We start from the raw sequence: 56,314 nt of genomic DNA on the forward strand, positions 1-56,314 counted from the left end.
CGGAAGTAGAACTGCGGGCGGTAGTTCGCGAAGAACGGCGTGTGGCGGCCGCCCTCTTCCTTGGTCAGGATATAGGCCTCGGCCTCGAAGGTCGTGTGCGGGTTGACCGATTTCGGCTTGACCAGAACCTGGCCACGCTCGACGCCCTCGCGGTCGATGCCGCGCAGCAGAACGCCCACGTTGTCGCCGGCCTCACCACGATCCAGCAGCTTGCGGAACATTTCCACGCCCGTGCAGGTCGTCTTCTTGGTGTCGCGGATGCCCACGATCTCCAGTTCGTCGCCCACGTTCACCGCGCCACGCTCGATGCGGCCGGTGACCACGGTGCCGCGGCCCGAGATCGAGAACACGTCCTCGATCGGCAGCAGGAACGGCTGGTCGATCGCACGCTCAGGCGTCGGGATGTAGCTGTCGACGGCGGCGATCAGCGCGCGGATCGAATCCTCGCCGATGGCGTTGTCGCGGCCTTCCATGGCTGCCAGCGCCGAACCCTTGATGATCGGGATGTCGTCGCCCGGATAGTCGTAGGAGGACAGCAGCTCGCGCACTTCCATCTCGACCAGTTCCAGCAGCTCTTCGTCATCCACCTGGTCGACCTTGTTCAGGTAGACGACCATGTAGGGGATGCCCACCTGGCGACCCAGCAGGATGTGCTCGCGCGTCTGCGGCATCGGGCCGTCAGCGGCGTTCACGACCAGGATCGCGCCGTCCATCTGGGCGGCACCGGTGATCATGTTCTTGACGTAGTCGGCGTGGCCCGGGCAATCCACGTGCGCATAGTGGCGCGTCTCGGATTCGTATTCCACATGCGCGGTCGAGATCGTGATCCCGCGGGCCTTCTCTTCGGGCGCGCCGTCGATCTGGTCATAGGCGCGGAATTCGCCGAAATACTTGGTGATCGCCGCCGTCAGCGTCGTCTTGCCGTGGTCAACGTGGCCGATCGTGCCGATGTTGACGTGCGGTTTGTTCCGTTCAAACTTTGCCTTTGCCATTTTGCCTTTGCCATGGAATGGCTCCTTGTTCTTCAATGCTTGGTAAAGGGGCGGGGCGCGATGCCCCGCCGCAAGATCAGGCGTATTTCTTCTGGATCTCGTCCGAGATGTTCTGCGGCACGGCCTCATAGTGGTCGAACTGCATCGAGAACACCGCACGGCCCGACGACATCGAACGCAGGTTGTTGATGTAACCGAACATGTTGGCCAGCGGCACGAAGGCGTCGATGACGTTCGCGTTGCCGCGGCTGTCCTGCCCCCGGACCATGCCACGACGGCTGGTCAGGTCACCGATGATCGAACCGGTATATTCCTCCGGCGTGACGACCTCGACCTTCATGATCGGCTCCAGCAGCTTGGCGCCGGCCTTCTTCAGGCCTTCGCGCATCGCGGCACGGGCCGCGATCTCGAACGCCAGGACCGAGGAGTCGACGTCGTGGAACGCACCATCCGTCAGCGCGACCTTGAAGTCGATGACCGGGAAGCCTGCCAGCGGACCGGAATCCATGACCGACTTGATGCCCTTTTCAACGCCCGGGATGTATTCCTTGGGCACCGCACCGCCGACGATCTTGGATTCGAACGAATAGCCTTCGCCCGGCTCGGTCGGGGTGATGGTCAGCTTGATGCGCGCGAACTGGCCGGTACCACCGGTCTGCTTCTTGTGCGTGTAGTCGATGTCGGCCGACTGCGAGATCGTCTCGCGGTATGCCACCTGGGGTGCACCGATATTCGCCTCGACCTTGAACTCGCGCTTCATGCGGTCGACCAGGATGTCGAGGTGAAGTTCGCCCATGCCCTTCATGATCGTCTGGCCCGATTCAAGATCGGTCTCGACGCGGAAGGACGGGTCCTCGGCCGACAGGCGCTGAAGGGCCAGGCCCATCTTTTCCTGGTCCGCCTTGGACTTGGGTTCGACGGCGATCTCGATCACCGGCTCGGGGAAGGTCATCGTTTCCAGAACGACGGGGTTTGCCGGATCGCACAGGGTGTCGCCCGTGGTCGTGTCCTTCAGACCGGCCAGCGCGATGATGTCGCCTGCAAAGGCTTCCTCGATCTCCTCGCGGTTGATCGAGTGCATCATCATCATGCGGCCGACGCGCTCGCGCTTGCCCTTGGTGGCGTTCAGCATCTGATCGCCCTTCTTCATCACGCCCGAATAGATGCGCGTGAAGGTCAGCGAACCGACGAAGGGGTCGTTCATGATCTTGAACGCCAGCCCCGAGAACGGCTGGCTGTCATCGGCGCGGCGTTCCATGTTCCGGGTTTCGGTCTCGTCGCCGGGCAGGAAGCCCATATAGGCCGGAACGTCCAGCGGCGAGGGCAGGAAGTCGATGACCGAGTTCAGCAGTGGCTGAACGCCCTTGTTCTTGAACGCGGAACCGGCGGTGACCGGGAAGAACGACAGCGACAGCGTGCCCTTGCGGATCAGGGCGCGCAGGGTTGCCTCGTCGGGCTCGGTGCCCTCCAGATAGGCCTCCATGGCCGCATCGTCCTGCTCGACCACCAGTTCCAGCAGGTTCATGCGCCATTCGGCGGCCAGGTCCTGCAGCTCTGCGCGGATCGGGCGACGGAACCAGGATGCGCCAAGGTCTTCACCTTCCCACACCCATTCTTCCATCTTGATCAGGTCGATGATGCCTTCCAGCTTGTCCTCGGCGCCGATCGGCAGGGCGATCGGGCAGGGGGTGCCGCCGGTGCGGTCCTTGATCATCTTCACGCAGTTGAAGAAGTCGGCGCCGATCTTGTCCATCTTGTTGACGAACACGATCCGCGGAACCTTGTAGCGATCGGCCTGGCGCCAGACGGTCTCGGTCTGCGGCTCGACGCCGGCATTGGCGTCCAGCAGACAGATCGCGCCGTCCAGCACCGCCAGCGAACGCTCGACCTCGATGGTGAAGTCCACGTGGCCGGGGGTGTCGATGATGTTGAAACGGTATTTCGTGTCCGAAGTCCCCTCGGTGGTGGGGTCTTCCTGACGCTGCCAGAACGTGGTGGTCGCGGCAGACGTGATCGTGATGCCGCGCTCCTGCTCTTGCTCCATCCAGTCCATGGTCGCAGCGCCGTCATGCACTTCGCCGAGCTTGTGCGACTTGCCGGTGTAGTAAAGGATGCGTTCGGTCGTCGTCGTCTTGCCGGCATCGATGTGGGCCATGATGCCGAAGTTGCGATAACGGGGAAGCTGATATTCGCGTGCCATGAAGTGGATCCTTTCGCCTTACCAGCGGTAGTGGCTGAACGCCTTGTTGGCGTCGGCCATCTTGTGCGTGTCTTCGCGCTTCTTCACGGCGGTTCCGCGGCCGTTGACGGCATCGGACAGCTCGCCTGCAAGGCGCTCTTCCATCGTGTTCTCGTTGCGCTTGGCCGCGGCGGTGATCAGCCAGCGGATGGCCAGCGCCTCGCGACGGATCGGGCGAACCTCGACGGGGACCTGGTAGGTGGCACCGCCGACGCGGCGCGAACGCACCTCGACCGAGGGCTTCACGTTTTCCAGCGCCTCGTGGAAGACTTCGATCGGCTCGCGCTTGAGGCGGGTCTCGACGCGCTCCAGCGCGTTGTAGACGATCCGCTCGGCGATCGACTTCTTGCCGTCAACCATCAGGTTGTTCATGAATTTGGTCAGCACGCGATCGCCATACTTGGCGTCGGGCAGGACATCGCGCTTTTCAGCGGCGTGACGACGGGACATATCTGCCTCTCCTTATTTCGGACGCTTGGCGCCGTATTTCGAACGACGCTGGCGACGATCCTTGACGCCCTGGGTATCCAGCACACCGCGCAGGATGTGGTAACGGACACCCGGAAGGTCTTTCACGCGGCCGCCGCGGATCAGCACGACGCTGTGCTCCTGCAGGTTGTGCTTTTCGCCCGGAATGTAGGAGATGACCTCAAAGCCATTCGTCAGGCGCACCTTGGCGACCTTACGCATAGCGGAGTTCGGCTTCTTCGGCGTCGTGGTGTAGACGCGCGTGCAGACACCGCGCTTCTGCGGGCAGCCCTGAAGGTGCTGCGACTTCGAGCGCTGCACTTTCGGCTGCCGCGGCTTGCGGATCAGCTGTTGGATCGTCGGCATTCGGTTCCCCGTCTTGCTCTGTCAATACTCGCAACCGATCGGTTGCGCCGCTTCTCGACGGCATCTTGCGCGAATCGCAAAATGCCAAGCCCGTCCCGCCCATAAAGGGCTGACGGGCATTCTTCCAGAGGATAAGGGCGGTTCGGCCCAGACCTCACAGGTTCTGGTACCCGGAACGGTTTCCCGTCAGGTCGCGTGGCTATAGGGGGAATCCCCGCGCCTGTCAACACGGCCCCCCTGCCCCACCCCTCAGGTCAGCGACCGCGCCAGGGCCGCCAGATCGCCCCGCCGCAGGCCGAACCGGGTGCGCAGCAGGCGGTTCATCTCCCCCTCCTCGGGCTGCCAGGGCAGGCCGGGCCCCATATCGCCCGAGTCACTGTCGCCATGGATCGAGCGAATGAACATCAGCGGGCCGTTGATCTGGACCCCCGGCATCCACTGCCCCAGCTTGGTGTGGTTGTAATGCAGGGCGGTTTCCGCCGCATCGGGCCGCAGAAAGATCGTCAGGGCGACGCCCATGTTGTGGCAGATGCGGGGCGTGATCTTCAGCTGGCCGTCCCGCGCCTCGACCATCAGGCCGCGCCCGTAATCAAGCGACAGCTTGCCCTCGGCCTGCCACAGGCCCGCGATCAGGGCGAAATCGCGGCGCACGGCCTGAACATAGTCGATCGCCACTGCATCGTCGTCGTCATGGCGGAAATGGCCGATCACATCCGCGTCGGGGTCCACATGCGGGGCCACGGCGGCGCGGCAGGCCTGCAGGTGATAATCCATCGGCGGCACCAGCGACAGGCGCAGTTGCGGCACCCGGTCGCACAGGGCGCGCAGGCGGCCCAGCCACGGCTCGGGCAGGTCCGGCCCGGTCATCACCACCAGCGTGTAATCGGGATCGGTCTGCGCCACCCATCCCGGCAGGGCGACGGTGGTGAACCAGTGCCAGCGCCGCTCCAGTCGGGCCGGGTCGTAGAGATAGGCCCGCCGGGCGGCGATGCTGTCGTGTTCAACCTGATAGCCGCGCAGGCCCAGATAGGAATACCGGCACAATCCCAGCATCTGCACGCGCATCAGCGTCGCCGCCCCAGCTGCGCCTCGCGCCAGATCGTATAGATGCCCGCCCCCACGACTAGGGCCGATCCGACCCAAGTCCACAGGTCCGGCCAGTCGCCAAAGATCACCAGCCCCAGCACGATCGCCGCCAACAGCGAGGTATAGCGGAACGGCGACACGGCGGAGATCTCTCCGACGCGCATGGCGGCGACCGCGCTGACATATCCGACGGTCAGGAACGCGGCGCTCAGCAGCAGCAGGCCGATCTGCGCCCCCGTGGGCAGAACCCAGCCCTGCCCCAGGCTGAACAGCAGCCCCGTCAGGGTCACCAGCACCGCCGCGTAAAAGGCGATGGTCGATGACGCGACGTCGCGCCCGAACTGCCGCGTGGACAGGTCGCGCAGCGCGACCATCAGCATCGCCCCAAGCGCCACCAGCGACCAGATGCCGAAGGTGCCGCCCCCCGGGCGCAGGATGATCAGCACGCCCAGCATCCCCACCCCCACCGCCAGCACCCGCCGCCAGCCCAGGCTTTCACCAAAGAACAGCGCCGCCCCCAGCATCACCACCAGCGGCAGCGACTGCATCACCGCCGTCAGATCCGCGATGGCCATCCGCTGCAGCGCATTCAGGAACAGCAGGGTCGAGCCGATCTCTCCGATCAGACGCAGGGTCATGGGGCGCCGCGCGGCCTGCGGGATGCGCAGGCGCAGCCCCCCCGTCCGGCTGGCCAGCGCGACCAGCGCCAGCATCACGAACAGCCCGCGCAGGGTGATCGCCTGATACAGCGGCACGTCCTGGGTCACGAACTTGATGATCGCGTCGTTGCAGGTGAACCCGATCATCGACAGCGTCATCAGCCCCGCACCGCGCAGGTTGTCGCCCGGCTGCAGCGGTTCGGGCCGGATCGAGGCGGGGCGGGTCCGGCGCAGCGGAGAGATCAGGGGCGAGGGCATGGGGGCTTTCCGGTGAATGCGGCGGTTGCGGGAATGTCAGGCCAGCGGATCTTCGGTGCCCGTCAGGGCCGCACGCAGCGCAGGCAGATCCAGGCCAAAGCGGCGGCTCAGCACCTGCGCCAGCTCGGCCTCGTCGGTGGGAATGCGGTTGCGGCCGATCAGGTGGCCGCGGCTGTCATTGGTGGCGTGATGGCCGCGGATCCACATCGCCCGGCCTGGCATGGCGATGGTCGGCGCCTTGGTCCAGACCTTGTCATGGCGATAGTTCATCAGCGACCGCACCGCGCCCCCCGGAAAATAGAAGGTCTGCGCCGGAACCCAGTTCTGCGCCATCTCGGCATGCAGCGCAAAGCGGCCGTCCGCCACCTCGGCCACCAGGCCGCTGGTATAGTTGATGACGACGGGATGATGCTGGCCCGCCAAACGCTCGGCCAGGCGATGATCGGCGCGCACGCGGCGCACGTAATCCACCGCGACCGCATCGTCGTCATCCATGCGGAACTGCACCACCACGTCGGCGGTCAGATCGATGTGGCGCGCCAGGGCCTCGCGGCAGGACGGGGCATGGCGGGCGGGGGGCAGCTGCTCGATCCGGATCTGGGGCATCACCTGTGCCAACCGCTGCAGGCGGGCCAGCCAGCGCGCGGGCAGATCCGCGCCCGTGACGATGATCAGGAGGAAATCGGGGTCGGTCTGCCACATCAACGGAGGGATGCAGACGGCCTCGAACCAGCGCATCCGCTGCTCCATGCGGGCAGGGTCGTAAAGAATGGCCCGGTTGCGGTGCAGATCATCGCCGGTGGTCTGGAAATCGCCCTGCGTCAGCAGCGAAAAACGACACAGGCCCAGGACTTGAATGCGCATCACGGTTCCTTGAACGGCAAATGCAGTATGTGCACGGCGTCCGGTCGGTCAACCGAAAAGACAAAGGCCCGACACAGGGTGCCGGGCCTTTGCCAGTCATGATCCGGGACGATCAGTCCTCGTTGCGATCCTCGGGCACATCCACCGCCTCGGGGGTGGAGGGCGCAAAGCTCGGCTCGGGGGCGGCCAGGGCGGCCGCGGCCTCGGCGGCGCTGCGACGCGCCTCGATGACCTCGGCGTCCCGCTCGGTCGCGATGCGGCGAACGCGCGTGGTCGCACCACCGGTGCCCGCCGGGATCAGGCGGCCCACGATGACGTTCTCCTTGAGGCCGACCAGCTTGTCGCGCTTGCCCTGGACGGCAGCCTCGGTCAGCACACGGGTCGTCTCCTGGAAGGAGGCGGCCGAGATGAAGCTGCGGGTCTGCAGGCTGGCCTTGGTGATGCCCAGCAGGACAGGCTCGCCCGTGGCGGGACGTCCGCCGCGTGCCTCGATCTTGGCGTTCTCCTCGACGAATTCGTCACGCTCGACGTTCTCGCCCTTCAGCAGCGTGGTGTCGCCGCCGTCCAGGATCTCGATCTTCTGCAGCATCTGGCGAACGATCACCTCGATGTGCTTGTCGTTGATCTTCACGCCCTGCAGTCGATAGACGTCCTGCACCTCGTCGATGAGATAGTCGGCCAGTGCCTCGATCCCCATGATGCGCAGGATGTCATGCGGCGCAGGATTGCCGTCCATGATATAGTCACCCTTCTGCACGAAGTCGCCTTCCTGCACCGGGATGTGCTTGCCCTTGGGCACCATGTATTCGACGGGGGTCAGACCCTCCTCGGACGGCTCCAGCGTGATGCGGCGCTTGTTCTTGTAGTCCTTGCCAAAGCGCACATAGCCGTCGATCTCGGCAATGATCGCGTGATCCTTGGGACGACGGGCCTCGAACAGTTCGGCCACACGCGGCAGACCACCGGTGATGTCCTTGGTCCGCGCGCCTTCGCGCGGGATGCGGGCCACCACGTCGCCGGGACGAATCTCCTGGCCGTCCTCGACCGACAGCACGGCATCCACCGACATCGGATAGCTGACCGGGTTGCCCTGGTCGTTGCGCACCGGTTCGCCGTTGGCGTCCATGATGATGATCTCGGGCTTGAGGTCGTTGCCCTTCGGCGCCGACCGCCAGTCCGTCACGATCTTCTGGGTCATCCCCGTCGCATCGTCGGTCTCGTCGCGGACCGAGATCCCCGACATCAGGTCGACGAACTTGGCGATGCCGCCCTTCTCCGCGATGATCGGCAGGGTATAGGGGTCCCATTCGAACAGCTTCGCGCCGCGGATGACCCGCTCGCCTTCCTTCACGAACAGCTTGGAGCCGTAGAACAGCTTGTGGCTGGCCCGCTCCTGCCCCTGGTCGTCCAGGACCAGCAGCTGCATGTTGCGCGACATCACCACCTGGTCGCCATTGGCATTGCCCAGGATGTTGGCGTTGCGATAGGACACCGTGCCCTCGTGGGATGCGGCCTGGAACGACTGCTGGCCGCCCTGCGCAATGCCGCCGATGTGGAACGTCCGCATCGTCAGCTGGGTGCCCGGCTCGCCGATCGACTGCGCGGCGATGATGCCGACAGCCTCGCCGATGTTGACCAGCGTGCCGCGGGCCAGATCGCGGCCATAGCACAGCGCACAGATCCCGTCTTCGGATTCGCAGGTCAGCGCCGAGCGGATGCGCACGGTCTGCACGCCTGCCGCCTCGATGGCGTCGGCGCGGCGTTCGTCGATCACCTCGCCGGCGCGGACGATAATCTCGTCCTCGCCCGGGACCAGCACGTCCTCGGCGGTGGTACGGCCCAGCACGCGTTCGGCGAGCGGGCTGATGACCTCGCCGTCGTTCACCGCGGCGGATGCCGTGATGGCGCGTTCGGTGCCGCAATCATGCTCGCGGATGATGCAGTCCTGCGCGACGTCGACCAGACGACGCGTCAGATAGCCCGAGTTCGCCGTCTTCAACGCCGTGTCCGACAGACCCTTCCGGGCGCCGTGGGTCGAGTTGAAGTATTCAAGAACGGTCAGACCTTCCTTGAAGTTCGAAATGATCGGCGTCTCGATGATCTCACCCGACGGCTTGGCCATCAGGCCGCGCATGCCGCCCAGCTGCTTCATCTGGTTGACCGAACCCCGCGCACCGGAATGCGCCATCATATAGACCGAGTTCGGCTCCATCTCGGCGCCGTTCTCGTCCTTTTTCTTGGACGAGATGGTGGTCATCATGGCTTCGGTCACGCGGTCGTTGCACTTGGACCAGGCGTCGACAACCTTGTTGTACTTCTCGCCCTGGGTGATCAGGCCGTCCAGGTACTGCTGTTCGAATTCCTTGACCTGATCTTGGACCTCGCCGACGATCTCCCACTTGGTGTCGGGAACGACCATGTCGTCCTTGCCAAAGCTGATGCCGGCCTTGAATGCCTCGCGGAACCCAAGCGTCATGATCTGGTCGCAGAAGATCACCGATTCCTTCTGACCGCAGTAGCGGTAGACGGTGTCGATGACGACCTGAACGTCCTTCTTGCGCAGCAACTGGTTGACCAGGCTGAACGGCGCCTTGGCATTCAGCGGCAGCAGACCGCCAAGCCGCAGCCGGCCCGGCGTGGTCTCGAACCGCTGCCAAACCTCATTCCCGTTCTCGTCGATCTGCTTGATGCGCGCCTGAATCTTGGCGTGCAGATGCACCTCGCCTGCGGCCAGCGCATGCTCGACCTCGTCGATGTTGGAGAAGGCCATGCCTTCGCCCTTCATCCCGTCGCGCATCATCGTGACATAATAGATGCCAAGAATCATGTCCTGCGACGGCACGATGATCGGCGCGCCGTTGGCGGGCGACAGAACGTTGTTCGTCGACATCATCAGGACGCGCGCCTCAAGCTGCGCCTCAAGGCTCAGCGGAACGTGCACGGCCATCTGGTCGCCGTCAAAGTCGGCGTTGAAGGCCGAACAGACCAGCGGATGCAGCTGGATCGCCTTGCCTTCGATCAGGATTGGCTCGAACGCCTGGATGCCAAGACGGTGCAGCGTGGGCGCACGGTTCAGCAGGACCGGATGCTCGCGGATGACCTCGTCCAGGATGTCCCAGACCTCGGGGCGTTCCTTTTCGACCAGCTTCTTGGCCTGCTTGACGGTGGAGGACAGACCCTTCGCCTCAAGCCGCGAATAGATGAACGGCTTGAACAGCTCCAAGGCCATCTTCTTGGGCAGGCCGCACTGATGCAGCTTCAGTTCCGGGCCGGTCACGATGACCGAACGACCCGAAAAGTCGACGCGCTTGCCCAGAAGGTTCTGGCGGAAGCGGCCCTGCTTGCCCTTCAGCATGTCCGAAAGCGACTTCAGCGGGCGACGGTTGTTGCCCGTGATGACGCGGCCGCGACGGCCGTTGTCGAACAGCGCATCGACCGATTCCTGCAGCATGCGCTTTTCGTTGCGCACGATGATGTCGGGGGCGCGCAGCTCGATCAGCCGCTTGAGGCGGTTGTTCCGGTTGATCACCCGGCGATACAGGTCGTTCAGGTCCGACGTGGCGAACCGGCCGCCGTCCAGCGGGACCAGCGGGCGCAGCTCCGGCGGAATGACCGGAATCACGGTCAGGACCATCCATTCCGGACGGTTGCCCGATTCCAGGAAGCTCTCGACGATCTTCAGGCGCTTGATGATCTTCTTGGGCTTCAGCTCGCCGGTGGCGGCCTTCAGATCCTCGCGCAGCTGATCGGCGGTCGCCGCAAGATCGATATTGGCCAGCATCGCACGGATCGCCTCGGCCCCGATATCCGCCTGGAAGGCGTCGGCGCCAAAGTTGTCCTGCGCGTCCAGGAACTCTTCCTCGGACAGCAGCTGGCCATAGGTCAGGTCGGTCAGACCCGGCTCGATGACGACATAGTTCTCGAAATACAGAATGCGTTCCAGATCGCGCAGCGTCATGTCCAGCATCAGACCGATGCGCGAGGGCAGCGACTTCAGGAACCAGATATGCGCGACGGGGGCGGCCAGCTCGATATGGCCCATCCGCTCGCGGCGGACCTTCTGCAGGGTCACCTCGACGCCGCATTTCTCGCAGACCAGGCCGCGATACTTCATGCGCTTGTACTTGCCGCACAGGCATTCGTAATCCTTGATCGGACCAAAGATGCGCGCGCAGAACAGGCCGTCACGTTCCGGCTTGAACGTGCGATAGTTGATGGTTTCGGGCTTCTTCACCTCGCCAAAGGACCAAGCCAGAATTTCTTCGGGCGAGGCCAGCGAGATCTTGATTTCATTGAACTGCCGCGGCGGGGCCAGCGGGTTCAGGGGGTTCGTGGCAAGTTCCTGGTTCATTCTCAATTCCTAATGAAGGGCATGGAGGAAGGGGTGGTGAGGGCTTTCGCCCTCACTCGTCCTCGTCCACATCCAGGAGTTCCATGTTGAGGCCCAGACCCCGGACCTCCTTGACCAGCACGTTGAACGATTCCGGCACACCCGCCTCGAAGTTGTCCTCGCCCTTGACGATGGACTCGTAGACCTTGGTGCGGCCGGCGACGTCGTCCGACTTGACGGTCAGCATTTCCTGCAACGTATAGGCGGCGCCATAGGCCTCCAGGGCCCAGACCTCCATCTCGCCAAGACGCTGGCCACCGAACTGGGCCTTGCCGCCCAAGGGCTGCTGCGTGACCAACGAGTAGGGACCCGTCGAACGCGCGTGCATCTTGTCATCGACAAGGTGGTGCAGCTTGAGGACGTACTTCATGCCCACGGTGACCTTGCGGGCGAACTGCTCGCCCGTGCGGCCGTCGAACACCACCGACTGACCCGAGGTGTCGAACCCGGCACGCGTCAGCGCGTCGTTCACGTCCGCCTCCTTGGCGCCGTCAAAGACCGGCGTGGCGATGGGAACACCGGCGCGCACCGTATCCGCGTGCTCGCGCAGCTGCTCGTCCTCCATGCCCTCGAAGGTGTCGGCATACAGCTCGTCGCCGTAACCGATGCGCATGGCCTCGCGGACCGGAGTCATGTCGCCATTGCGGCGGTAATCCTCCAGCGCCTCGTCGATCTTGAGGCCCAGGGCACGGCTGGCCCAACCCATGTGGGTCTCCAGGATCTGACCCACGTTCATGCGCGACGGCACGCCCAGGGGGTTCAGAACCAGGTCGACGGGGGTGCCGTCCGCCAGGAACGGCATGTCCTCCATCGGGACCACCTTGGACACAACGCCCTTGTTGCCGTGACGACCGGCCATCTTGTCGCCCGCCTGCAGCTTGCGCTTCACGGCGACGAACACCTTGACCATCTTCATCACGCCCGGCGGCAGGTCGTCGCCCTGACGGACCTTCTCGACCTTGTCCTCGAAACGCGCCTCCAGCAGCTTCTTCTGGGTGTCGTACTGGCCGTTCAGGGCCTCGACATCCTTGGCCACGTCCTCTTCGGACACGGCCAGCTGCCACCACTGGCCACGCGACATGGTGCCCAGCAGCTCCTCGGTGATCTCGGTCCCCGAACGGATGCCCTTGGGGGCCTTCAGCGCGGTCTTGCCCAGGATCAGGGTCTTGAGACGCGCATAGATGTTGCGGTCCAGGATGCCCTGTTCGTCGTCGCGGTCGCGCGCCAGACGCTCGACTTCCTCGCGCTCGATCTGCAGGGCGCGCTCGTCCTTGTCGACGCCGTGGCGGTTGAACACCCGGACCTCGACGATGGTGCCATAGGCGCCGGGCGGCAGACGCAGCGAGGTGTCGCGGACGTCGGACGCCTTTTCCCCAAAGATGGCGCGCAGCAGCTTCTCCTCCGGCGTCATCGGGCTTTCGCCTTTGGGGGTGATCTTGCCCACCAGGATGTCGCCCGGACCGCATTCGGCGCCGATATAGACGATGCCGGCCTCATCCAGGTTGCGCAGGGCCTCTTCGCCCACGTTCGGGATGTCGCGGGTGATCTCCTCCGGCCCCAGCTTGGTGTCGCGGGCCGCAACCTCGTATTCGTCGATATGGATCGAGGTGAACACGTCGTCGCGGTGGATCCGCTCGCTGATCAGGATCGAGTCCTCGTAGTTGTAGCCGTTCCACGGCATGAACGCGACGACCACGTTCCGGCCGATCGCCAGTTCGCCCTGGTCGGTCGAGGGACCGTCCGCGATGACCTGGTTGGCCACGACCTTCTCGCCCACCTTGACCAGCGGACGCTGGTTGATGGTCGAGGACTGGTTCGAGCGCTTGAACTTGCGCAGACGATAGATGTCCACGCCTGCATCGCCCGCACCCATGTTCTCGGTCGCCCGGACCACGATGCGCTGCGCGTCGACCTGGTCGATCACGCCGCCGCGGCGCGCCATGATGGCGGCCCCGGAATCGCGGGCAACGGTCGCCTCCATGCCGGTGCCGACGAACGGCGCCTCGGCGCGCAGCAGCGGAACCGCCTGACGCTGCATGTTGGAGCCCATCAGCGCGCGGTTGGCGTCGTCGTTCTCAAGGAACGGGATCAGGGCTGCTGCGACCGACACCAGCTGCTTGGGCGACACGTCGATCAGGTCGATCGCGTCCACCGGGTTCAGCATGAAGTCGCCCGACTGGCGGGTGCTGATCAGCTCGTCGACGAACCCGCCCTCGGCGTCCAGCGTCGCGTTGGCCTGCGCCACAGTGTGACGCATCTCCTCGGTCGCGGACATATAGACGACCTCGTCGGTCACCTTGCCCTCGATCACCTTGCGATAGGGGGTCTCGATAAAGCCGTACTTGTTGACCCGTGCGAAGGTGGCGAGGCTGTTGATCAGACCGATGTTCTGGCCTTCCGGCGTCTCGATCGGGCACATCCGGCCATAATGGGTCGGGTGGACGTCGCGAACCTCAAAGCCCGCACGCTCGCGCGTCAGACCGCCCGGCCCCAGGGCCGACAGGCGACGCTTGTGCGTCACTTCGGACAGCGGGTTGGTCTGGTCCATGAACTGCGACAGCTGCGAGCTGCCGAAGAATTCACGCACCGCCGCCGCCGCGGGTTTGGCGTTGATCAGGTCCTGCGGCATGACGGTGTCGATCTCGACGCCGGACATGCGCTCGCGGATGGCACGCTCCATGCGCAGCAGGCCGACGCGGTACTGGTTCTCCATCAGCTCGCCGACCGAACGCACCCGGCGGTTGCCCAGGTGGTCGATGTCGTCGATCTCGCCCTTGCCGTCGCGCAGTTCGACCAGGCCGCTGATGCAGTGCACGATGTCCTCATGGCGCAGCGTGCGCTGCGTGTCGGGGGCATCCAGCGCCAGACGCATGTTCATCTTGACCCGGCCCACGGCGGACAGGTCATAGCGCTCGCTGTCGAAGAACAGCGAGTTGAACAGGTTCGACGCGGCCTCGACGGTGGGCGGCTCGCCCGGGCGCATGACGCGATAGATGTCCATCAGCGCGCCTTCGCGGCCCATGTTCTTGTCGGCCGCCATCGTGTTGCGGATGTAGGGACCCACGTTGACGTGGTCGATGTCCAGAACCGGCACGTCGGTGATGTCGTTGTCCAGCAGCACCTTCAGCAGGCCGCCGGTCATCTCGCCCTGCTTGTCGTATTCCGCGGTGATCTCGTCGCCGGCCTCGGCATAGATGAAGCCGGTCTGGTCGTTGACGATGTCCTTGGCGACGAAGCGGCCGACGATGCGCTCGAACGGGACGAACAGGTTCAGCTGCTCTTCGGATTCCAGCAGCTTCTTCACAAGGCGCGGGGTGACCTTCTCGCCGGCCTTCGTGATGACCTCGCCGGTATCGGCGTTCACCAGGTCATAGGCAGGCCGGGTGCCGCGCACGCGCTCGGGGAAGAACCGCGTCACCCAGCCCTGCTCGCGCCCCTCGCGGCGCAGGGAGTAGGTCACGGTCTCGTAGAACGCGTCCATGATCGCTTCCTGATCCATGCCCAGGGCATAGAGCAGCGTCGTCACCGGCAGCTTGCGGCGGCGGTCGATCCGGGCGAACACCAGGTCCTTGGCGTCGAATTCGAAGTCCAGCCACGAGCCGCGATACGGAATGATGCGGCAGGCGAACAGCAGCTTGCCCGAGGAATGGGTCTTGCCGCGGTCATGGTCGAAGAACACGCCCGGGCTGCGGTGCATCTGGCTGACGACCACGCGCTCGGTGCCGTTCACGATGAACGTGCCGTTCGTCGTCATCAGGGGCATGTCACCCATGAAGACGTCCTGTTCCTTGATGTCCTTGACGGATTTCGCCCCGGTGTTCTCGTCGACATCGAACACGATCAGACGCAGGGTGACCTTCAGCGGCGCGGCATAGGTCATGTCGCGCTGCTGGCACTCGTCCACGTCGTATTTCGGCTTCTCCAGCTCGTACTTCACGAATTCCAGCGTCGCTGTCTCGTTAAAGTCCTTGATCGGGAACACGGACTGGAACACGCCCTGGATGCCGTCACCATCGTTATGACCGCTGCCCTCGCCCGAGTTCAGGAACAGGTCATAGGAGGATTTTTGAACCTCGATCAGGTTCGGCATCTCCAGAACTTCACGGATGTTGCCATAATAGCGGCGGATCCGCTTTTGGCCGACATAAGCTTGCGCCATGGGGTCTTGTCACCTTTCGTCTTCGCGCGCGTCCGGGTCGGGGCCCCCGGAACGCACCTACGAATGCAGGGGTGAGGTTCCATTCGTGCCACGCGTCCCACCGCGCGGCTCCCGAACCTCGAACATGCCCTGAAGGAATGTCCGCCAGCCGGACCGCCCTTCAAGACAGGTTCGGCAGGGACCGGGAAACCCCGGACCCTGCCTGTCTTCAACCGATCACGGGATCGATTACTTCAGCTCGACCTTGGCGCCGGCTGCTTCCAGCTTCTTTTTCACTTCTTCGGCATCAGCCTTGGAAGCGCCTTCTTTGACCTTGCCGCCAGCTTCGACCAGGTCCTTGGCTTCTTTCAGGCCCAGACCGGTGATGCCGCGAACTTCCTTGATCACGTTGATCTTGTTGGCGCCGGCTTCGACCAGGACGACGTCGAATTCGGTCTTCTCTTCTTCGGCCTCTGCCGAAGCAGCCGGGCCAGCCATCATGACGGCGCCACCGGCGGCCGGCTCGATGCCGTACTCATCCTTCAGGATGGTCTTCAGTTCCTGGGCTTGCAGCAGGGTCAGGCCCACGATTTCTTCGGCGAGTTTCTTCAGATCAGCCATTTTTCCGTTCTTTCCAGTTAATGTTCCAACGTCGGGTCTTCAACCACCAGTAGGGATCAGGTTGCTTACGCAGCCTCACGTTCCTCAAGGGTCGTGAGGATGCTCGCGATGTTCGAAGCAGGCGCGCCAATGGCACCGGCGATGTTCGAAGCGGGCGCACCGAGGCACGACACGATCTGAGCAATCAGCTCTTCACGCGACGGCATCGAGGCGACGGCTTTCACACCGGCCGGATCCAGGGCCGAGTCACCCATCGCACCACCCAGGATCACGAAACGCTCGTTATCCTTGGCGTACTTGTCGGCGATCCGCGCAGCAGCGGTCGGATCCTCCGAATAGGCGATCACGGTCATGCCCGTCAGATAGTCGGCGATGCTTGCGCAAGGCTTTCCTTCCAGGGCGATCTTGGCGAGCTTGTTCTTGGCAACGCGAACCGAACCACCCGCTTCGCGCATGCGCGCGCGGAGGTCCTGCATATGTGCAACCGTCATCCCCTCGTAGTGGGCAACCACCACGACGCCAGAGCTTTCGAAGATCTGGCCGAGTTCGTCGACCAGCTGTTCTTTCTGCGCTCTATCCACGGTTTCACTCCAAGTAGGGGGGTATCCCCCCGGCTCTCACTTTTCCCGGCCAAGAGGGGCCGGGTCGGGTCCGTTAGGGCAAGATCACCCGAAGGTCGGAACCTTCGGAAAAACGCTTCCCCATCTCAGGAAGGACATTAAGCAAGGTTTCCCCCGCACCCTCCGTCTCGGACAGGACAGGGCCGCGTGCGGCCCCGCCATCCCCTGCCCTTTCAGGCAGGGAAATCCTGTGGTCTCAGTTGGCGGTCGCCGAAACGACGTCCACCGACACGCCCGGACCCATGGTCGAGCTGATCGAGACCTTTTTCATGTAGGTGCCCTTGGCACCCGTCGGCTTGGCGCGGCTGACCGCGTCCACGAAGGCGCGGAGGTTCTGGGCCAGCTTGTCCTCGTCGAACGAGACCTTGCCGATGCCCGCATGAACCACGCCGGCCTTCTCGGCCTTGAACTGGACTTCGCCACCCTTGGCTGCTTCGACGGCCGATTTCACGTCCATCGTCACGGTGCCGACCTTGGGGTTCGGCATCAGGTTGCGCGGGCCCAGGATCTTGCCCAGACGACCGACCAGCGGCATCATGTCCGGCGTCGCGATGCAACGGTCGAACTCGATCTTGCCGGACTGGATGGTCTCCATCAGGTCCTCGGCGCCGACGATGTCTGCACCAGCGGCCCTGGCTTCGTCAGCCTTGGGGCCACGGGCGAACACGGCGACGCGGACGTCCTTGCCGGTGCCTGCGGGCAGGGTCACCACACCACGGACCATCTGGTCGGCGTGACGCGGGTCGACGCCAAGGTTCAGCGCGATCTCGACGGTCTCGTCGAACTTGGCCGAAGCCGAGGTCTTGACCAGCTTGATGGCGTCCTCGACGGTCAGGTTGGCCTTGCCCTCGAATGCGGTGCGGGCGGCGGCTTTTTTCTTCGACAGTTTTGCCATGATCAGCCCCTCACCTCGATACCGATCGAACGGGCCGAGCCGACGATGATCTTCATCGCGGCGTCGATGTCGTTCGCGGACAGGTCCTTCATCTTGGTCTCGGCGATCTCACGGATCTGCTTGACCGTCACCGAACCGGCATTGGCACGGCCCGGCTTGTCCGAACCCTTGGCGCGGTTGCGCTTGCCCACGGGCTTCAGGCCAGCCGCCTTCTTCAGGAGGAAGGACGCCGGGGGCGTCTTCGTCTCGAAGGTGAACGACTTGTCGGCGTAATAGGTGATGACGACGGGCACGGGCGAACCCTGCTCCATCTCCTGGGTCTTGGCGTTGAATTCTTTGCAGAACGCCATGATGTTGATTCCGCGCTGACCCAGAGCCGGGCCGACGGGGGGCGACGGGTTCGCCTGACCCGCCTTGATTTGCAGCTTGAGGCTGCCGACAACTTTCTTGGCCATCTGGCCTTCTCCTTATCATCACGCCCCGTGATGCGGGGCCGACTTAGCGGTGCGGCACAAGGGCCTCCCGCAGTTGCATCACGCGGTCTTGGAGACCTGCGTGAATTCCAGCTCGACCGGCGTGGGCCGGCCAAAGATCGACACCGTCACCTTGATGCGCGAGGAAATCTCGTCGATCTCCTCGACCATGCCCGAGAACCCTTCGAACGGGCCGTCGGTCACGCTGACCTTCTCGCCCACGTCAAAGCGGATCAGGTTGCGCGGCGCCACCGGCTCACCGTCGCCGGTGCGGTGCAGCATCATGTTCACCTCGTCGTCGCGCATGGGCATCGGCTTGCCCTGCGCGCCCAGGAACCCGGTGACGCGGTTGATCGAATTGACCAGGTGATAGGTGCGATCCGACATTTCCATGTGGACCAGCACATAACCGGGCATGAAGCGCCGCTCGGACGTGACCTTCTTGCCGCGGCGGATCTCGATCACTTCCTCGGTCGGGACCAGCACCTCGTCGATGTGATCCTCAAGACCCTTCTCGGCGACGGCCTGGCGAATCGCCTCTGCGACCTTCTTTTCGAAGTTCGACAGGACGCTGACCGAATACCAACGCTTTGCCATGTCTCGATCGACCCCTGCTCATCTTTTCGGGAATCACGCGCGGACGCGCCAACCCTTTGAATTCCATAACGTCCGAAAATATAGATATCGGCGCGCATGCGCATTCGATGCACGCCGTGTTCCCGGACAGTCGGGGGCAGATACCGCCCCTGCCGGGAAATTGCAACCCCCGATCAGCCGCTGATCAGGCGCAGCCCCTGCGTCAGACCGGTGCGGATCGCCAGGTCGACCAGGAAAAAGAACAGGCTGGTGATCGAGGCAAAGATCAGCACCATGATGGTGGTGGTGATCACCTCGCGGCGCGTCGGCCAGGTGATCTTGGCGGCCTCGGCACGGACCTGGTTGATGAACTGGACGGGATTGGCCACGGGCGGCTCCTTGAGCAGATGCGAGGCTGGGTCTAGCGCCATGACGGCGGCACTGCAACCCTGAACGGCGCAGGTTGCTGATGGCGGAAGGACCTGGCAGGGGCAGGGGGACTCGAACCCACGACCCTCGGTTTTGGAGACCGATGCTCTACCAACTGAGCTATACCCCTGAGGTCGGGCCTGATTAGAACCACCCCGCGCGGGCGTCAAGCAGATAAGCGCGCCCTGCCCGCCGGGCCACCGTCACAGAAACCGCGGAAACTCGATCTTGGGGCAGCGGTCCTGGACCACGGTCACCCCGGCGGCGCGTGCCCGCGCGGCGGCGGCATCGTCGCGCACGCCCAGCTGGGTCCAGATGACGCGCAGGTCCGGCAGATGCGCCAGGGCCTGATCCACGATCGCCCCCACCGCATCCGACCGGCGGAACACGTCGACCATCTGCACCCCAGCATCTGCGGGAATTTCGGCCAGCGTGGCGTGGACCGTCTCTCCCAGGATGGTGCCGCCGGCATGGCCGGGATTGACCGGGATGACGCGAATGCCCTGCGACTGCAGATAGCGCGCAACGCCCCAGCTGGGGCGCGCCTCGTTGGGCGACAGGCCCACCATGGCGATGACCCGCGTGTCGCGGGCGATGCGCGCGATGTCCTGATCCTCGGCCGTCTGAATATCCATGATCCCCTCCTGCATGCCCCACACCTCCGGGTTGCAGCCTCTCATAGAAAAAGCGCCCGGTCCATGATGGCCGGGCGCAAGTCGCGGAACGAGGGACAGTGATCTGGACATGACCGTTCCGGGGTCATGCCATGAGATGTAAATGGGCATCAGCCACAAAAGTTCCAGAGCGATCGCGGTTTCGTGATTCGCAGGCCCTCTGCGGTCATTCGCGCCAGATCTGGCGCGCGGCCTGGGTGATCCCCGAGGGGTCCTGCATCAGGCGGCGTTCCGCGGCCCCCGATTCCAGCAGGTACAACCGCCCGCCCACCAGTGCGAAATGGCGCGGATCACCGGGCTGGGGCCGCCCCTCGACCACCGAAACCGGGCACATGCCGCCCAGAGCCGGCGCATAGCTGCGGGGATCGGCCTCGAACCGGGCGCGATTCTCCTCCGAGGAGAAGTGCCACAGCTGACCGCGCCACATGGTCGCGATGTCGCTGCGCCCCGGCAGGGCGCGGCCCGCCTGCGCATAGCCCACCGGGTCGAACCCCCCCACGGCCCAGTCCTGCGCCGCCGCAGGCAGGGCGGGCACCAGGGTCAGCAGAAGGGACAGGGCAAGGGCACGCATGGCGACTCGGGCGTTAGGGGTCGGGCCTGTGTGACACCTGCCGCACCGAATCTCAACGCGCGTGACATAATCGTCGCAGCGATGTGATATTCAGGCACGCCCCGCCGCATAAAGCGCCACCGCCGCGGCATTCGACACGTTCAGCGACCCGAAATCGGCCGCAAAGGGAATGCGCGCGACATGATCGCAGGTCTTCATGGTCAACTCTCGCATGCCGGGCCCCTCGGCGCCCAGCACCAGGCAGACCGCGCGGCCCGACAGGTCCGACATCAGATCGGGCAGCGATTCGGTGCCGGTGCCGTCCAGGCCGACCAGGATAAATCCCATGTTCTTCAGCTGGGTCAGCGCCTCGGCCAGGTTCGGCACGCGCAGATAGGGCTGCCGCTCCAGCGCGCCCGACGCGGTCTTGGCCAGCGCCCCGGTCTCGGGGGCCGAATGGCGCGAGGGCGCGATGACCGCGCGGGCGCCGAACACCTCGGCGCTGCGCAGGATCGCGCCCACGTTATGCGGGTCGGTCACCCGGTCCAGCGCGACCAGCAGGGGCCGCGTCTCTCCGGGGGCCTCGCGCAGCGCGACCTCGGACAGGCTGCCCCATTTCAGCGGCTTGACCTCCAGCGCGGCGCCCTGATGCACGCTTTCGGCGGCCAGGCCCACGGTCTTGTCGAAGATGCGCGGGTCGGTGATCTCGGGCTCCATCCCGTGCAGGTCGCCAAGGCGGGTGACCGCGTTCTGGGTCACCACCAGGCGCAGCTTCTCGCGCACGGGGTTGGCCAGCGCGTCGCGCACGGCATGCAGGCCGAACAGCCAGACGGTCTCGGCGGCGGCGGCGCGGCGGGCGCGTTCCTTGTCGATGACCCAGGTGGGTTTCTTGGGGTTTGCCGGTCTTTCGGCCATGCGCGGCCTCCTTTCGTCGTCCCCCCTTCTGTGCGCGGGACGGGCCTGTCGCGCAAGCCCCGGAAATGTGCTTGACGCCCCCCGGCGGGGCAGCTAATCACCCGGCACGCCGAAAGCGATCGGCGGGCGACGTGCTGCAAGGTGCGGCAGCGGACTGTAACTCCGCCGGGGAGACCCACGCCTGGTTCGATTCCAGGGTCGCCCACCATTCCCCTCCCCCGACATCCTTCCGGCGACCCCGCTGCGGCGCGGCAATAAAACCGCCGCACAGGTCCGGCAGGGGGTTTTGCTGCGGCCTTGCCCCGGCTAATCTTCCCGCATCATCACGAGTGCCGGGGTTATCAAGTGCCAGCCAAGAAACACAAACAGCCCAATCTGCTGATCGTGGGGCAGGCCGGGCGGCTGGAATACGAAGCCGTGATCTTCATGGCCAGCCTGCGGGCCCATGCCCCGGATTGGACCGGCCGCGTCATCATCGCCGAACCCACCCCCGACGGCGCCTGGAGCGGCCACGACACCGCCATCTCTCAGCCGTGCCGCGACCTGCTGACCGGGTTTGGCGCCGAGATCCTGCCCTTTACCGCACGCCATTTCGGCGCCGCCTATCCCCAAGGCAACAAGATCGAGGCCCTGGCCCTTCTGCCCGCGGGCGAGCCGTTCCTGTTCTTCGACACGGACACGCTGATCACCGGCCCGCTGGACCAGGTCCGTCTGGACCCGAGCCGCCCCTCCGCGTCGATGCGCCGCGAGGGCACCTGGCCCAAGCCGCCGCTGTACGGCCCCGGCTATCAAGCCATCTGGCGGTCGATCTATGACCGCTTTGGCGTGCCCTTCGACGACACGCTGGACCTGTCGCAGCCGGACGAGCACTGGGAACGCTATCTGTATTTCAACGCGGGCTGGTTCTTCGGCGCCGATCCGGCGGAATTCGGGCGCCGCTATCTGGACTGGGCGCTGGCGCTGCGCGACACGCCGCATGACGAACTGGCCTGCCAGGTCATGGACCCCTGGCTGGATCAGGTGGTCCTGCCGGTGGTCATCGCCAGCCTGGGCGGCGGGCGCCCAGGGCCGGCCCTGGCTGGTCTGGATGGCGACATCACCTGCCATTACCGCAAGCTGCCGCTGCTTTACGCGCAGCATTCCGACGCCGCCATCGCCGCCCTGGAATCCGCCATCGCCCCGCGCGAGATCAAGCGCGTGCTGCGCGAATGGGAACCCGCGCGCAAGCTGGCCTATCAGGAAAAGGGCCGCCAGAAGGTCCGACCCATCTTTGCCGACCGCCCCGGCGCCCCGGAGCGGATGATTCGCAACCAGCTCAAGGCGCGGGGCTGGTGGCTGGTCTAAGGCCTACTGCCCTGCCCCTTCGGATGACTGCGCCCAGATGTTGACGTCGCCCATCGCGGACAGATCGTCGATGCGGGCCAGCTCATCCGCGGTAAAGTCGCGGTTCTGCAGCGCCCCCACGCAGTCGCGCACCTGTTCGGCCCGCGACGCCCCGATCAGCGCACTGGTCACGCGGTCATCGCGCAGCACCCAGGCCACGGCCATCTGCGCCAGGCTCTGACCGCGGCTGGCGGCCAGGTCGTTCAGCCCGTTCAGGCGGGCGATCATCTCGTCACTCAGCCAGTCGGGCGACAGCGATTTACCCTGCGCTGCGCGGCTGTCCTGGGGCACGCCGCCCAGGTATTTCGACGTCAGCATCCCCTGCGCCAGCGGCGTGAAGACGATGCCGCCCATCCCCTCCTCCGCCAGCGTGTCCAGCAGGCCGTCGTTTTCCACCCACCGGTTCAGCATGTTGTAGCTGGGCTGGTGGATGATGCAGGGCGTGCCCAGATCGCGCAGGATCGCCGCCGCCTGCCGGGTGCGCGCGCTGTTATAGCTGCTGATGCCGACATACAGCGCCCGGCCCGACCGCACGATATGGTCCAGCGCGCCCATCGTCTCCTCCAGCGGGGTCTCGGGGTCGAAACGGTGCGAATAGAAGATGTCGACGTAATCCAGCCCCATCCGCTTCAGCGACTGGTCGCAGCTGGCGATCAGCGACTTGCGGCTGCCCCAGACGCCATAGGGGCCGGGCCACATGTCATAGCCCGCCTTGCTGCTGATCACCAACTGATCGCGCAGCCCGTGGAAGTCGGTCCGCAGGATCTCTCCGAACGCCTCCTCGGCGCTGCCGGGGGGCGGGCCGTAGTTGTTGGCCAGGTCGAAATGGGTGATGCCCAGATCGAATGCCGTGCGGCAGATGTCGCGTTTGGTCTGGTGGGGCGTGTCATGGCCGAAATTGTGCCACAGCCCCAGGCTGATCGCGGGCAGCTTCAGGCCCGTGCGGCCACAGCGGCGGTATTCCATGCGGTCATGGCGGGTGGGGTCAGGGTGATACATCGGGGTCCTCCTTGGGGGGCGGGGCCAGGCGGATCGGCCCGCGCGGATCGGGTCCGGCCGGACGGCCCTTTTGCGTGACGGCGATGCGCCCCTCGACCGCCAGATCCAGCGCGATGCGGCGCAACGGCTCCATCAGCGGACGCCAGTCGGCGGCCAGGTCGCGGGCCACCTGGCTGGGACAGCAGGTGGTGCCCGGCCGCAGCCGGGCGACCTGCGCAAGGATGGCCCCGCGCAGGTCGTCATCGGTCATCCCAAGACGGCATCGCAGCGCGCGCAGACGCCGGGATGCCGGTGCGTGCCGACATCGGGCAGGATCTTCCAGCAGCGCTGGCATTTCTCGCCCTCCGCCGTCTCGAAGACGACGCCGATGCCGGGGGCCTCGGCCATGCGGAACGCCTCGGTGGGCGCGGGGTCCGCGGTCAGCGACAGGTCCGAGGTGATGCACACATCCGCAAAGGCCACCCATTTCAGCGCGGCCAGCATGTCCGCATCCTCGACATGGACGACGGGCGCGGCCTCCAGGCTGGCGCCGATGGTCTTGTCAGACCGCTTGACCTCCAGCGCGGCGGTCACCACGCGGCGGGCGCGGCGGACATGATCCCATTTCGCGGCCAGCGGCTCGTTCAGCCAATCGGCGGGGGTCGGCGCAAAATCGTGCAAGTGCACGCTGTCATCGTCGGACGGGAAACGCGACAGCCAGACATCCTCCATCGTGAAGGGCAGGATCGGCGCCAGCCAGGTCACCAGCCGGTGGAACAGCAGGTCAAGCACCGTCCGCGACGCGCGGCGGCGGTCGCTGTCCGCCGCGTCGCAATACAGCGCATCCTTGCGCACGTCGAAATAGAAGGCCGACAGATCGACGGTGCAGAACTGGAACAGCGTCTGGAACACGCCCTGGAAATCAAACGCCGCATAGCCCTTGCGGACCTGATGATCCAGCTGCGCCAGCCGGTGCAGCATCCACTGCTCCAGCTCGGGCATCTGCGCGGGTTGCACGCGTTCGGCCTCATCAAACCCCGCCAGCGCCCCCAGCAGGAAGCGCAGCGTGTTGCGCAGCCGGCGATAGCTGTCGGCGGTGCCCTTGAGGATCTCGGGGCCGATCCGCTGGTCAGCGGTATAATCGGCCTGCGCCACCCACAGGCGCAGGATGTCGGCGCCGTATTGCTCGATCACCTTGGCGGGTACGATGGTGTTGCCAAGCGATTTGGACATCTTCATGCCCTTCTCGTCCAGCGTGAAGCCATGCGTGACCACGTTGCGATAGGGCGCGCGGCCCTTGGTGGCCGACGCCTGCAGCAGCGAGGACTGGAACCAGCCGCGATGCTGGTCCGTGCCCTCCAGATAGACATCGGCGATGCCGTCCGGCGCGCCATCCTCGCGGTCGCGCAGAACGAAACTGTGGGTCGAGCCAGAATCGAACCACACGTCCAGCACGTCCATGACCTGGTCATAGGCGTCGGGGTCCACGATCCCCTCCAGCATCCGCGCCTTGAAGCCCGCGCTGTACCAGACATCCGCGCCCTCGGCCTCAAAGGCCGCGGTGATGCGGTCGTTCAGGCGCGCGTCGCGCAGCAGGAAGTCGTCGTCCGTGGGCTTGGCCCCGCGACGCACGAAGCAGGTCAGCGGCACCCCCCAGGCCCGCTGGCGCGACAGGACCCAATCGGGGCGGTTCTCGACCATCGAATGGATGCGGTTGCGCCCGGTCTGGGGCCACCACTTGACCAGTTGGTCGATGCTGGCCAGCGCCCGCGTGCGGATCGTGTCGCCATGCGCGCCCATGCCGTCGTCCAGCGGCTTGTCGATGGCCGCGAACCATTGCGGCGTGTTGCGATAGATCAGCGGCGCCTTGGACCGCCAGCTGTGCGGATAGGAGTGCTTGATCTTGCCCTTGGCCAGCAGCGCGCCGGACCAGGCCAGCTGCTTGATCACGCTGACATTGGCGGGACCGTCCTTGCCGTCCGGCGCCACGATCGCCTCTCCGCCGAACAGCGGCAGATCCTTGCGATAGCTGCCGTCCGGCTCGACATTGTAGGTCATCGGCAGCTTGAAGCGCAGGCCCAGCTGATAGTCGTCATCGCCATGGCTGGGCGCGGTATGGACAAAGCCCGTCCCCGCCTCGTCGGTGACATGATCGCCGGGCAGCATGGGGACGTCATAGTCCCACTCGCCCGCGCCCCCCTCGACCCCGCGCAGGGGGTGCATAAGCCGCATTTTTTCAAGCTGAGTAGCAGGGACGCTTCGCACTCGTGTGAATGTTTCAACTTTCGCTGACTTCATGACGGCATCGGCCAATGCATCAGCCAAGATCAGCTTTTCGCCTGCAACGGCTGTAGAGTTGTCAGCGACGGTATCAACGACATACAGACCGTACTCAATGCTCGGGTTGAACGCGACAGCACGGTTTTGCGGAATCGTCCAAGGCGTGGTGGTCCAGATGACGACTGACGCACTTTGAAGTTCATCATTTGACGCCTGGACCAGATCAGGGCTATTGCCCGAACTCACGGCAAATGACGGCTTGAACCGCACCCAGATCGTGTGGCTGGTGTGGTCATGATACTCGACCTCGGCCTCGGCCAGGGCGGTCTTTTCCACGGGCGACCACATCACGGGCTTGGACCCTTGATAGAGGGACCCGTTCATCACCAGCTTCATGAACTCGGCGGCGATGACGGCCTCGGCGTGGAAATCCATCGTCAGATAGGGCCGGTCCCAAGCCCCGGTGATGCCGAGGCGCTTGAACTCGTCGCGCTGGATGTCGACCCATTCATCGGCGAAACGGCGGCATTCCTGGCGGAACTCGACCATGTCGACCGCGTCCTTGTCGCGGCCCTCCTTGCGGTACTTCTCCTCGATCTTCCATTCGATCGGCAGGCCGTGGCAATCCCAGCCCGGCACATAGCGCGCATCGAAGCCCATCATCTGATGCGACCGCACCACGATGTCCTTGATGGTCTTGTTCAGCGCGTGGCCGATATGCAGATGTCCGTTCGCATAGGGCGGGCCGTCATGCAGCACGAAGGGCTTGCGCCCCGCCGCCGTTGACCGCAGCCGGTCATAGACGCCGATGCGCGCCCACCGCTCCAGCCATTCGGGCTCGCGGGCGGGCAGGCCCGCGCGCATGGGGAAATCGGTCTGGGGCAGAAAGACGGTGTCGCGGTAATCGGGGGTCGCGTCGCTCATGGGGGCGGTCCTTTGTCGGTCGTTCTCGCACAGGCAAACCCGGCGGCGCGAAACCTCACGCCGCCGGGCTGCTAATTCGAATGCGGGACGCCTGAAAAATCATGGCCCCTCTATAGAAACTGACCGACGGCCCCGCAAGCCGCCTCAGCCGCGCCTTCAGCCTCGGCCGCGATAGGTCGGCACGCCCTGATCGGGCAGCCACAGGCCCGCAGGCGCGGCGCCCGTCTGCCAGAACACGTCGATGGGCATGCCGCCGCGCGGATACCAATAGCCGCCGATGCGCAGCCACTGGGGCTCCAGCAGGTCGGCGATGCGGCGCCCGATGCCCACGGTGCAATCCTCGTGGAACGCGCCGTGGTTGCGGAAGCTGCCCAGGAACAGCTTCAGCGACTTGGATTCCACCAGCCAGTCGCCGGGGACATAGTCGATGACCAGATGCGCGAAATCGGGCTGGCCGGTCAGCGGGCACAGGCTGGTGAACTCGGGCTGGGTGAAGCGCACGGCATAGGTCTGGCCGGGCTGCGGGTTGGGCACGCGCTCCAGCACGGCCTGTTCGGGCGATTGCGGAAGGGGCGTGTCGGCCCCCAGCTGGGTCAGCGCGTCGGTGTAATGGGACATTCAAGGCTCCTGTTTTGACCGGGTGGGCTGCGACCGGTGGCCCCCCATAAGCCCGCGCGAAACCCCTTGCAACCGGGCGGCCCCTGTCCCAGATGCGACGGATGGACCCCCGTTTCGACATCACCGAGGCCGAGATCGCGCGCGTGGTCGCCGTCTTCTACGGCGCCGTGCGCCGGCACGAGGTGCTGGCCCCGATCTTTGCCGAACATGTCGGCGACTGGCCCGCGCATGAGGATCGCATCGCCGCCTTCTGGAAGGGCGCGATCCTGCACAAGGCGGGCTATAACGGCAGCCCGATGCGCGCGCATCTGTCGGCGGGCAATGTCCGCCCCGAGCATTTCGAGATCTGGCTGGCGCTGTTCGACGAGGCGTTGCGCCGCACCCTGCCCCCCTGGTCGGCCCGCGCCTGGTCGCAGATGGCGCATCGCATCGGCCAGGGGCTGCGCGCCGGGGTGCAGAACATCGACGCGGGCCGCGCGGGGCCGCCGGTGCTGCGCTAGCGGCGCGGCGGGCGGGGCCGATACAGCGGCAGCCGCCAGCCGAATGTCAGGCTGCCCGCGCGCAGCACCCAGACCACGACCGCCCCCGCGATCAGCGCCTCGGCCCGCGCGACACCCAGCCAGTCCAGCACCACCGCCGCAACCGCGCCCCCGAATGCCGCGGTCAGATACAGCTCTCCCTGCTTGAAGATCAGCGGCACCTCATTGCCCACGACATCGCGCATCAGCCCGCCAAAGGTGCCGGTGGCGATGCCCATGATCACCACGATCATCGGGGGCGAGCCCATCTCCATCGCCACGCCCGCCCCGGCGGCCACCGCCACGGCCAGCGCGACGCTGTCCAGCCAGACCAGCCAGCGCTGGCGGCTTTCCAGCAGATGCGCGGTCCAGAACACGACCAGCGCCGCCCCCGCCGCCAGCAGCACATAGGAGGGGTTGGCGACCCAGAACACCGCCTCGCGGTTCAGGATCAGGTCGCGCAGCGTCCCACCCCCCACCGCCGTCAGCGCCGCCATGAAGACAAAGCCCACCGGGTCCAGCTGCGCCCGGCTGGCCACCAGCGCCCCGGTCAGTGCAAAGATCAGCACCGAGCCGTAATCCAGCACTGTGACCAAAGCATCCAGGTTCATTTGAACGGCGCCATGCCCGCGCGGGCCAATTCATCGGCGCGCTCGTTCTCGGCATGTCCGGCATGGCCCTTGATCCAGCGCCACTCGACCTTGTGCGCAGCCTGGGCGGCGTCAAGCCGCTGCCACAGCTCGACATTCTTGACGGGCTTGCGGTCGGCGGTCTTCCAGCCGTTGCGCTTCCAGCCGTGGATCCATTGGGTCACGCCGTTCTTGACGTAATTGCTGTCGGTCACGATCACGATCTGGCTGGGGCGGCTCAGGGCCTCCAGCGCGCTGATCGCGGCCATCAGCTCCATGCGGTTGTTGGTGGTCTGCGCCTCGCCGCCCTGCAGCTCGCGCTCCTTGACCACGGTCGCGCCGTCCAGCGCGCGCATCAGGACGCCCCAGCCCCCGGGGCCGGGATTGCCGCTGCAGGCACCGTCGGTCCAGGCGAACAGGTCAGGCATCGATCGTCACATGCCCCGACAGTGCCGCGACCCTCTCCAACCACGCCCCGATCGCCGGAAAGCGCGCCATGTCGAACCCGCCCCGGCTGCCCGCGCTGTGGGTGTAGGCATAAAGACATATGTCGGCCAGGCTGGCCGCATCGCCTGCCAGCCAGTCGCGCCGCGCCAGATGCGCCTCCATGATGCCCAGCAGCCGATGCCCCGCCTCCAGCAACGCGGCCATCCGCTCGGGCGTGGCGTCCGCGGCCCGATGCGGATAGCAGGCCAGCGCGGCCCGCACGGCGATCACGCCCTCGTGCTGGTTCTGCTCCCAGAACATCCAGGCCAGCATCTCGGCCCGCACGACCGCATCCGTGGGCCAGAACCGCGTCCCCTCACCCAGCCAGCATAGGATCGCATTCGATTCCGGCAGCAGCCGCCCGTCGGACAGCTCCAGCACGGGCGCCTTGCCAAAAGGCAGCCGCCCGTCCCGCTGCGCCGCCTCCAGCGCCAGGCTGCCATATTCGACGGCCACGATCGCGCAATCGCGCCCCAACAGCGCCAACAGCAGCCGCACCTTGTAGCTGTTGCCGGAGGACGGCATGGAATAGAGTCTCACGGGAAACCCCTTCTTCTTCATGAAAATATCCCGGGGCCCGGGGCAGAGCCCCGGCGCTCTCCGCCTCAGCCCTCAGGCCACGGCCTCGCGCAGCACACGCGGCACCTTGAACTCGACCCGCTCGACCGCGGTCTCGACGATCTCGACGGTCACGTCGTAACGGTCGTGAAAGGCGTCGATGACCTCGTTGATCAGCACCTCGGGGGCGCTGGCCCCGGCGGTCACGCCGATGCTGCGGATGCCGTCCAGCGCGCGCCAGTCGATCTCGGCGGCACGCATCACCAGCTGCGCATAACCGCATCCAGCGGCCCGCCCGACCTCGACCAACCGCTTGGAGTTGCTGGAATTCTCGGCCCCGATCACCAGCAGCGCATCGACATGCGGCGCCACCGCCTTGACCGCCGCCTGGCGGTTGGTGGTGGCATAACAGATGTCCTCCTTGGCGGGGCCCACGATGGCGGGGAAGCGCGCCTGCAGGGCGGCGACCACGGCGGCCGTGTCGTCCACCGACAGGGTGGTCTGGGTGATGAAGGCCAGACGCTCGGGGTCGCGGACCGTGATGCCGGCGACATCGGCGGCATCCTCGACCAGGATCACCTCGCCTTCGGGCAATTGCCCCATGGTTCCAAGGACTTCGGGGTGCCCCTCATGGCCGATCATGACCATCTGCAGCCCCGCCGCGTGGTGGCGTTCGGCCTCGATATGGACCTTGCTGACCAGCGGGCAGGTCGCGTCCACATAGACCATCTGGCGGCGCTGCGCCTCGGCCGGGACGGCCTTGGGCACCCCATGGGCCGAGAAGATCACCGGCCGGTCATCGGGGCATTCGTCCAGTTCCTCAACGAAAACAGCGCCCTGTTCGCGCAGTTGATCGACGACGTATTTGTTGTGGACGATCTCGTGGCGGACATAGACCGGGGCGCCCCATTTCTGCAGCGCCATCTCGACGATCTTGATCGCGCGGTCGACGCCGGCGCAAAAGCCGCGCGGCGCGGCCAGATAGAGGGTCAGGGGGGGCTTGATCTGTTCCATGCCCCTCAGGTAGCGCGAAGCCCCGCTTTCGTCCAGCACCAGAAGGTCACAACCGCTGCACCACGCGTGCACAGCCTGTACACCGACAACGCACGCTGGCTTAACGATCAGCGCGCAACGCCCAGCAGGCGGGCCACGTCCAGATGCGCCTCCAGATGGAGGGCCAGATCGTCCAGCGCGGCGTCCACCCCGGCCTCGTATCCCGGCTGCGACTGGGCGCCCATCCGCGCCAGGAACGCGGCCCGGAAGGCATCGTCCGAAAAGAGACCGTGAAGATAGCTGCCCATGACGCGGCCATCGGGGGCGGTCGCGCCATCGGCATCGGGGACATGGGCAAAGGCGCGGGCGCAATCGGGGCCGTCGGTGCGGCCCATGTGGATCTCGTAGCCTGAAACAGGCTGGCCCATCGCGGTGCCGGTCACGCGGATCACGCGCTTGTCGGCGGACATGACGGTGGCCACGTCCAGCAGACCCAGCCCCGCCACCTGCCCCGCCACCCCGTCCGCGCCGGAGGGATCGTCGATCACCCGGCCCAGCATCTGATAGCCGCCGCAGATGCCCAGCACATGGCCGCCGCGCCGGTGATGCGCGGCCAGGTCGATGTCCCAGCCCTGCGCGCGCAGGAATGCCAGATCGCCCAGGGTCGATTTCGTGCCCGGCACGATCACCAGATCGGCGTCGCCGGGGATCGCCTGACCGGCGCGCAGCATGGTCAGGCGCACGCCGGGTTCGGCGGCCAGCGGGTCCAGATCGTCGAAATTGGCGATGCGCGACAGGGTCAGGCAGACGACGTGCAGCCCCGCGCCGCGCCCCTGGCGCAGATCGACCGCATCCTCGGCGGGCAGGCGATGCGCGCCCGCGAACCACGGCACCACGCCAAAGCCGGGCCAGCCGGTGTGGCGTTCGATCAACTGATAGCCGTCATCGAACAGGCGCGGATCACCGCGGAACTTATTGACCAGGAAACCCCGGATCATCGCCGCATCCTGCGGGTCGATCACCGTCTGGGTGCCGACGATCTGGGCGATCACCCCGCCGCGGTCGATATCGCCCGCCAGCACCACGGGCACCCCCGCCGCGCGGGCGAATCCCATATTCGCGATGTCGCCGGGGCGCAGATTGACCTCGGCCGGGCTGCCTGCGCCCTCGACGATGACCAGGTCATGGGCGGCGGACAGACGGGCAAAGCTGTCCAGCACGCCGGTCAGCAGGCGCGGCTTCATCGCCTGATAGTCGCGGGCCTGGGCGCGGCCGATGGCGCGGCCCTGCAGGATGACCTGGCTGCCCATCTCGGTCTCGGGCTTCAGCAGGACCGGGTTCATGTCGGTCAGGGGCTCCAGCCCGCAGGCGCGGGCCTGCAGGGCCTGGGCGCGGCCGATCTCTCCGCCGTCCGCGGTCACGGCGGCGTTGTTCGACATGTTCTGCGGCTTGAAGGGCGCGACGGACAGGCCCCGCCTGCGGGCCGCGCGGCACAGGCCCGCCACCAGCACCGATTTGCCCACATTCGACCCGGTGCCCTGGATCATCACCGCCGTCATTCGATCACCCCCCGCCAAACACCGCGCGCATGAGGGACAGTCTTGCTTGCCATCACCCTGATCGGTGACTAGATAGGCGCGTCCGCAAATGAAAGGCCGAAAGCCGTGGAAAACGTCATTCTGACCGTCCATCTGATCCTGGCCCTGGTGCTGGTCGGGGTTGTCCTGCTGCAGCGTTCCGAGGGGGGCGGGCTGGGCATGGGCGGCGGCGGTGGTGCCGGGGGCGGCGTGATGTCGGGCCGCGCGGCGGCCAACGTGATGACCCGCGCCACCTGGATCCTGGGCGTGGCCATCTTTGCGACCTCGCTGACGCTGACCATCCTGGCGGCCCGCAGCGCGTCCAACAGCTCGATCATGGACCAGTTCGGCGGCACGGCCCCGGCCAGCCAGCCCGCGGGCACCCTGCCCGGCCTGCCCGCCTATACCCCGCCGCCCACGACCGAGGGCAACCCGCTGGTCCCGCCCAGCCCCGACGCGGCCACGCCGCCGGCCGCACAGACCCCGCCGGCCGACGCAGCGGCAACGGAGGCGCCCGCCGTGGTGACGCCCCCCGCGGCCGAGGCCCCCGCCGTCGTGACCCCGCCTGCCCCTGCGGCCGAGGCGCCCGCAGCCGAGGCCCCCACGGAGGCACCGGCCGCCGACGCGCTGACGCCCCCGGCCCCGCAGACCGAGGAACCGGCCCCCGCGCCGGCCAACTGAGCGACATGACATCCGGGGGCGCGATGACCGTCGCCCCCTCATCCACTTGCGGTCCGTTGCGGCCACGGGGCGAATCGGTTATTTCGCAAGTCCCGTGGTCATCGTCATTCGGACCGGCCGAACCTGAACTGCACATCACGGGGGCCTTCATGGCGCGTTACATCTTCATCACCGGCGGCGTCGTGTCGAGCCTTGGCAAGGGGCTGGCATCGGCGGCACTGGGGGCGCTGCTGCAGGCGCGGGGGTTCACCGTCCGGCTGCGCAAGCTGGACCCCTATCTGAACGTCGATCCCGGCACGATGAGCCCGTTCGAGCATGGCGAGGTCTTCGTCACCGATGACGGCGCCGAGACCGACCTGGATCTGGGGCATTACGAACGGTTCACTGGCGTGGCCGCGCGGCGCACCGACAGCATCAGCAGCGGGCGCGTCTATTCCAACGTGCTGGAGAAGGAACGCCGGGGCGAATACCTGGGCAAGACCATTCAGGTCATTCCGCACGTCACCAACGAGATCAAGGACTTCCTGTCGATCGGCGACGATGAGGTCGACTTCATGCTGTGCGAGATCGGCGGCACGGTGGGCGACATCGAGGGGCTGCCCTTCTTCGAGGCGATCCGCCAGTTCATCCACGAACGCCCGCGCGGCGAATGCATCCTGATGCACCTGACGCTGCTGCCCTATCTGGCCGCCAGCGGAGAGCTGAAGACCAAGCCGACCCAGCACTCGGTCAAGGAGCTGCAGTCCATCGGTCTGGCCCCCGACGTGCTGGTCTGCCGGTCCGAGCATCCGATCCCGGAGAAGGAGCGCGCCAAGATCGCGCTGTTCTGCAACGTGCGGCCCGATGCGGTGATCCCGGCCTATGACCTCAAGACGATCTATCAGGCGCCGCTGGCCTATCATCGCGCCGGTCTGGACCGGGCTGTGCTGGACGCCTTCGCGATCAGCCCCGCGCCGCGCCCCGACCTGTCGCGGTGGGAGGATGTCATGGACCGGCTGGAGCATGCCGAGGGCCAGGTGAACATCGCCATCGTCGGCAAGTACACCCAGCTGGAGGACGCCTATAAGTCGATCTCGGAGGCGCTGACCCATGGCGGCATGGCCAACCGGGTGCGGGTCAAGGCGGATTGGGTCGACAGCGAAAAGCTGGAGGGTGACGGCGCGCATCTGCTGGACGGCTATCACGGCATCATCGTGCCCGGCGGCTTTGGCGAACGCGGCACCGAGGGCATGGTCACCGCAGCGCGTTACGCGCGTGAGAAGAAGGTGCCCTATCTGGGCATCTGCTTAGGGATGCAGATGGCCGTGATCGAGGCCGCGCGCAATCTGGCGCAGATGCCCGATGCGGGGTCCGAGGAGTTCGACCACGAGGCCGGGCAGACCCGGTTCACCCCCGTCGTCTATCACCTGAAGGAATGGGTGCAGGGCAATTACACCGTCAGCCGCAAGGTCGGCGACGACAAGGGCGGCACGATGCGTCTGGGGTCCTATACCGCAGTGCTGACCGAAGGGTCGCGCATCTCCGAGGTCTATGGCGGCGCGACCGAGATCGAGGACCGCCACCGCCACCGCTATGAGGTGGACGCCACCTATCGCGCACAGCTGGAGGCCGCGGGCCTGCGGTTCTCGGGCATGTCGCCGGATGGCAAGCTGCCCGAGGTCGTGGAATATGCCGACCACCCCTGGTTCATCGGCGTGCAGTCCCACCCCGAGCTGAAGTCCAAGCCCTTTGCCCCCGCGCCGCTGTTCGCAGGGTTCGTGCGCGCGGCGATGGAGGAAGGGCGGCTGGTCTGACCGCCGCCTGGCCCGACCGGCTTGACGCCGCGCTGTCCCTGACGGCGCGGCGTTATGCGTTCGAACGCGCGCGGCCCGTGGCGGGCAATCCGCTGGCCGGGTTCTTTCGCCGGGACGTGGCGGCGATGGGCCGCGCAGCCATCGCGGCGCGTCCGGAACGCCTGCTGGTGCGGGCCAGCACCGGTGCTCCGGGCTGGGCGGCGGTGCCGTGGCTGGCGTTCTTTGCGCCGCAGGTGACGCGCAGCATGCGGCATGGGCTGTATGTGGCGGTGTTCGTGAATGCGCGGGACGAGGGCGTGGTGCTGTCGTTGCAGCACGGGGCGGCGGATGCGCTGCGCCTGCATGGCCCGGGCGCGGGGTTGCGGCATCTGCGCGCGCAGGCGGCGGCCACGCGGGCGGCGTTGCCGGGGCACGGGTTTCGCGCGGGGCCGGTCGATCTGGGCTCGCCCGCAGCCCTGCCGCAGGGCTATCAGGCGGGCTGCGCGGTCTGGGACGCCTGGTCCGCACGCGACGGGGCGTTGGAGGGGTTCGATGCGGCGCTGGTGCGGATGCTGGATCTGTACCGCCTGCGGGTCGCGCCGTGACAGCGCGCCCCCGGCCCTGTAGGGTCGGCGGGCACTGCGCGAAAGGACCGCCGATGTTTGCCGCCTGGAAGCAGGAAAAGACCACCGCCGGGTTGGTCGCCGAGGCGCAGGCCCTGGCCGACAAGCTGGCCGGGACCAAGCCCCATATCGTCGAGGCCCATGCCGCCGCTGCCCTGCTGTGGCAGGCGATGTTCCGCGATCAGGGGCAGGATCTGCACAGCATCGCGACCTGGCCCAAGGCCAAGGCGGCGCGGTTCGCGGCCGATGCGCTGGCGCGGATCGCAGTGCTGCGCAAGGCGCGGGAATACGACAGCAGCGACGGGTTGGCCGTCTGGATGCACAGCGCCCGCACCGTGGCCGAGCCGCGCATCGCGGTCCCCGTGCGCCAGATCTGGGCGCATCTGGCGGCGGTGGGGCCGAACGCGGCCTCGATGGCCGAGGAGCAGATCGCCGAGGCCGGGCTGGCGCCGCACGGGCCGCTACGCATCCCCAAGGAATTTGACGCCGACTGAGCGCGCCTAGCGCGGCAGGCGATAGGCCACGGCCTGGTCCGAGACCTCGGGCTTGAGGATCGAGTTGCCGCCGACGGCAAAGACGACGTAATCGACCCCCTCATGGGTAAAGACCGCAGGGATCGAGACGGCCGGCGCCTCGACCAGGTCGGACCACAGCTCGCGGCCGGTGGCCGCGTCCAGCGCCCGCACGCGGGAATCCATCGACGCGCCGATGAAGACCACGCCCCCCGCCGTCACCACCGGCCCGCCAAGCGTGGGCGAACCCCAATCCCCCAGCCCGTAAAAGCCGTGGAACTGCGCCTTGCCAAAGGGCACCTCATAGAGGGTCTGGCCCGTGGTCAGGTCGATGGCCGAGAAGGTGCCGAAGGGCGGCGCCCAGCACGGCATGCCGGCCCAGTTGCTCCAATCGGTCAGGTGGATGCCATAGGGCGCGCCCTCCTGCGGGTGATAGCCCTCCTCATTGCCGCCCTCGCGGGCCTCGCTGTCGTATTCGTCGCGCGGGATCAGGTGGATCAACTGGACGATGCGCGAGGCGTTCACATAGAGGATCGCGCGGTCCGGATCGACCGAGACGCCGCCCCAGTTGGTAGCGCCCGCCGTGCCGGGAAAGAACAGCGTGCCCTGTTCCGACGGGGGCGTGAAGATGCCCTGATAGAGGTATTTTTCGCGGTCGCGCGAGCATTGGCCCAGGCTGACGACATCCGACAGACGCCAGACCGGCGGCAGCTCCAGCGGGTTGCCGACGGGGGTGGGGGTCATGGCAAAGGGCTGGGTCGGCGCGGTCACCTCTCCGGTGGCGGTGCTGGCGGGGACGGGGCGGTCCTCGATGGGGAACAGCGGCTCTCCGGTGCGGCGGTCCAGCACGAACAGGAACCCCTGCTTGGTCGCCTGGACCAGCGCGGGGATCATCTGGCCGTCGCGCGGGATGTCCACCAGCGTCGGAGCGGACGGGGTGTCGTAATCCCAGATGTCGTGGCGGACATGCTGAAAGGTCCAGGCGACCTCTCCGCTGGCGATGTCCACGGCGGTGACCGAGGTCGCAATCGGGATCGGATCGGTCCGCGCGCCGCCCCAGTAATTCGGGCTGGGAGACGAGACCGGCGCATAGACCAGCCCCAGTTCCGGGTCCGCCGTCATGGCGGTCCAGATATTGGCGGTGCCGGTGCGGTCAATCATCTCGGGCGGGATGAAGCTGGCCTCCCACAGCAGATCGCCGCTGCGGGCGTCGATGGCCAGCAGGTTGCCCGGCGGGGCGACGGAATATTCCCAATCGGCGCCCGCCCAACCCAGCAGCAACGTGTCGCCCACCACCAGCGGCGGCTGCAGCAGCGAAAAGGGGAACACGTCGTTGACGGTGTTCCACTGGTTCACGTTCAGCACGCCGCCATCGGCGAAATCGGCGCAGCGCTGGCCGGTTTCGGCATCGACCGCATGCAGTTCGGCATCCATCGTGCCCAGGAACACCCGCCGCACGCAGGGGCCGGTGTCGCCGCCGTTCCAATAGGCGACGCCGCGATTCTTCAGCGCGGGCTGGGTCAGCGGCTCCAGCGTCGAGGCGCTGTCATAGGTCCAGCGTTCCTCTCCGGTCGCGGGGTCCAGCGCCACGATGCGGTAGAAGGGCGTGCCCAGATAGAGCGTCCCGTCGGCATAGACCGGGGTGGCCGACCAGACCGTTTCCGCCAGATCGCCGCTGCCGTCCGACACGTCGCCGGTGCGATAGTCCCAGGCCCGCTCCAGCCGGCCCACGCTGTCGGGGGTCAGGCTGCGCGCGTTGGAGAACTTGGTCGAGGCCAGATCGCCGTGAAAGGCGGTCCAGCTGTCCTGCTGGGCCTGCGCGGCCGTGGCGGTCAGCAGCAGCGCTGCGGGAATCAGCGATCTGATCATCGGGGGGTCCGTTCGAAAAAGGGCGCGGCGATAAGCCCGGCGGCCCCGGCCAGCATTGCCGCCGCCAACAGCGTCTGCATCAGGAACACCGCCGCCAGCGCCGTCAGCAGCGCGGCCAGCACCGCCAGCGCGATCAGCGCCCTGCGCCAGCCCCGGCGCGGATGCGCCAGCGTCGCGATGCCCGCCAGTAGGGTCGCGGCGACGCTGCCCAGCAGGGCCAGCCCGGCGCCAAGCGTGAGGTCCACGCCGGTATTGCCGAAGGGCCCGGCAAAGGCGATGCCCGCCAGCACGGCACCGGCGGCAAGGAGAATAAGCGGGATAACGGAAAGGATGCGCATGTAAGGCCAACGGCGATCACGCGGAATTGTTCCCGCGCGCGCCAATGCAAAAGGGCCACCCCGGAGGGCGGCCCTTTTGGCAGGATGACCACCGGGAAGGTGGTGCCGGTGAAGGGACTCGAACCCCCGACCCCATCATTACGAATGATGTGCTCTACCAGCTGAGCTACACCGGCCGCTGGTCATGGCGCGCGGATAGCATCTTCGCGCCAAGGGCGAAAGGGGGCATGGCGGATTTTTTGCGCCATGCCCGGTGGGATGCGCCGGTCAGGGGCGCGTGCGACCCTCGGTCCAGTCGGCCTCGTCGGAGGGTTCGACATCGGGGCGGACCATGACCGGTTCGTTGACCGGTTCGGGTTTGGGTTCGGGCGCGGGTTCGGGATGCTCGGGCTGGGGCATCGGGTCCGTGACGGGGCCGGTCAGGTCGGGCACGGGTGCGTCCGGCGCTGCGACCGCGGGCTGCGGGGCGGGCGCTTCGACGCGCACGGGTTCCGGCGTGGTCACCGTGGAGGACGGGTGGTCATAGGCCACGTAATCGCTTTCGCGCGGGACCATGCCGGGGGCGACCTTCGGCTGTTCCACCCGGCGCGGTGCGGGGCCGGGCGGATGCGGCTGGACCGGGCTGCTGAGATCCGGCGCGTCGGCCAGGTCGGGCTCGGTCGGTTTGGGGCTGCCGACCAGCAGGGGCAGCATCTCGGCGCCGGTGGGGGTGGTGGCGCCGCTGCGGGGGCCGTCGGGCTCTTTCCAGCTCAGCGTGTCGAAACCGCCGCAGCTGTCGCAGACCGGGGCCCAGGCATGCATCACGTTGTGGCAGGTGTCGCAGCACCATTGCGGGCCGCGCGACGCCGACAGCGCCCGCGTCAGCCAGCCGCGCACGACGCTGTCATCCGCGCCCTCGCCGCGTTCAATGGCTGCCATGATCGACAGGGTGCGCACGGTCGGATGCTTTTCGGCCAGATCACCCAAGGCGCGGCGGGCGCCGGGAAAGTCCTCGGCGGCCAGCAGCAGCTCGGCCTTGAGCAGGCGCGATTCCTCGTGGTCGCGATTCTGAGAGATCAGCCGGTCAAAGCGCGCCAGCCGGGCGGCAGAGGATTCGTCGGGCACGATCTCGGCATAGGCGGCGGCCACGTCGGGATGCGGGCGCACCGACCAGGTCTTTTCCAGGATGCGCGACGCGTTGCGATAATCCTTTTGCGCGACATAGCTGCGCGCGGCCAGCACCGCCGCCGGGATCAGGTCGGGCGAGGCCTTGGCGGCCGAGATCGCGGCCTCGCGGGCGCTGATGGAGTTGCCCTTGGCCAGCACGTCGCTGGCCTCCTGCAGGGCCAGCACGGCGTCGCGGCGCAGCGCCACGTCCTTGGGTAGGTCGCCCTGATTGCGCTTGTCCTTGAGGGTACGGCGGGCGCCCTTCCAGTCATGCTCGCGGGTCTGCAGGTCCAGCAGGGTGTCCTGAACCTCCTTGTGGCGCGGCTTCAGCGCATAGGCCTTTTGTGCCAGCAGCAGCGCCTTGTGGGTGTCGCCCTCGGCCAGCTTCTGGCGCATCAGGCCGCGGATGCCCACAAAGCGGGTGCGGTCGTCATCCAGCAGCGTGCGATAGATGTCGATGGCGCGGCGGGTATCGCCCGAGGTCTCGGCCGCCTGCGCCGCCAGCAGGTTGGTCAGGTGCGGCTGGTTGAGGTATTTCGCGGCCCGCGCGGCCTTGTCCTGGGCCAGCTTGCCCTCGCCCGAGGCAACAGCCAGCATCCCCTCGCCAAAGGCGGCATAGCCCTTGCGCTCGCGCGAGCGGGCGAAGTGGCGGTTGATGGCGGTCTCGTCGCCGACCAGGAACCGAAGGACCGCGATCAGCAGACCCACCAGCTTGAAGATCAGCCAGGCGGCGATCATCAGCACGAACAGCGCTGCCAGCGCCTTGAGCGGCGACAGCGCATATTCCATGCCGCCATATTCCAGGCGCAGCACCTGCCCGGTTTCCGACAGCTGGACGGCCCCCAGGGCAAGCGCCAGGACGACCGCAAAGAAGAACAGAATTTTCAACAGCGACAACAGCATCGGACGACCCTCAATTCGAGCCCGAGGACAGGTCGGTCAATGCCGCCCGTGCCTGGGAATAGGCGGTTGCGCGCGACATCCAGTCGGCCATGGCGGGGGCCTGCATCGCGGGCTGTGGCAGGGCCTGCATCTGGGTCAGGGCGGCGTCGATACGCCCGGCCTGCACGTCGGCATCGGCGCGCGACAGGATCGCGTCAGCATCGTCGCCATCGCGCGGCGCGACAGAGCGGGCGCCGGTCTGGGCGCGCAGGAAATTGGTCAGCAGGTTGCCCTGACCGCTGGCGCTGCTGTCACGCAGGCTGGCGCGCAGGGCGGCGCGGGCGGCCTCGGGGAAATCGGTCTGCAATTCGGTCAGGCTGGGCACCGGGGTCTGCAGCGCGTCGGGCGTGTCCAGCCCCGCGCCTTCCAGCGCGGTGCGGGCCTGCTCGGGCGTCACGCCCGCGTCCAGCGCGGTCTGCAGCGCGGCGATGGCGGCCACGGCCTCGGCGCGGCGGGTGCTTTCGGCGGCGGCCTCCTGCAGGGCCTCGGCCTCGGCGCGGGTGGCGTCCAGGCTGGATTGCGCATCGGCGGCGGCGGTCTCGATCTGCTCCTGCAGGGCCTGGGCGGCCTCGGGGTCGAAGGCTGGGCGGGCGGACAGCTCGTCCAGGCGGGCCTGCTGCTCGTCCAGGCGCTGGCGCAGATCGGCCAGCTGGTCGGGATCGATCGCGGGGGCGGCGGCGATGGGGGTGTCGTCATCCGCGGCTGGCGTGTCGGCCTCGGGCGCGGTGGTCTCGGCCGGGGCCTGGGACAGGGCAGCAACCTGCTCCTCCAGCGCCTCGATGCGCGGCAGAAGGTCGTCGGGCAGGGCCGCGTCCGGTTGGGCCTGAGCCAGTTCCTCACGCGCGGCGTCGCGGCCTGCGGCAGCGGCGGCGTCGATCATCGCCTGCGGATCGGCGTCCTGCGCGTCACCGTTTGCGGCAACCGGGGCGGGCTGCCAGGCGGCGGGCAGGTGCGGCAGGGCATAGATGGTCGCGGCAGCGCCCAGACCGGCGGCCACGACGCCGCCCAGGGCCACGGGCCAGAAGCCCGTCTTGCGCACCGGCGCGGCGGCGGGCCGGGTGGATGCGCTGTCCGTAGGGGCGGTGCGGGGCGCGGGCGCCTCTGCATCCTTGGCCGCGAAGGGCGAGGGCTCGGCGGTGGCGCTGCGTGCGGCGGCCGGGGCCAGCCCGTCGGTGCCGTCGCCGACCAGCGTCGATCCGGCCGGGCGGACCCCTCCGGGCTGGCCGGCCTGGGCGGGGGTTCCGGCGCCGACCGCGACATGGTCGATCACGCCGACATGGGCGGGAATCCGACGGATCTCAGGTCCGGCATCGGCGGCAGAGCCCGCCGCGGGGATGGTGGAATCGCTGGTGGGGGCGGTGCCCCCGGTGGTGGTCTTTGGTTTCTTCACGTCCCTGTCCCCGTCTCATGCCCGAATGGGTCGCCCTTGCGTCTCCAGAAAGGGCCTGGCCGCGTGGGCATCCTGCGCAGCCTAATCAGCGCGGGCTGAACGCTCAACCCGCCGTCGTCACCTTGGTTCCGCGATCAGGGCCCGGCGAATTGCCGCATCCATCGCCGGTCCCGAAGGCGTCTCCGCCACGATCCGCAGCGCCGCGGGCGCGGCCCAGGCCGCATCCGCCGCCGCGCTGATCGCCACCAGCCGCAGGGGCGCCCGCGCGCCGGCGGCCATCGCCGACAGCAGGCGTGCCGAACGCGGCGACCACACCGGCACGACCAGCGGCCGCGCGCCCATCAGCGCCGCCCGCGCCAGGGGCGTCAGCGCCAGCGGCTGCTGGTCATAGACCACCACCCCCGGCACCGGCAGCCGCTGCGCCAGGTGGCGGCCATGCGCATGGACCAGCGGCACCGCGCAGGCGGCGATCAGCGGCGCCAGGCTGTCGGCCGTGCCCTGCCCGACCGTCACCGCAAAGCCCGCGTCGCGGGCGGCCTGGGCGGTACGCTCGCCCACGCAGATCGCCGGGCGCCCACGCCCCGGCCCCGCCGACGGCACCGCATGGGCCGAGGTGAAGACCAGCCCGAGGGCCTGCGCCAGCAGCGCCCCATCATGATCGACCGGCACGATGCGCAGCACCGGAGATATCAGCGCGTCATGGCCCAGACGCGCCGCGTCCCGCTCCGAATCGGGGCGGGGGCGGGTCAGCAGCAGCAGGGGGCGAGGCGCGGGCGGCATTGGCATCCTGTCGGGCGGGTGTTACGCCCTGTGGCTACGCCTCAGCCATCATCCGGGCAAGAGCCATGACACAGACCATCTTTCTGGGCATCGAGAGCAGCTGCGATGACACCGCCGCCGCCATCGTGACCGGCGACCGGCAGATCCTGTCCAGCGTGGTCAGCAGCCAGTCCGACCTGCATGCCGATTTCGGCGGCGTGGTCCCCGAGATCGCCGCCCGCGCCCATGCCGAACGCCTTGACCTGGTCGTCGAACAGGCGCTGGTCGATGCCGGGCTGGGCCTGGACGCGCTGAGCGGCATCGCGGTCACCGCCGGACCCGGGCTGATCGGCGGCGTGATGGCGGGCGTCATGTGCGCCAAGGGCATCGCCGCGGGCACCGGCCTGCCGCTGGTGGGGGTGAACCACCTGGCGGGGCATGCGCTGACGCCGCGGCTGACCGACGGGATCGACTATCCCTATCTGATGCTGCTGGTGTCGGGCGGGCATTGCCAGTTCCTGCGCGTGGACGGGCCGGACGCCTACACCCGCCTTGGCGGCACCATCGACGACGCGCCCGGAGAGGCCTTTGACAAGGTCGCCAAGCTGCTGGCCCTGCCCCAGCCCGGCGGACCGCATGTCGAGGCCGAGGCGGCGGGCGGCGACGCCCATCGCATCCCCCTGCCCCGCCCGCTGCTGGACCGCCCCGGCTGCGACATGAGTTTCTCGGGGCTGAAGACGGCGGTGCTGCGCGCCCGCGACACGCTGATCGCGGATCAGGGCGGCCTGCGCACCGCCGACCGGCGCGATCTGTGCGCGGCGTTCCAGGCGGCGGTGGCCGATGTCCTGGCCGAGAAATCGCGCCGCGCGCTGGCCCTGTCGCCGGTGCCGGTGCTGGCCGTCGCGGGCGGCGTGGCCGCCAACGGCCCCATCCGCGCGGCGCTGCAGCAGGTCGCGGCGGCGGCGGGCGCGCGGTTCCTGGCCCCGCCTTTGCGGCTGTGCACCGACAATGGCGCGATGATCGCATGGGCCGGGATCGAGCGGTTCCGCATGGGTCATCGCGACGACATGACCCTGTCGGCGCGCCCGCGCTGGCCACTGGATCAGGGCGCCGCACCCATGCTGGGCAGCGGCAAGCGGGGGGCCAAGGCATGATCGGGGTTCTGGGCGCAGGCGCCTTTGGCACGGCGCTGGCCGTGGCGCTGGCGGCGAATGGGCCGGTCACGCTGTGGGGGCGGCGCATCGACTGGCGCGGCGAAAATCCGCGCCTGCCCGGCGTGACCATGCCCGGTGCGGTGACGGTGACGCAGGACCTGGACGCCGCGCTGGCCTGCGACACGATCCTGCTGGCGCTGCCCGCGCAGGCTTTGGGCGGGTTTCTGGACGAACACGGCGCGCGGTTGGCGGGCCGGGTGCTGGTCAGCACGGCCAAGGGGATCGACCTGCAGCATCTGACCGGTCCCTCTGCGCTGATCGCGCAGGCGGCCCCGGATGCGGTGGTGGCGGTGCTGACGGGCCCGTCCTTCGCCGCCGATATCGCGCGTGGGCTGCCGACCGCGCTGACGCTGGCCTGCGCGGACGCGGCCGCCGGGGCCGCGCTGCAGGCGCGGCTGTCGACGCCGGTCCTGCGGCTTTACCGGACCACCGACGTGACCGGGGCCGAGCTGGGCGGCGCGCTAAAGAACGTCATCGCCATCGCTGCGGGCGTGGTGATCGGCGCGGGTTTGGGCGACAGCGCGCGCGCCGCGATCATCACCCGCGGATTCGCCGAGATGACGCGGCTGGCCACGCATCTGGGCGCGCGCCCCGAAACGCTGACCGGGCTGTCGGGGCTGGGCGACCTGACGCTGACCTGCACCTCGGCGGGGTCGCGCAATTTCCGGTTCGGCTGCGCGATCGGGTCGGGGTCGGCCTGGGACAGCGCCACCACGGTCGAGGGCGCCGCCACCGCCCGCGCGCTGGCGCGGATGGCGCTGCGCGACGGGCTGGACCTGCCCATCGCCGCGATGGTCGCGCGCCTTGCCCAAGGCGACGTTTCGGTGGAAAAGGCCATGGACCGCCTGCTGGCCCGACCCCTCAAGGAGGAATGATGCCCCTGTTCGCCGTGATCTGCCGGGACAAGCCCGGTGCCCTGCAAACCCGCTTGGACACCCGCGACGCCCATCTGGGCTTTATCCGCGAGACCGGAATCGTCCGCATGGCCGGCCCCCTGATGGAGGAGGGCGAGATGCGCGGATCGCTGGTGATCCTGGAGGCCGACGACCTGCCGGCCGCGCAGGCCTGGGCCGCGAACGACCCCTACAAGTCGGCGGGGCTGTTCGCCTCGGTCGATGTGGTCGAGTGGAACAAGGTGATCGGCTGATGGCCTATTGGTTGTTCAAATCCGAACCCGACGTCTTTGGCTGGGACGATCTGGTCGCCAAGGGCGATCGGGGCGAGGAATGGGACGGGGTGCGCAGCTATCAGGCGCGCAACAACATGCGCGCGATGGCCCTGGGCGACCGGGGGCTGTTCTATCATTCGAACATCGGCAAGGAAGCCGTGGGCATCGTCGAGGTGATCGCGCTGGCCCATCCCGACAGCACCGCCGAGGACCCGAAATGGGAATGCGTGGACATCCGCGCCCTGTCCCGCCTGCCCCGCGCCATCAGCCTGGAGGAGGCCAAGGCCGAGCCGCGCCTGTCCGATATGGTGCTGGTGAACAATTCGCGCCTGTCCGTCCAGCCGGTGACCGAGGCCGAATGGGCCGTCATCATGGAGCTGTCGGGCGCCGACGCCCCCGATTGATTGCCCCCGGCTGATCGCGTCGGCGAAAGGGGCGCCGGGGGCGGCTGGCCCCCGGTCCGTCTGTCGCGCCGCCCTTTGGCCTGCCAAGGGGGCAAAGGGCGGTGATGCGGGCACACCCCTGTCCCCGCGATGGTTCCGGGCCTTCTGCCCTCAGGCCCGAACCTAGACGCCCGTCCGCCGGGCAGGCAAAGGCGGAACACCTCGAATTTTATGCGTTTCCGCTTCACCGCGCGGGCGGCGCGCGCTAGGTTCGCCCCCGTCCCGATACCCCGTATCCCCCCTCAGGAGGTCCCATGAGTCAGCGCCTGCATCTCGTCTTCGGTGGCGAGCTGGTCGATCCGCAGAGCACCAAGTTCCGCGACACCAAACAGATCCACATGGTCGGCATCTTCCCCGATTACGACAGCGCCTTCGCCGCCTGGAAGGCTGAGGCGCAGCGCACCGTGGACAGCGCCCATACCCGCTATTTCATCGCGCATCTGCACCGCCTGCGCGACGAACAGCGCGAGGTCAGCCCGACCGAGGAACTGGGCGGCTGATGACCCGGCCGGGATCGGGCTTGGGCCAGCTGGGGCTGTGGCTGCATCTGCGCGGCCGCCGCACCGACGCCGCGTCCCTGCCCGCGATCCCGGCCGGCACCGGCCCCGCGCTGGTGGTCCATACCGCCCCGGACGCGGCCCGGGCCGCGCCCCAGATCATCGCCTGCCTGACCCGCGCGCGCGCCGGGCTGCGCCTGCTGCGCCTTGACGCGGACGGCGGGGCCGACGACCCGGTCGTGGCCGCGCAGCTGCTGGACCAGGCACGCCCGCGCGCCGTCCTGCTGTTGGGCTCCGACCTGCCGCCCGCGCTGATCGCGGCGGCCACCGCGCGGCGGGTGCCGGTGATCCTGGCCGAATGCCGGCTCAGCGCGGCGGATCTGGGCTGGGGGCTGCAGGCGCTGATGCGCCGTCAGCTGCTGTCGCAGATGGAGGCGATTCTGCTGACCGACATGCCCAGCCTGACCATCGCCCGCCGCATGTCCCTGCCCGAGGGGCGGCTGTCCATGACCGGCCCGGTCTCGGAAATCCGCGAGCCGCTGCGCTGTTCCGAGACCGAGCGCGCCTCGATGGCGCAGCAGATGAACGGGCGCCACGCCTGGTTCGCGGCCTGCCTGCCGCAGGCCGAGGAGGAGGCCGTGCTGTCCGCGCATCAGGCGGCGCTGCGCCGGTCGCATCGCGCGCTGCTGATCATCGCGCCCGCCGATCCGACCCGCATGGACGCCCTGGCCCGCGACATCGAGGCGCAGGGCCTGACCGTCGCCCGGCGCAGCGAGGACGAGGATTTCGGCGACGAGATCCAGGTCCTGCTGACCGACGGCCCGACCGAGATGGGGCTGTGGTATCGCCTGGCGCCCGTCAGCTTCATGGGCGGCACGCTGTCGGGCGAATCCGACGCCATGCGCCACCCGTTCGAACCCGCCGCCCTGGGATCGGCCATCGTGCACGGCCCGCAGACCGGCCCGCATGCCACCGAATGGCAGCAGCTGTCGGGCGCCCAGGCCGCGCGCCAGGTGCGCCATGCCGAGGATCTGGCCCTGGCCGTCACCGAACTGACCCAGCCCGAAACCATCGCCACCCTGGCCAGCAACGCCTGGACCGTCAGCACGGGGGGCGCCGATGTGGCCCTGCGCATCGCCACCCGCGTCGCCGAGACGCTGGAGCGTCCCGAAAGGCAGCCCGCATGACCCGCGCCCCCGGCTTCTGGTTCCTGACCCCTCCGACGATGCGCGCGCGCCTGCTGACGCCGCTTGGTGCGGGTTATGCGCGGGCCACCGCCCGCCGCCTGGCGCAGGGGCCGCGCGACCGGGTGGGCGTGCCGGTGATCTGCGTGGGCAACATCAATGCGGGCGGCACCGGCAAGACGCCCACCGTGATCCATCTGCAGATGGCGCTGGCGGCGCGGGGGATCGCCGCGCATGTGGTCTCGCGCGGGTATGGCGGCAGCGCGACGGGGCCGCTGCGCGTGGACGAACGCGCCCATGACGCCGCCCTGACCGGGGACGAGCCGCTGCTGATGGCGGCCTTTGGCCCGGTCTGGGTGGCCGATGACCGCCGGGCGGGCGCGCGGGCGGCGGTGGCGGCGGGCGCGCAGGCGATCATCCTGGACGATGGGTTCCAGGACCCGGCGCTGGCGCATGACCTGTCGCTGGTGGTGGTGGATGCGGCCAAGGGGTTCGGCAACGGGCTGTGCATCCCGGCGGGTCCGCTGCGCGAGCCGGTCGCTGTGGGGCTGGCACGGGCCGATCTGCTGCTGTCCATCGGGCCGGATGCGGCGCAGGCGGGGTTCACCGCGCCCCCCGGCGCGCCGCCGCATCTGCGCGGGCAACTGGCGCCGCTGCAGATGGGGTTCGACTGGCGCGGGCACCGGGTGCTGGCATTCGCCGGCATCGGCCACCCCGAGAAGTTCTTTGCCACGCTGCGGTCCCTGGGCGCCGAGATCGTCCGGGCCGAGGGGCTGGACGATCACCAGCCCTTCACCCCCGCCCTGCTGACCCGGCTGGAGACCGAGGCGCGCATGACCCGCGCCCAGCTGGTCACCACCGAAAAGGACGCGGCCCGCCTGCCCCGCGCCTTTCGCCCCAAGGTCATGGCGCTGCCCGTGCGGCTGGCCCTGACGGATGACGCGCCCCTGACTGCGGCGCTGGACCGGCTGTTTCCGCGCGCCGTTTGAATTTCCGGGCGCGATGCCGATATAAGGCGCTGGATGCGAAAGGATGGCCATGTCTCGCAATGCCCAGGCTCGGCTGAGCTTTTATCTGCTGCTGGTGCTGACGCTCTATGCCTCGATGGCGGGCGGGGGCTGAGGGGGGATCATGTCGAACCGATTCGGAGGGCGCTTTTCGCCCGGAACCCGCACGCAGCCCGCCCTGCCGCCCACGCCGCGCCACCCCCATGAGGGGCGGCCGAAATGGATCACGCTGGCCGCGACGCCCTTTCTGCTGGGCGCGTTCTTTCAGGGGCCTGCGGGAATGGTCACCGACCTTGCGGCCTTTGGCCTGGTCGCCAGCGGCATGTGGATGACCCGCGAGGGGCTGGTGGCGCAGGCCACATTCGAGGCACGCCGCATCGCCAAGCGGCCCGCGATCCCGCGCAAGCTGTTCGGCGGCGTGCTGGCGGGGCTGGGCCTGGGCCTTGGCGCTGCGGAACCCGGCATCTGGGCCGAGGCCGGGCTGATCGGCGCGGCGGGCCTGGCGCTGCATCAGATCAGCTTTGGCCTGGACCCGTGGCGCGACAAGACCGCGGCGGGCGTGGACAGCTTTCAGCAGGATCGCGCGCAGCGGATGATCGACGAGGCCCAGGGCCATCTGGAGCAGATGCGCACGGCCATCACCCGCACCGGCGACCGGCGGCTGGAGGCGCGGGTGGCGATGTTCGACGCCTCGGTCCGGCATCTGTTCGACCGGGTGCGCGACAATCCCGGCGGGCTGTCCTCGGCCCGGCGGTATCTGGGGGTCTATCTGATGGGGGCGCGGGACGCGACGATGCGCTTCGCGGACCTCTATGCGCTGACCCAGGATCAGAAGGCGCGGGCCGATTACGAGAGTTTCCTGGACGATCTGGAAAAAGATTTCATCGCCCGCGCCGACCGGCTGCTGGACGGCGACCGCGACGCGCTGGACATCGAGATGTCGGTCCTGCGCGACCGTCTGGCCCGCGAGGGGCTGACCGGCGCCGCGACCCGCGTCGATCCCGCCGACCGCCCCGCCCTGCAGAGCGCCGAGGCGCAGACGCTGGACGATCTACTGCGCACGCCCTTTCCGGGGCAGAAGGTTCCGCGCGACTGATGCCCCGCTTTGCCTTTCAAGTCGAATATGACGGCGCGCCCTTTGCCGGCTGGCAGGCGCAGGCCGATCAGCCAAGCGTGCAGGGCGCGATAGAGGCCGCGCTGGCGCGGCTGGACCCCGGTTTCGCGACCCGCCGTATTGCCGCCGCCGGGCGCACCGATGCGGGCGTGCATGCGACCGGACAGGTGGCCCATGCCGATCTGGACCGCGATTGGGACCTGTTCCGCCTGTCCGAGGCGCTGAACTGGCACCTCAAGCCCGCCCCCGTGGCGATCCTGCAGGCGGCGCGGGTCGATGACGATTTCCACGCGCGGTTTTCCGCGGTCGAGCGGCGCTATCTGTTCCGACTGGTGGCGCGGCGCGCGCCGATGACCCATGGCAAGGGGCAGGTCTGGCAGGTGCTGAACCCGCTGGACTTGGGCGCGATGCGGGCGGGGGCGGCGCATCTGGTCGGGCATCACGACTTTACGACCTTCCGGTCGTCGATCTGTCAGGCGAAAAGCCCGGTGAAGTCGCTGGACGAGATCAGGATCGAGGCGCAGCCCATTCCGCAGGGCATGGAATACCGGTTCCACCTGCGTGCGCGGTCGTTCCTGCACAATCAGGTGCGCAGCATCGTCGGCACGCTGGAGCGGGTGGGCGCGGGATCATGGGCGCCCGACCGGGTCCGCGACGCGCTGGAGGCGCGCAACCGCGCGGCCTGCGGGCCGGTCTGTCCGCCCCACGGGCTGTATCTGACCGGGGTGGGTTACCCGCGCGATCCGTTCGGCGCGCGTGGCGAGGGGCCGACCGGCAGATAGGAATGGCCTCGGCGGCGACGGCGCGGGCGCTCGTCTCGCGAGGAGACGACAATCTTGACCGTGTGCCACAGGATCCACAGGTCCAGCCGCATGGAGCGGTGGCGCTGATAGATCAGGTCGATCTTGAGCTTGGCTGGCAGGCAGCGGCGAGCGTAGGCGCGCTCGGTATCCTCGGCAGACTTGCAGCTGGCAAGAATCCGATCCTCGTGGCGGTGATAGATCAGCGTGGCGAGGCCCGTGACGCCGGGACGGCTTTTCAACACTTGGCCGTAAATGCTGGGATACCGCTCGACATACTCGCGAATGGTCGGGCGGGGTCCGACAAAGCTCATGTCGCCCTTGAGGATGTTGAACAGCTGCGGCAATTCGTCGATACGCGTGCGGCGCAGGAAATGCCCGAGCGGCGTGATCCGCCATTTTTTATGCCCGCCAGTCACGCCCGAATCCGTGTCGGTGCATAGCATGGTGCGGAACTTCAGATGGGTAAAGGGCCGGTTCGGACCGCGCATACGCGGCGCTGCGTAAAAGATCGGTCGACCTTGCGTCACCAAAAGCACCAGCGTGACCACGCCCATCAACAGCGAGAGCGGGATCAGCAGCAGGATGGCGAAGACGATGTCGAACAGCCGTTTGGAAGTCGGCATAGGATTGCGGTCGGCGATCTTGAGCCGGGCGAACCAAGCCATCTGCGAACCCGCGATGCCTACGGCGTCCGTCTTTTCCCAATCATGATGGATCGTCACGACACCGTCCGCTTTGCGATTTCAGGCAATTACCCCTATCGCCGCTAGCACATCATGCAGGGATTGGGAACCGCCCGGCCACCCGTCTCGGCAATCACTTGCGCGTGCATGGCACATCGGCCACTGTCCGGGGACAGGAAACAGGGGTCCGGGTGACGATGCGGAAATTTCTGGTCCTGCTGGACGACAGCAGGGAATGCCTGAACGCGATGCGCTTTGCCGCGATGCGGGCGGCGAAATCGCAGGGCGCGTCGGTGGTGATCCTGTCGGTCATTCCCGCCGAAGAGATCCAGCACGGATTCGGCGTGGCCGACGTGATGCGCGCCGAGGCCCGTGAGCGGATTGAGGCGCATTTCGAGGTGTTCGCCAAATGGATGCGGTCCCGCCAGGGGATCGAGCCTGCGCTGGTCATCCGCGAGGGCGACACCGCCGAGGAGCTGCTGGCGCAGATCACCGAGGATGGCGAGGTGGGCGTCGTCGTGCTGGGCCTGTCATCCGACAAGAGCAGCACGAACCCGGTGCTGACGCGGCTGCTGCGCGATCCGACGGCGCTGCCCTGCGCGATCTCTCTGGTGCCGGGCGATCTGTCCAAGGAGCGGCTGGAGGCCATCACGTGAGCCGCGCCGCGGCATGGCCCGGCGCGTGGCGGGCGGGTTGACCCAAGCCCCCCGGATCGCCATATCGGGATCAAAGGAGCGCCCCCATGTTCATCCAGACCGAGACCACCCCGAACCCCGCCACGCTGAAATTCCTGCCCGGAGAGACGGTACTGGGCAGCGGCACGGCCGATTTCCCCAGCCCCGAGACCGGGGCCGCATCGCCCCTGGCGCGGCGGATCTTTGCGGTGGACGGGGTGACCGGCGTCTTCCTAGGCCGCGATTTCGTGACCGTGACCAAGGCTGACCAGGTGCCGTGGGATCATCTGAAGCCGTCGGTCCTGGGCGCGATCATGGAGCATTTCCAGTCGGGCGCCCCGGCGATCGAGGGGGCGGCATCCGACAATGGCGGCCATGTCGCCCATGAGGCCGGCCCCGATGCCGAGATCGTCGTGCAGATCAAGGAGCTGCTGGACACGCGCGTCCGTCCTGCGGTGGCGCAGGATGGCGGCGACATCACGTTCCACGGGTTCGATCGCGGGATCGTCTATCTGCACATGCAGGGGGCCTGCGCGGGTTGCCCGTCCTCGACCCTGACGCTGAAGATGGGGATCGAGAACCTGCTGCGCCATTACATCCCCGAGGTGGTCGAGGTCCGGCCCGTTGCCTGACCGGATCACCCTGGGATTTGACACATCGGCCGCGCATTGCGCGGCCGCTTTGCTGCGCGGCAATGCAGTTCTGGCGGTGCGCCATGAGCCGATGGCGAAGGGCCAGGCCGAGCGGCTGATGCCGATGCTGGAGGAGATGCTGGCCGAGGCGGGGCTGGGCTGGCGCGATCTGGACGTGATCGGGGTCGGCACGGGGCCCGGCAATTTCACCGGCATCCGCGTGGCGGTCGCGGCCGCGCGTGGGCTGGCGCTGTCACTGCGCATTCCGGCGGTGGGCGTGGGCGCGCCCGAGGCGCTGGCCTGGGGGCTGGCCCGGCCCTGTCGGGTGGTGATCACGGGCAAGGGCGACATGGTCCTGTTTCAGGACTTTGCCGAGGGCGCAGGGGGCCGGCCGCAGCAAGCTGCGACCGGTGCGCTGCCGCCCGGCCCCGCGCCGGCTGCGCCGGCGGTGGGGATCGCCGAGGGGGTCGCGGGCGATCCGCAGCCCCGGCCCGCGCCCGTCTATCTGCGGCCCGCCGATGCGGCGCCTGCGCGCGATGCGCCGCCGGTCATTCTGGCGTGACCGGCGCGGATCACGGCGTGACGCCCGAGGCGCTGGCCGCCCTGCATGCGCGGTGTTTCAAGCGTCCGCGCCCGTGGTCGGCTGCGGAATTTGCGGGTCTGCTGGGCACGCGCGGGGTGTTCCTGCTGACCGCGCCGGGCGGGTTCCTGATGGGCCGCGCCATCGCTGGCGAGGCCGAACTGTTGACCCTGGCAGTGGACCCGGATGCGCGGCGGGGGGGCATCGGGCGTGGTCTGGTTGCCGATTTTGCGGGCAGAGCCGCCCGGATGGGGTCCGATGCGGCCTATCTGGAGGTCGCGGCGGACAACCTTGCGGCACGGAGCCTCTACGCGGCCACGGGATGGCTGGAAGCGGGCGTCAGACGGCGATATTACGGCCCCGCGACGGATGCGATCGTCATGCGTCTGACGCTGCGTGCCACCCAAGAAGGCGGTTGACCGGCCCCATGCGATGCGCCCTAATCGGGCGATCAGCGGGCCCGTTGAATCGCCCGCGAAAAACAGGATGAGGTTGCTTACATGTCCCTGATGAAATCGCTTTTGGCGGGCTCGGCCCTGGCGGTGCTGTCGACCGGCGCGGCGCTGGCCGATCCGGCCCTTATCTATGATCTTGGCGGCAAGTTCGACAAGTCGTTCAACGAGGCGGGCTTCATGGGCGCGCAGCGGTGGGTCGAGGAGACCGGCGGCACCTATCGCGAGCTGGAGATGCAGTCCGAGGCGCAGCGCGAGCAGGCGCTCCGCCGCCTGGCCGAAAGCGGATCGAACCCGATCGTGATGGTGGGCTTTGCCTTTGGCGACGTGCTGACCCAAGTGGCGGGCGATTACCCGGACACCAAATTCGCCATCATCGACATGGTGGTCGAGGCGCCGAACGTGCAGTCGATCGTCTTCACCGAGGAAGAGGGCAGCTATCTGGCAGGCGTGATGGCCGGTCAGGCGTCTGAATCGGGGACTGTCGGATTCATCGGCGGCATGGACATCCCGCTGATCCACAAGTTCCATTGCGGCTTTGCCCAAGGGTTCAAGGCGGTCCAGCCCGAGGGGACAGTGCTGATGAACTTTACCGGCACCACGCCCGCGGCCTGGAACGACCCGGTCCGCGGCGGAGAGCTGACCCGCGCGCAGGTCTCGCAGGGGGCCGACGTGGTCTATGCGGCTGCGGGCGGCACCGGCATCGGCGTGCTGCAGACGGCGGCCGATCTGGGCGTGCTGTCGATCGGCGTGGACAGCAACCAGAACGCGCTGCATCCGGGGCAGGTGCTGACCTCGATGGTCAAGCGCGTGGATAACGCGGTGTTCGACGCCTTTACGGCGGGAACCGAGCTGGAGGCGGGCATCCGTGTCATGGATCTGGCCGCCGAGGGCGTCGATGTCGCCATCGACGACAACAACGCCGATCTGGTCACCGACGAGATGCAGGCTGCCGTGGACGAGGCACGCGCCGCCATCGCCTCGGGCGAGGTCGTGGTGCATGATTACATGACCGACAACGCCTGCCCGGCCTCGTAATGACCACCGCAAGCGACATGTTGGGGGGGCGGTCGGACACGGCCGCCCCCGCTGCCATCGAGCTGCGCGGCATCTCGAAGGCGTTCGGGGCGGTTCAGGCGAACCGCGACATCAGCCTGTCCGTGCCCCGCGGCACCATCCACGGCATCATCGGAGAGAACGGCGCCGGGAAGTCGACGCTGATGTCGATCCTGTACGGGTTCTACAAACCCGATGAGGGCCAGATCCTGGTGGGCGGCAGGCCTATCAGCATCAGCGACAGCCAGACCGCGATCCGCGCGGGCATCGGCATGGTGTTCCAGCATTTCAAGCTGGTGCAGAACTTCACCGTGCTGGAAAACATCATTCTGGGCGTCGAGGATGGCGCGCTGCTGCGCCCGTCCTTGTCCAAGGCGCGCGGCGTGCTGAAGCAGCTGGCGGCCGAATACCAGCTGAACGTGGACCCAGACGAGGTGGTCGAGAACCTGTCCGTCGGCCACCAGCAGCGGGTCGAAATTCTCAAGGCGCTGTATCGCCAGGCCGACATCCTGATCCTGGACGAGCCGACCGGCGTGCTGACACCCGCCGAGGCCGACCACCTGTTCCGCATCCTCAAGGGGCTGCGCGACGAGGGCAAGACGATCATCCTGATCACCCACAAGCTGCGCGAGATCATGGAGATCACCGACAATGTCAGCGTGATGCGCCGCGGCGAGATGGTGGCGTCGGTCAGGACCGCCCAGACCAGCCCCGAGCAGCTGGCCGAGCTGATGGTGGGCCGCAAGGTCCTGCTAAACGTGGACAAGCAACCGGCGCGGCCCCAGGCCCCGGTGCTTGAGGTGCGCGGCCTGACCATGGTCGATATCGATGGGGTCGAGCGCCTGCGCGGCATCGACCTGGACATCCGCGCCGGAGAGATCCTGGGGATCGCCGGCGTGTCGGGCAACGGCCAGACGCAGCTGCTGGAGATTCTGGGCGGATACCCCGAAAAGGGCGCCAAGGTCAGTGGCGCGGTGCAGATGAACGGCGCCCCCCTGCCCCTGTCCGGGCGCGGCTGCGATGCCGGTCAGCGCCGCCGTGACGGCGTGGGCCACATCCCCGAGGACCGTCAGGTCGAGGGGCTGATCATGGATTTCACCGCATGGGAGAACGTGGCCTTTGGCTGGCACGACGCGCCAGAGTTCAACAAGGGCTGGCTGATGGACAATGTCGCCATCCGCCGCGACGCCCAGGCCAAGATGGAGCGGTTCGACGTGCGCCCGCGCGACTGCCACCTGGCGGCGCGCAACTTTTCGGGCGGGAACCAGCAGAAGATCGTCGTCGCGCGCGAGATCGAGCGCAACCCCGACCTGCTGCTGATCGGGCAACCCACGCGCGGCGTCGACATCGGCGCGATCGAGTTCATCCACAAGCAGATCGTGGCGCTGCGCGACGCGGGCAAGGCGATCCTGCTGGTCAGCGTCGAGCTGGACGAGATTTTGGCCTTGTCCGACCGCGTGGCCGTGATGTTCGACGGCCGCATCATGGGCGAACGCCTGCCCGGCCAGACCACCACGGGCGAGCTGGGCCTGCTGATGGCGGGCATCACCGATACGCAGAACACCCCCGCCGAGGCCGGAATTCCGCCCGAGACGACCCATGACCTGCCGGAAGGACGCGCCTGATGGACAAGATGCCGAAATGGGCGGACGTGATCCTGACGCCGCTGATCTCTCTGATCCTGGCGATGGGCTTCTCCGCGCTGGTGATCCTGGCCATCGGCGAAAGCCCGTGGGAGGCGCTCAAGACGATGGTCCAGGGCGCGCTCGGCTCCAGCTATGGCTGGGGATTCACGCTGTATTACGCGACCAACTTCATCTTTACCGGGCTGGCCGTGATGGTCGCCTATCACGCCAGCCTGTTCAATATCGGCGGCGAGGGGCAGGCGGCGATGGGCGGCCTGGGCGTCGCGCTGGTGCTGCTGTATCTGCCGCTGCCGCATTGGGGGCTGGCGCTGCCCGCCGCGATGATCGGGGCGGCGGTCTTTGGCGCGGCCTGGGCATTCATCCCCGCGATCTTGCAGGCGAAACGCGGCAGCCATATCGTGATCACCACGATCATGTTCAACTTTATCGCCGCCGCCACGCTGAACTATGTGCTGGTGAACCTGCTGCGCCCGGTGGGCAGCATGGACCCCGCCACGGCGCGGTTTCCGGCCTCCACCAACCTGCCGTCCCTGACCGACATGGCGGCGGCCATCGGCATCACCTGGGGGCGCAACACGCCCGCCAACATCACCTTTCTGGTGGCCGTGCTGGCGTGCTTCCTGATCTGGGTGCTGATCTGGCGCACCCGCTTGGGCTATCAGATCCGCGCCTTGGGCCGGTCTGAGCCGGGCGCCGTCTATGCGGGCATCAGCCCGGTGCGCATCACCGTCATCGCCATGCTGATTTCCGGCGGGCTGGCGGGCCTGATGGCCATCAACAACGTCATGGGCGAGGCCGAGCGTCTGGTCCTGAACGCGGTCGAGGGTGCAGGCTTCATCGGCATCGCGGTGGCCCTGATGGGCCGCAACCACCCCTTGGGCATCCTGCTGGCGGCGCTGCTGTTCGGGTTCCTCTATCAGGGCGGCGGAGAGCTGGCGCTGTGGACCTCGATCCCGCGGGAACTGATCGTGG

The 56,314-nt window shown here is 67.6% G+C and carries 55 protein-coding genes and 3 tRNA genes (1 of these 58 cut by a window edge); 23 read left to right on the top strand and 35 right to left on the bottom strand.

The window, feature by feature from the left end:
* The 19 genes from tuf to rlmB form a co-directional block, all read right to left on the bottom strand.
* Window positions 1–992 (bottom strand): elongation factor Tu (gene tuf, locus ABS73_RS07545; RefSeq protein WP_286693424.1); only part of this gene is annotated, 992 nt, incomplete at its 3' end.
* A 76-nt stretch (window positions 993–1,068) separates the two neighbouring features.
* Window positions 1,069–3,192 (bottom strand): elongation factor G, encoded by a 2,124-nt coding sequence (gene fusA, locus ABS73_RS07550; protein ID WP_277018913.1) that lies wholly within the window; start codon window positions 3,190–3,192, stop codon window positions 1,069–1,071.
* Between the two features lie 18 nt (window positions 3,193–3,210).
* Window positions 3,211–3,681: a 30S ribosomal protein S7 gene (gene rpsG / locus ABS73_RS07555; RefSeq protein ID WP_042252807.1), complete on the bottom strand. Its 471-nt coding sequence runs from the start codon at window positions 3,679–3,681 to the stop codon at window positions 3,211–3,213.
* Window positions 3,682–3,693: 12 nt separating this feature from the next.
* Window positions 3,694–4,065, bottom strand: coding sequence for a 30S ribosomal protein S12 (gene rpsL / locus ABS73_RS07560; RefSeq protein ID WP_022705687.1), 372 nt, complete (start codon window positions 4,063–4,065; stop codon window positions 3,694–3,696).
* A gap of 249 nt (window positions 4,066–4,314) precedes the next feature.
* Window positions 4,315–5,130, bottom strand: coding sequence for a glycosyltransferase (locus tag ABS73_RS07565; RefSeq protein ID WP_277018881.1), 816 nt, complete (start codon window positions 5,128–5,130; stop codon window positions 4,315–4,317).
* Window positions 5,130–6,068 carry a DMT family transporter gene (locus ABS73_RS07570; protein ID WP_277018878.1) on the bottom strand — a complete coding sequence of 313 codons (939 nt, stop codon included), beginning with the start codon at window positions 6,066–6,068 and terminating at the stop codon, window positions 5,130–5,132. Before ABS73_RS07570 ends, ABS73_RS07565 begins: the two co-directional genes overlap by 1 nt.
* Before the next feature lie 36 nt (window positions 6,069–6,104).
* The gene (locus tag ABS73_RS07575) at window positions 6,105–6,932 is read right to left on the bottom strand and encodes a glycosyltransferase (protein ID WP_277018876.1); all 828 of its coding nucleotides are present in this window, start codon (window positions 6,930–6,932) and stop codon (window positions 6,105–6,107) included.
* Window positions 6,933–7,044: 112 nt separating this feature from the next.
* Complete coding sequence (gene rpoC / locus ABS73_RS07580) at window positions 7,045–11,283, bottom strand: DNA-directed RNA polymerase subunit beta' (protein ID WP_277018873.1); 4,239 nt, start codon at window positions 11,281–11,283, stop codon at window positions 7,045–7,047.
* Window positions 11,284–11,335: 52 nt separating this feature from the next.
* Entirely contained in the window at window positions 11,336–15,481 is a 4,146-nt protein-coding gene (gene rpoB, locus ABS73_RS07585) for a DNA-directed RNA polymerase subunit beta (RefSeq protein ID WP_277018871.1), read from the bottom strand.
* 228 nt (window positions 15,482–15,709) lie between these two features.
* The gene (gene rplL / locus ABS73_RS07590; RefSeq protein ID WP_136855469.1) at window positions 15,710–16,081 is read right to left on the bottom strand and encodes a 50S ribosomal protein L7/L12; all 372 of its coding nucleotides are present in this window, start codon (window positions 16,079–16,081) and stop codon (window positions 15,710–15,712) included.
* A gap of 65 nt (window positions 16,082–16,146) precedes the next feature.
* Window positions 16,147–16,662 carry a 50S ribosomal protein L10 gene (rplJ, locus tag ABS73_RS07595; RefSeq protein WP_136855468.1) on the bottom strand — a complete coding sequence of 172 codons (516 nt, stop codon included), beginning with the start codon at window positions 16,660–16,662 and terminating at the stop codon, window positions 16,147–16,149.
* Window positions 16,663–16,897: 235 nt separating this feature from the next.
* Entirely contained in the window at window positions 16,898–17,596 is a 699-nt protein-coding gene (gene rplA / locus ABS73_RS07600) for a 50S ribosomal protein L1 (protein ID WP_277018867.1), read from the bottom strand.
* Between the two features lie 2 nt (window positions 17,597–17,598).
* Window positions 17,599–18,051: a 50S ribosomal protein L11 gene (gene rplK, locus ABS73_RS07605; protein ID WP_136855466.1), complete on the bottom strand. Its 453-nt coding sequence runs from the start codon at window positions 18,049–18,051 to the stop codon at window positions 17,599–17,601.
* 78 nt (window positions 18,052–18,129) lie between these two features.
* Window positions 18,130–18,666 carry a transcription termination/antitermination protein NusG gene (gene nusG, locus ABS73_RS07610; RefSeq protein WP_136855465.1) on the bottom strand — a complete coding sequence of 179 codons (537 nt, stop codon included), beginning with the start codon at window positions 18,664–18,666 and terminating at the stop codon, window positions 18,130–18,132.
* Between the two features lie 173 nt (window positions 18,667–18,839).
* Entirely contained in the window at window positions 18,840–19,034 is a 195-nt protein-coding gene (gene secE, locus ABS73_RS07615; RefSeq protein ID WP_131574571.1) for a preprotein translocase subunit SecE, read from the bottom strand.
* Between the two features lie 94 nt (window positions 19,035–19,128).
* A tRNA-Trp gene (locus tag ABS73_RS07620) sits at window positions 19,129–19,204 on the bottom strand.
* 73 nt (window positions 19,205–19,277) lie between these two features.
* A complete protein-coding gene (locus ABS73_RS07625) occupies window positions 19,278–19,709 on the bottom strand; it encodes a CoA-binding protein (RefSeq protein ID WP_277019562.1) in 432 nt (143 codons plus the stop codon).
* Window positions 19,710–19,914: 205 nt separating this feature from the next.
* On the bottom strand, window positions 19,915–20,319 hold the full coding sequence (locus ABS73_RS07630; RefSeq protein WP_277019564.1) for a YHS domain-containing (seleno)protein: 405 nt from the start codon (window positions 20,317–20,319) through the stop codon (window positions 19,915–19,917).
* Between the two features lie 90 nt (window positions 20,320–20,409).
* Window positions 20,410–21,213 (bottom strand): 23S rRNA (guanosine(2251)-2'-O)-methyltransferase RlmB, encoded by an 804-nt coding sequence (gene rlmB, locus ABS73_RS07635; protein WP_277019566.1) that lies wholly within the window; start codon window positions 21,211–21,213, stop codon window positions 20,410–20,412.
* Between the two features lie 124 nt (window positions 21,214–21,337).
* Here rlmB and ABS73_RS07640 point away from each other — a divergent pair.
* Window positions 21,338–21,421: transfer RNA gene (locus ABS73_RS07640), tRNA-Tyr, on the top strand.
* A 137-nt stretch (window positions 21,422–21,558) separates the two neighbouring features.
* A complete protein-coding gene (locus ABS73_RS07645) occupies window positions 21,559–22,557 on the top strand; it encodes a GT-B fold glycosyltransferase domain-containing protein (protein WP_277019567.1) in 999 nt (332 codons plus the stop codon).
* A 3-nt stretch (window positions 22,558–22,560) separates the two neighbouring features.
* On the opposite strand, the gene mgrA is transcribed toward ABS73_RS07645, so the two are convergent.
* From mgrA to queF, 4 genes are all read right to left on the bottom strand, one after another.
* The gene (gene mgrA / locus ABS73_RS07650) at window positions 22,561–23,595 is read right to left on the bottom strand and encodes an L-glyceraldehyde 3-phosphate reductase (protein ID WP_277019569.1); all 1,035 of its coding nucleotides are present in this window, start codon (window positions 23,593–23,595) and stop codon (window positions 22,561–22,563) included.
* Window positions 23,582–23,845: a DUF3253 domain-containing protein gene (locus ABS73_RS07655; RefSeq protein WP_277019570.1), complete on the bottom strand. Its 264-nt coding sequence runs from the start codon at window positions 23,843–23,845 to the stop codon at window positions 23,582–23,584. Before ABS73_RS07655 ends, mgrA begins: the two co-directional genes overlap by 14 nt.
* On the bottom strand, window positions 23,842–26,778 hold the full coding sequence (gene ileS, locus ABS73_RS07660) for an isoleucine--tRNA ligase (protein ID WP_277019572.1): 2,937 nt from the start codon (window positions 26,776–26,778) through the stop codon (window positions 23,842–23,844). Before ileS ends, ABS73_RS07655 begins: the two co-directional genes overlap by 4 nt.
* Window positions 26,779–26,934: 156 nt before the next feature.
* Window positions 26,935–27,396 (bottom strand): preQ(1) synthase, encoded by a 462-nt coding sequence (gene queF, locus ABS73_RS07665; protein ID WP_277019574.1) that lies wholly within the window; start codon window positions 27,394–27,396, stop codon window positions 26,935–26,937.
* Between the two features lie 101 nt (window positions 27,397–27,497).
* Here queF and ABS73_RS07670 point away from each other — a divergent pair, with 101 nt between their 5' ends.
* Window positions 27,498–27,896 carry a group III truncated hemoglobin gene (locus ABS73_RS07670; protein WP_277019575.1) on the top strand — a complete coding sequence of 133 codons (399 nt, stop codon included), beginning with the start codon at window positions 27,498–27,500 and terminating at the stop codon, window positions 27,894–27,896.
* Here the strand turns inward: ABS73_RS07670 and ABS73_RS07675 are convergent.
* The 5 genes from ABS73_RS07675 to ABS73_RS07695 all read right to left on the bottom strand — a co-directional run bounded on the left by ABS73_RS07675 (window position 27,893) and on the right by ABS73_RS07695 (window position 32,139).
* Window positions 27,893–28,525 carry a trimeric intracellular cation channel family protein gene (locus tag ABS73_RS07675; protein ID WP_277019576.1) on the bottom strand — a complete coding sequence of 211 codons (633 nt, stop codon included), beginning with the start codon at window positions 28,523–28,525 and terminating at the stop codon, window positions 27,893–27,895. The two genes, ABS73_RS07670 and ABS73_RS07675, sit on opposite strands and share 4 nt — an antisense overlap.
* Window positions 28,522–28,971, bottom strand: a complete 450-nt coding sequence (gene rnhA / locus ABS73_RS07680) for a ribonuclease HI (protein WP_277019578.1) — start codon at window positions 28,969–28,971, stop codon at window positions 28,522–28,524. The genes ABS73_RS07675 and rnhA overlap by 4 nt, the downstream gene beginning before the upstream one ends.
* Window positions 28,964–29,569, bottom strand: coding sequence for a glutathione S-transferase family protein (locus ABS73_RS07685; protein ID WP_277019580.1), 606 nt, complete (start codon window positions 29,567–29,569; stop codon window positions 28,964–28,966). The genes rnhA and ABS73_RS07685 overlap by 8 nt, the downstream gene beginning before the upstream one ends.
* Before the next feature lie 72 nt (window positions 29,570–29,641).
* Window positions 29,642–30,601, bottom strand: a complete 960-nt coding sequence (gene ispH, locus ABS73_RS07690; protein ID WP_277019581.1) for a 4-hydroxy-3-methylbut-2-enyl diphosphate reductase — start codon at window positions 30,599–30,601, stop codon at window positions 29,642–29,644.
* Window positions 30,602–30,708: 107 nt separating this feature from the next.
* Window positions 30,709–32,139: a cobyric acid synthase gene (locus ABS73_RS07695; protein WP_277019583.1), complete on the bottom strand. Its 1,431-nt coding sequence runs from the start codon at window positions 32,137–32,139 to the stop codon at window positions 30,709–30,711.
* A gap of 105 nt (window positions 32,140–32,244) precedes the next feature.
* Between ABS73_RS07695 and secG the strand changes: the two genes are divergently transcribed.
* The 4 genes from secG (at window position 32,245) to ABS73_RS07715 (ending at window position 35,727) form a co-directional block, all read left to right on the top strand.
* Window positions 32,245–32,838, top strand: coding sequence for a preprotein translocase subunit SecG (secG, locus tag ABS73_RS07700; protein WP_277019585.1), 594 nt, complete (start codon window positions 32,245–32,247; stop codon window positions 32,836–32,838).
* Between the two features lie 149 nt (window positions 32,839–32,987).
* Window positions 32,988–34,631: a CTP synthase gene (pyrG, locus tag ABS73_RS07705; RefSeq protein WP_277019586.1), complete on the top strand. Its 1,644-nt coding sequence runs from the start codon at window positions 32,988–32,990 to the stop codon at window positions 34,629–34,631.
* A gap of 38 nt (window positions 34,632–34,669) precedes the next feature.
* Window positions 34,670–35,215 (top strand): MrcB family domain-containing protein, encoded by a 546-nt coding sequence (locus ABS73_RS07710; RefSeq protein WP_277019695.1) that lies wholly within the window; start codon window positions 34,670–34,672, stop codon window positions 35,213–35,215.
* Between the two features lie 53 nt (window positions 35,216–35,268).
* Window positions 35,269–35,727 (top strand): hypothetical protein, encoded by a 459-nt coding sequence (locus ABS73_RS07715; RefSeq protein ID WP_277019587.1) that lies wholly within the window; start codon window positions 35,269–35,271, stop codon window positions 35,725–35,727.
* Between the two features lie 6 nt (window positions 35,728–35,733).
* On the opposite strand, the gene ABS73_RS07720 is transcribed toward ABS73_RS07715, so the two are convergent.
* The 6 genes from ABS73_RS07720 to ABS73_RS07745 form a co-directional block, all read right to left on the bottom strand.
* Entirely contained in the window at window positions 35,734–37,614 is a 1,881-nt protein-coding gene (locus ABS73_RS07720) for an outer membrane protein assembly factor BamB family protein (RefSeq protein WP_277019589.1), read from the bottom strand.
* Window positions 37,611–37,904, bottom strand: coding sequence for a hypothetical protein (locus ABS73_RS07725; RefSeq protein WP_286693425.1), 294 nt, complete (start codon window positions 37,902–37,904; stop codon window positions 37,611–37,613). The genes ABS73_RS07720 and ABS73_RS07725 overlap by 4 nt, the downstream gene beginning before the upstream one ends.
* 148 nt (window positions 37,905–38,052) lie before the next feature.
* Window positions 38,053–38,128, bottom strand: a tRNA-Thr gene (locus ABS73_RS07730).
* Between the two features lie 91 nt (window positions 38,129–38,219).
* A complete protein-coding gene (locus ABS73_RS07735) occupies window positions 38,220–40,001 on the bottom strand; it encodes a heme biosynthesis protein HemY (protein ID WP_277019593.1) in 1,782 nt (593 codons plus the stop codon).
* A 10-nt stretch (window positions 40,002–40,011) separates the two neighbouring features.
* Complete coding sequence (locus tag ABS73_RS07740; RefSeq protein WP_277019594.1) at window positions 40,012–41,430, bottom strand: COG4223 family protein; 1,419 nt, start codon at window positions 41,428–41,430, stop codon at window positions 40,012–40,014.
* Window positions 41,431–41,547: 117 nt separating this feature from the next.
* On the bottom strand, window positions 41,548–42,210 hold the full coding sequence (locus tag ABS73_RS07745; RefSeq protein ID WP_277019596.1) for a uroporphyrinogen-III synthase: 663 nt from the start codon (window positions 42,208–42,210) through the stop codon (window positions 41,548–41,550).
* 65 nt (window positions 42,211–42,275) lie between these two features.
* Between ABS73_RS07745 and tsaD the strand changes: the two genes are divergently transcribed.
* From tsaD to truA, 9 genes are all read left to right on the top strand, one after another.
* Window positions 42,276–43,343: a tRNA (adenosine(37)-N6)-threonylcarbamoyltransferase complex transferase subunit TsaD gene (gene tsaD / locus ABS73_RS07750; protein WP_277019597.1), complete on the top strand. Its 1,068-nt coding sequence runs from the start codon at window positions 42,276–42,278 to the stop codon at window positions 43,341–43,343.
* Window positions 43,340–44,278, top strand: coding sequence for an NAD(P)H-dependent glycerol-3-phosphate dehydrogenase (locus ABS73_RS07755; RefSeq protein ID WP_277019599.1), 939 nt, complete (start codon window positions 43,340–43,342; stop codon window positions 44,276–44,278). The genes tsaD and ABS73_RS07755 overlap by 4 nt, the downstream gene beginning before the upstream one ends.
* Complete coding sequence (locus tag ABS73_RS07760; RefSeq protein ID WP_136855438.1) at window positions 44,278–44,550, top strand: YciI family protein; 273 nt, start codon at window positions 44,278–44,280, stop codon at window positions 44,548–44,550. Before ABS73_RS07755 ends, ABS73_RS07760 begins: the two co-directional genes overlap by 1 nt.
* Window positions 44,550–44,975 carry an EVE domain-containing protein gene (locus ABS73_RS07765; RefSeq protein WP_136855437.1) on the top strand — a complete coding sequence of 142 codons (426 nt, stop codon included), beginning with the start codon at window positions 44,550–44,552 and terminating at the stop codon, window positions 44,973–44,975. Before ABS73_RS07760 ends, ABS73_RS07765 begins: the two co-directional genes overlap by 1 nt.
* Before the next feature lie 293 nt (window positions 44,976–45,268).
* A complete protein-coding gene (locus ABS73_RS07770) occupies window positions 45,269–45,514 on the top strand; it encodes a DUF4170 domain-containing protein (RefSeq protein ID WP_136855436.1) in 246 nt (81 codons plus the stop codon).
* A complete protein-coding gene (locus tag ABS73_RS07775; protein ID WP_277019602.1) occupies window positions 45,514–46,698 on the top strand; it encodes a 3-deoxy-D-manno-octulosonic acid transferase in 1,185 nt (394 codons plus the stop codon). Before ABS73_RS07770 ends, ABS73_RS07775 begins: the two co-directional genes overlap by 1 nt.
* Window positions 46,695–47,684: a tetraacyldisaccharide 4'-kinase gene (gene lpxK, locus ABS73_RS07780; protein ID WP_277019604.1), complete on the top strand. Its 990-nt coding sequence runs from the start codon at window positions 46,695–46,697 to the stop codon at window positions 47,682–47,684. The genes ABS73_RS07775 and lpxK overlap by 4 nt, the downstream gene beginning before the upstream one ends.
* 142 nt (window positions 47,685–47,826) lie before the next feature.
* On the top strand, window positions 47,827–48,798 hold the full coding sequence (locus ABS73_RS07785; RefSeq protein WP_277019606.1) for a 5-bromo-4-chloroindolyl phosphate hydrolysis family protein: 972 nt from the start codon (window positions 47,827–47,829) through the stop codon (window positions 48,796–48,798).
* The gene (truA, locus tag ABS73_RS07790; RefSeq protein ID WP_277019608.1) at window positions 48,798–49,598 is read left to right on the top strand and encodes a tRNA pseudouridine(38-40) synthase TruA; all 801 of its coding nucleotides are present in this window, start codon (window positions 48,798–48,800) and stop codon (window positions 49,596–49,598) included. Before ABS73_RS07785 ends, truA begins: the two co-directional genes overlap by 1 nt.
* Here the strand turns inward: truA and ABS73_RS07795 are convergent.
* Window positions 49,547–50,341, bottom strand: coding sequence for a sugar transferase (locus tag ABS73_RS07795; RefSeq protein WP_338118586.1), 795 nt, complete (start codon window positions 50,339–50,341; stop codon window positions 49,547–49,549). The genes truA and ABS73_RS07795 overlap by 52 nt on opposite strands.
* A gap of 158 nt (window positions 50,342–50,499) precedes the next feature.
* Between ABS73_RS07795 and ABS73_RS07800 the strand changes: the two genes are divergently transcribed.
* From ABS73_RS07800 to ABS73_RS07830, 7 genes are all read left to right on the top strand, one after another.
* Window positions 50,500–50,958, top strand: coding sequence for a universal stress protein (locus ABS73_RS07800; protein ID WP_136855431.1), 459 nt, complete (start codon window positions 50,500–50,502; stop codon window positions 50,956–50,958).
* Window positions 50,959–51,044: 86 nt separating this feature from the next.
* Window positions 51,045–51,608: a NifU family protein gene (locus tag ABS73_RS07805; protein WP_136855430.1), complete on the top strand. Its 564-nt coding sequence runs from the start codon at window positions 51,045–51,047 to the stop codon at window positions 51,606–51,608.
* Entirely contained in the window at window positions 51,601–52,170 is a 570-nt protein-coding gene (tsaB, locus tag ABS73_RS07810) for a tRNA (adenosine(37)-N6)-threonylcarbamoyltransferase complex dimerization subunit type 1 TsaB (protein WP_286693426.1), read from the top strand. Before ABS73_RS07805 ends, tsaB begins: the two co-directional genes overlap by 8 nt.
* Window positions 52,167–52,607 (top strand): GNAT family N-acetyltransferase, encoded by a 441-nt coding sequence (locus tag ABS73_RS07815; RefSeq protein ID WP_277019613.1) that lies wholly within the window; start codon window positions 52,167–52,169, stop codon window positions 52,605–52,607. Before tsaB ends, ABS73_RS07815 begins: the two co-directional genes overlap by 4 nt.
* A gap of 81 nt (window positions 52,608–52,688) precedes the next feature.
* Complete coding sequence (locus ABS73_RS07820; RefSeq protein WP_277019615.1) at window positions 52,689–53,678, top strand: BMP family lipoprotein; 990 nt, start codon at window positions 52,689–52,691, stop codon at window positions 53,676–53,678.
* Window positions 53,678–55,321: an ABC transporter ATP-binding protein gene (locus ABS73_RS07825; protein WP_277019617.1), complete on the top strand. Its 1,644-nt coding sequence runs from the start codon at window positions 53,678–53,680 to the stop codon at window positions 55,319–55,321. Before ABS73_RS07820 ends, ABS73_RS07825 begins: the two co-directional genes overlap by 1 nt.
* Window positions 55,321–56,314: the 5' portion of an ABC transporter permease gene (locus ABS73_RS07830; RefSeq protein WP_277019619.1), read on the top strand. 113 nt of this gene lie beyond the right edge of the window; the window shows 994 of its 1,107 coding nt (coding positions 1–994); the start codon lies at window positions 55,321–55,323; its stop codon lies beyond the right edge, outside the window. Before ABS73_RS07825 ends, ABS73_RS07830 begins: the two co-directional genes overlap by 1 nt.

It is taken from the genome of Paracoccus sp. SCN 68-21 (assembly GCF_001724535.1).
Lineage (GTDB): Bacteria > Pseudomonadota > Alphaproteobacteria > Rhodobacterales > Rhodobacteraceae > Paracoccus > Paracoccus hibiscisoli.

Bases quoted from the DNA above. Each gene is read 5' to 3' on its own strand.
- fusA (WP_277018913.1), bottom strand. From the start codon at position 3,192: ATGGCACGCGAATATCAGCTTCCCCGTTATCGCAACTTCGGCATCATG.
- rpsG (WP_042252807.1), bottom strand. From the start codon at position 3,681: ATGTCCCGTCGTCACGCCGCTGAAAAGCGCGATGTCCTGCCCGACGCC.
- rpsL (WP_022705687.1), bottom strand. From the start codon at position 4,065: ATGCCGACGATCCAACAGCTGATCCGCAAGCCGCGGCAGCCGAAAGTG.
- ABS73_RS07565 (WP_277018881.1), bottom strand. From the start codon at position 5,130: ATGCGCGTGCAGATGCTGGGATTGTGCCGGTATTCCTATCTGGGCCTG.
- ABS73_RS07570 (WP_277018878.1), bottom strand. From the start codon at position 6,068: ATGCCCTCGCCCCTGATCTCTCCGCTGCGCCGGACCCGCCCCGCCTCG.
- ABS73_RS07575 (WP_277018876.1), bottom strand. From the start codon at position 6,932: ATGCGCATTCAAGTCCTGGGCCTGTGTCGTTTTTCGCTGCTGACGCAG.
- rpoC (WP_277018873.1), bottom strand. From the start codon at position 11,283: ATGAACCAGGAACTTGCCACGAACCCCCTGAACCCGCTGGCCCCGCCG.
- rpoB (WP_277018871.1), bottom strand. From the start codon at position 15,481: ATGGCGCAAGCTTATGTCGGCCAAAAGCGGATCCGCCGCTATTATGGC.
- rplL (WP_136855469.1), bottom strand. From the start codon at position 16,081: ATGGCTGATCTGAAGAAACTCGCCGAAGAAATCGTGGGCCTGACCCTG.
- rplA (WP_277018867.1), bottom strand. From the start codon at position 17,596: ATGGCAAAACTGTCGAAGAAAAAAGCCGCCGCCCGCACCGCATTCGAG.
- rplK (WP_136855466.1), bottom strand. From the start codon at position 18,051: ATGGCCAAGAAAGTTGTCGGCAGCCTCAAGCTGCAAATCAAGGCGGGT.
- nusG (WP_136855465.1), bottom strand. From the start codon at position 18,666: ATGGCAAAGCGTTGGTATTCGGTCAGCGTCCTGTCGAACTTCGAAAAG.
- ABS73_RS07625 (WP_277019562.1), bottom strand. From the start codon at position 19,709: ATGGATATTCAGACGGCCGAGGATCAGGACATCGCGCGCATCGCCCGC.
- ABS73_RS07630 (WP_277019564.1), bottom strand. From the start codon at position 20,319: ATGCGTGCCCTTGCCCTGTCCCTTCTGCTGACCCTGGTGCCCGCCCTG.
- rlmB (WP_277019566.1), bottom strand. From the start codon at position 21,213: ATGGCCGAAAGACCGGCAAACCCCAAGAAACCCACCTGGGTCATCGAC.
- mgrA (WP_277019569.1), bottom strand. From the start codon at position 23,595: ATGTATCACCCTGACCCCACCCGCCATGACCGCATGGAATACCGCCGC.
- ABS73_RS07655 (WP_277019570.1), bottom strand. From the start codon at position 23,845: ATGACCGATGACGACCTGCGCGGGGCCATCCTTGCGCAGGTCGCCCGG.
- ileS (WP_277019572.1), bottom strand. From the start codon at position 26,778: ATGAGCGACGCGACCCCCGATTACCGCGACACCGTCTTTCTGCCCCAG.
- queF (WP_277019574.1), bottom strand. From the start codon at position 27,396: ATGTCCCATTACACCGACGCGCTGACCCAGCTGGGGGCCGACACGCCC.
- ABS73_RS07670 (WP_277019575.1), top strand. From the start codon at position 27,498: ATGGACCCCCGTTTCGACATCACCGAGGCCGAGATCGCGCGCGTGGTC.
- ABS73_RS07675 (WP_277019576.1), bottom strand. From the start codon at position 28,525: ATGAACCTGGATGCTTTGGTCACAGTGCTGGATTACGGCTCGGTGCTG.
- rnhA (WP_277019578.1), bottom strand. From the start codon at position 28,971: ATGCCTGACCTGTTCGCCTGGACCGACGGTGCCTGCAGCGGCAATCCC.
- ispH (WP_277019581.1), bottom strand. From the start codon at position 30,601: ATGGAACAGATCAAGCCCCCCCTGACCCTCTATCTGGCCGCGCCGCGC.
- ABS73_RS07695 (WP_277019583.1), bottom strand. From the start codon at position 32,139: ATGACGGCGGTGATGATCCAGGGCACCGGGTCGAATGTGGGCAAATCG.
- pyrG (WP_277019586.1), top strand. From the start codon at position 32,988: ATGGCGCGTTACATCTTCATCACCGGCGGCGTCGTGTCGAGCCTTGGC.
- ABS73_RS07715 (WP_277019587.1), top strand. From the start codon at position 35,269: ATGTTTGCCGCCTGGAAGCAGGAAAAGACCACCGCCGGGTTGGTCGCC.
- ABS73_RS07720 (WP_277019589.1), bottom strand. From the start codon at position 37,614: ATGATCAGATCGCTGATTCCCGCAGCGCTGCTGCTGACCGCCACGGCC.
- ABS73_RS07735 (WP_277019593.1), bottom strand. From the start codon at position 40,001: ATGCTGTTGTCGCTGTTGAAAATTCTGTTCTTCTTTGCGGTCGTCCTG.
- ABS73_RS07745 (WP_277019596.1), bottom strand. From the start codon at position 42,210: ATGCCGCCCGCGCCTCGCCCCCTGCTGCTGCTGACCCGCCCCCGCCCC.
- tsaD (WP_277019597.1), top strand. From the start codon at position 42,276: ATGACACAGACCATCTTTCTGGGCATCGAGAGCAGCTGCGATGACACC.
- ABS73_RS07755 (WP_277019599.1), top strand. From the start codon at position 43,340: ATGATCGGGGTTCTGGGCGCAGGCGCCTTTGGCACGGCGCTGGCCGTG.
- ABS73_RS07760 (WP_136855438.1), top strand. From the start codon at position 44,278: ATGCCCCTGTTCGCCGTGATCTGCCGGGACAAGCCCGGTGCCCTGCAA.
- ABS73_RS07765 (WP_136855437.1), top strand. From the start codon at position 44,550: ATGGCCTATTGGTTGTTCAAATCCGAACCCGACGTCTTTGGCTGGGAC.
- ABS73_RS07770 (WP_136855436.1), top strand. From the start codon at position 45,269: ATGAGTCAGCGCCTGCATCTCGTCTTCGGTGGCGAGCTGGTCGATCCG.
- ABS73_RS07775 (WP_277019602.1), top strand. From the start codon at position 45,514: ATGACCCGGCCGGGATCGGGCTTGGGCCAGCTGGGGCTGTGGCTGCAT.
- lpxK (WP_277019604.1), top strand. From the start codon at position 46,695: ATGACCCGCGCCCCCGGCTTCTGGTTCCTGACCCCTCCGACGATGCGC.
- ABS73_RS07785 (WP_277019606.1), top strand. From the start codon at position 47,827: ATGTCGAACCGATTCGGAGGGCGCTTTTCGCCCGGAACCCGCACGCAG.
- truA (WP_277019608.1), top strand. From the start codon at position 48,798: ATGCCCCGCTTTGCCTTTCAAGTCGAATATGACGGCGCGCCCTTTGCC.
- ABS73_RS07800 (WP_136855431.1), top strand. From the start codon at position 50,500: ATGCGGAAATTTCTGGTCCTGCTGGACGACAGCAGGGAATGCCTGAAC.
- ABS73_RS07805 (WP_136855430.1), top strand. From the start codon at position 51,045: ATGTTCATCCAGACCGAGACCACCCCGAACCCCGCCACGCTGAAATTC.
- ABS73_RS07820 (WP_277019615.1), top strand. From the start codon at position 52,689: ATGTCCCTGATGAAATCGCTTTTGGCGGGCTCGGCCCTGGCGGTGCTG.
- ABS73_RS07825 (WP_277019617.1), top strand. From the start codon at position 53,678: ATGACCACCGCAAGCGACATGTTGGGGGGGCGGTCGGACACGGCCGCC.